The 57,671-nt window shown below is 43.8% G+C and carries 47 protein-coding genes and 2 pseudogenes (1 of these 49 only partly in view); 25 read left to right on the top strand and 24 right to left on the bottom strand.

Going from position 1 to position 57,671, the window contains the following annotated elements; translation table 11 throughout:
• Nucleotides 1-1,298 carry the start of a type I DNA topoisomerase gene (topA, locus tag KHN78_RS12690; protein WP_211916301.1) on the bottom strand. The gene continues 1,333 nt to the left of window position 1, outside the view, so the window shows 1,298 of its 2,631 coding nt (coding positions 1-1,298); its start codon is at nt 1,296-1,298; the stop codon falls past the left edge of the window.
• Between the two features lie 435 nt (nt 1,299-1,733).
• On the opposite strand from topA, the gene KHN78_RS12685 reads away from it, so the two are divergent.
• Nucleotides 1,734-1,982 (top strand): YciN family protein, encoded by a 249-nt coding sequence (locus tag KHN78_RS12685; RefSeq protein ID WP_128810557.1) that lies wholly within the window; start codon nt 1,734-1,736, stop codon nt 1,980-1,982.
• A gap of 65 nt (nt 1,983-2,047) precedes the next feature.
• Here the strand turns inward: KHN78_RS12685 and aroA are convergent, their stop codons facing one another.
• Nucleotides 2,048-3,328, bottom strand: coding sequence for a 3-phosphoshikimate 1-carboxyvinyltransferase (gene aroA, locus KHN78_RS12680; protein ID WP_211916300.1), 1,281 nt, complete (start codon nt 3,326-3,328; stop codon nt 2,048-2,050).
• 175 nt (nt 3,329-3,503) lie between these two features.
• On the bottom strand, nt 3,504-3,980 hold the full coding sequence (locus tag KHN78_RS12675; protein ID WP_128810555.1) for a glycine zipper 2TM domain-containing protein: 477 nt from the start codon (nt 3,978-3,980) through the stop codon (nt 3,504-3,506).
• 40 nt (nt 3,981-4,020) lie between these two features.
• On the opposite strand from KHN78_RS12675, the gene aat reads away from it, so the two are divergent.
• The 3 genes from aat (at nt 4,021) to infA (ending at nt 5,728) form a co-directional block, all read left to right on the top strand.
• The gene (gene aat / locus KHN78_RS12670) at nt 4,021-4,731 is read left to right on the top strand and encodes a leucyl/phenylalanyl-tRNA--protein transferase (protein ID WP_211916299.1); all 711 of its coding nucleotides are present in this window, start codon (nt 4,021-4,023) and stop codon (nt 4,729-4,731) included.
• Nucleotides 4,728-5,429, top strand: coding sequence for an arginyltransferase (locus tag KHN78_RS12665; protein ID WP_211916298.1), 702 nt, complete (start codon nt 4,728-4,730; stop codon nt 5,427-5,429). Before aat ends, KHN78_RS12665 begins: the two co-directional genes overlap by 4 nt.
• Before the next feature lie 80 nt (nt 5,430-5,509).
• Entirely contained in the window at nt 5,510-5,728 is a 219-nt protein-coding gene (gene infA, locus KHN78_RS12660; protein WP_001040192.1) for a translation initiation factor IF-1, read from the top strand.
• 162 nt (nt 5,729-5,890) lie between these two features.
• Here infA and clpA read toward each other — a convergent pair whose 3' ends face one another.
• Entirely contained in the window at nt 5,891-8,161 is a 2,271-nt protein-coding gene (gene clpA / locus KHN78_RS12655) for an ATP-dependent Clp protease ATP-binding subunit ClpA (RefSeq protein ID WP_211916297.1), read from the bottom strand.
• 47 nt (nt 8,162-8,208) lie between these two features.
• Complete coding sequence (gene clpS, locus KHN78_RS12650) at nt 8,209-8,529, bottom strand: ATP-dependent Clp protease adapter ClpS (RefSeq protein WP_128810552.1); 321 nt, start codon at nt 8,527-8,529, stop codon at nt 8,209-8,211.
• Nucleotides 8,530-9,289: 760 nt separating this feature from the next.
• Here clpS and cspD point away from each other — a divergent pair.
• The gene (gene cspD, locus KHN78_RS12645) at nt 9,290-9,508 is read left to right on the top strand and encodes a cold shock domain-containing protein CspD (protein ID WP_211916296.1); all 219 of its coding nucleotides are present in this window, start codon (nt 9,290-9,292) and stop codon (nt 9,506-9,508) included.
• A 245-nt stretch (nt 9,509-9,753) separates the two neighbouring features.
• Here the strand turns inward: cspD and KHN78_RS12640 are convergent, their stop codons facing one another.
• Nucleotides 9,754-11,976 carry an NADP-dependent isocitrate dehydrogenase gene (locus tag KHN78_RS12640; protein ID WP_211916295.1) on the bottom strand — a complete coding sequence of 741 codons (2,223 nt, stop codon included), beginning with the start codon at nt 11,974-11,976 and terminating at the stop codon, nt 9,754-9,756.
• Between the two features lie 369 nt (nt 11,977-12,345).
• Here KHN78_RS12640 and KHN78_RS12635 point away from each other — a divergent pair, with 369 nt between their 5' ends.
• Nucleotides 12,346-13,050, top strand: coding sequence for a pseudouridine synthase (locus KHN78_RS12635; protein ID WP_128810549.1), 705 nt, complete (start codon nt 12,346-12,348; stop codon nt 13,048-13,050).
• 129 nt (nt 13,051-13,179) lie between these two features.
• On the opposite strand, the gene KHN78_RS12630 is transcribed toward KHN78_RS12635, so the two are convergent.
• Nucleotides 13,180-13,833 (bottom strand): DUF2057 family protein, encoded by a 654-nt coding sequence (locus KHN78_RS12630; RefSeq protein ID WP_211916294.1) that lies wholly within the window; start codon nt 13,831-13,833, stop codon nt 13,180-13,182.
• A 217-nt stretch (nt 13,834-14,050) separates the two neighbouring features.
• A complete protein-coding gene (locus tag KHN78_RS12625; protein WP_211916293.1) occupies nt 14,051-15,043 on the bottom strand; it encodes a porin in 993 nt (330 codons plus the stop codon).
• A gap of 515 nt (nt 15,044-15,558) precedes the next feature.
• On the opposite strand from KHN78_RS12625, the gene dinG reads away from it, so the two are divergent.
• From dinG to xthA, 5 genes and pseudogenes are all read left to right on the top strand, one after another.
• Nucleotides 15,559-17,634, top strand: a complete 2,076-nt coding sequence (gene dinG, locus KHN78_RS12620) for an ATP-dependent DNA helicase DinG (RefSeq protein ID WP_211916292.1) — start codon at nt 15,559-15,561, stop codon at nt 17,632-17,634.
• Nucleotides 17,635-17,680: 46 nt separating this feature from the next.
• Nucleotides 17,681-18,467 (top strand): annotated as a pseudogene (locus tag KHN78_RS12615) (sulfite exporter TauE/SafE family protein).
• Nucleotides 18,464-19,010, top strand: a pseudogene (locus KHN78_RS12610) (primosomal replication protein). Before KHN78_RS12615 ends, KHN78_RS12610 begins: the two co-directional pseudogenes overlap by 4 nt.
• On the top strand, nt 19,010-19,186 hold the full coding sequence (rsmS, locus tag KHN78_RS12605; protein WP_211916291.1) for a pleiotropic regulatory protein RsmS: 177 nt from the start codon (nt 19,010-19,012) through the stop codon (nt 19,184-19,186). The pseudogene KHN78_RS12610 and the gene rsmS overlap by 1 nt, the downstream one beginning before the upstream one ends.
• The gene (xthA, locus tag KHN78_RS12600) at nt 19,183-19,989 is read left to right on the top strand and encodes an exodeoxyribonuclease III (protein ID WP_211916290.1); all 807 of its coding nucleotides are present in this window, start codon (nt 19,183-19,185) and stop codon (nt 19,987-19,989) included. The genes rsmS and xthA overlap by 4 nt, the downstream gene beginning before the upstream one ends.
• Nucleotides 19,990-20,062: 73 nt before the next feature.
• On the opposite strand, the gene KHN78_RS12595 is transcribed toward xthA, so the two are convergent.
• The 5 genes from KHN78_RS12595 to KHN78_RS12575 all read right to left on the bottom strand — a co-directional run bounded on the left by KHN78_RS12595 (nt 20,063) and on the right by KHN78_RS12575 (nt 24,913).
• Nucleotides 20,063-20,740, bottom strand: coding sequence for an ABC transporter permease (locus KHN78_RS12595; RefSeq protein WP_211916547.1), 678 nt, complete (start codon nt 20,738-20,740; stop codon nt 20,063-20,065).
• A 3-nt stretch (nt 20,741-20,743) separates the two neighbouring features.
• Nucleotides 20,744-21,484 (bottom strand): ABC transporter permease, encoded by a 741-nt coding sequence (locus tag KHN78_RS12590; protein WP_128810542.1) that lies wholly within the window; start codon nt 21,482-21,484, stop codon nt 20,744-20,746.
• Nucleotides 21,485-21,577: 93 nt separating this feature from the next.
• The gene (locus KHN78_RS12585) at nt 21,578-22,348 is read right to left on the bottom strand and encodes an ABC transporter substrate-binding protein (protein ID WP_211916289.1); all 771 of its coding nucleotides are present in this window, start codon (nt 22,346-22,348) and stop codon (nt 21,578-21,580) included.
• 103 nt (nt 22,349-22,451) lie between these two features.
• The gene (locus KHN78_RS12580) at nt 22,452-23,222 is read right to left on the bottom strand and encodes an ABC transporter ATP-binding protein (protein ID WP_128810540.1); all 771 of its coding nucleotides are present in this window, start codon (nt 23,220-23,222) and stop codon (nt 22,452-22,454) included.
• A 227-nt stretch (nt 23,223-23,449) separates the two neighbouring features.
• On the bottom strand, nt 23,450-24,913 hold the full coding sequence (locus KHN78_RS12575) for a flagellar sheath protein A (protein WP_211916288.1): 1,464 nt from the start codon (nt 24,911-24,913) through the stop codon (nt 23,450-23,452).
• 461 nt (nt 24,914-25,374) lie between these two features.
• Here KHN78_RS12575 and KHN78_RS12570 point away from each other — a divergent pair, with 461 nt between their 5' ends.
• From KHN78_RS12570 to KHN78_RS12530, 9 genes are all read left to right on the top strand, one after another.
• Entirely contained in the window at nt 25,375-26,922 is a 1,548-nt protein-coding gene (locus tag KHN78_RS12570; RefSeq protein ID WP_211916287.1) for a DUF3360 family protein, read from the top strand.
• A 305-nt stretch (nt 26,923-27,227) separates the two neighbouring features.
• A complete protein-coding gene (pflB, locus tag KHN78_RS12565; RefSeq protein WP_211916286.1) occupies nt 27,228-29,504 on the top strand; it encodes a formate C-acetyltransferase in 2,277 nt (758 codons plus the stop codon).
• A 152-nt stretch (nt 29,505-29,656) separates the two neighbouring features.
• The gene (locus KHN78_RS12560; RefSeq protein ID WP_211916285.1) at nt 29,657-30,637 is read left to right on the top strand and encodes a lipid A deacylase LpxR family protein; all 981 of its coding nucleotides are present in this window, start codon (nt 29,657-29,659) and stop codon (nt 30,635-30,637) included.
• A 144-nt stretch (nt 30,638-30,781) separates the two neighbouring features.
• Entirely contained in the window at nt 30,782-31,522 is a 741-nt protein-coding gene (gene pflA, locus KHN78_RS12555) for a pyruvate formate lyase 1-activating protein (RefSeq protein ID WP_128810535.1), read from the top strand.
• Nucleotides 31,523-31,612: 90 nt separating this feature from the next.
• On the top strand, nt 31,613-32,275 hold the full coding sequence (locus tag KHN78_RS12550) for an energy-coupling factor ABC transporter permease (protein ID WP_211916284.1): 663 nt from the start codon (nt 31,613-31,615) through the stop codon (nt 32,273-32,275).
• A gap of 202 nt (nt 32,276-32,477) precedes the next feature.
• Nucleotides 32,478-32,978, top strand: a complete 501-nt coding sequence (locus tag KHN78_RS12545) for a YfbU family protein (protein ID WP_211916283.1) — start codon at nt 32,478-32,480, stop codon at nt 32,976-32,978.
• A 530-nt stretch (nt 32,979-33,508) separates the two neighbouring features.
• Nucleotides 33,509-35,443: a PrkA family serine protein kinase gene (locus tag KHN78_RS12540; RefSeq protein ID WP_128810532.1), complete on the top strand. Its 1,935-nt coding sequence runs from the start codon at nt 33,509-33,511 to the stop codon at nt 35,441-35,443.
• Between the two features lie 45 nt (nt 35,444-35,488).
• A complete protein-coding gene (locus KHN78_RS12535) occupies nt 35,489-36,760 on the top strand; it encodes a YeaH/YhbH family protein (RefSeq protein WP_211916282.1) in 1,272 nt (423 codons plus the stop codon).
• A gap of 11 nt (nt 36,761-36,771) precedes the next feature.
• Nucleotides 36,772-38,328, top strand: a complete 1,557-nt coding sequence (locus tag KHN78_RS12530; protein WP_211916281.1) for a SpoVR family protein — start codon at nt 36,772-36,774, stop codon at nt 38,326-38,328.
• 243 nt (nt 38,329-38,571) lie between these two features.
• On the opposite strand, the gene kdsB is transcribed toward KHN78_RS12530, so the two are convergent.
• Genes kdsB through KHN78_RS12505 form a run of 5 tightly spaced genes read right to left on the bottom strand, consistent with a single transcriptional unit; the run spans nt 38,572 to nt 44,559 of the window.
• Complete coding sequence (gene kdsB / locus KHN78_RS12525) at nt 38,572-39,330, bottom strand: 3-deoxy-manno-octulosonate cytidylyltransferase (protein WP_211916280.1); 759 nt, start codon at nt 39,328-39,330, stop codon at nt 38,572-38,574.
• Complete coding sequence (locus tag KHN78_RS12520; RefSeq protein WP_128810529.1) at nt 39,330-39,509, bottom strand: Trm112 family protein; 180 nt, start codon at nt 39,507-39,509, stop codon at nt 39,330-39,332. The genes kdsB and KHN78_RS12520 overlap by 1 nt, the downstream gene beginning before the upstream one ends.
• Nucleotides 39,490-40,497: a tetraacyldisaccharide 4'-kinase gene (gene lpxK, locus KHN78_RS12515; protein ID WP_211916279.1), complete on the bottom strand. Its 1,008-nt coding sequence runs from the start codon at nt 40,495-40,497 to the stop codon at nt 39,490-39,492. Before lpxK ends, KHN78_RS12520 begins: the two co-directional genes overlap by 20 nt.
• A 5-nt stretch (nt 40,498-40,502) precedes the next feature.
• A complete protein-coding gene (gene msbA, locus KHN78_RS12510) occupies nt 40,503-42,251 on the bottom strand; it encodes a lipid A ABC transporter ATP-binding protein/permease MsbA (protein WP_211916278.1) in 1,749 nt (582 codons plus the stop codon).
• A 31-nt stretch (nt 42,252-42,282) separates the two neighbouring features.
• On the bottom strand, nt 42,283-44,559 hold the full coding sequence (locus KHN78_RS12505) for a DNA internalization-related competence protein ComEC/Rec2 (RefSeq protein ID WP_211916277.1): 2,277 nt from the start codon (nt 44,557-44,559) through the stop codon (nt 42,283-42,285).
• 8 nt (nt 44,560-44,567) lie between these two features.
• Between KHN78_RS12505 and KHN78_RS12500 the strand changes: the two genes are divergently transcribed.
• The gene (locus KHN78_RS12500; protein WP_211916276.1) at nt 44,568-45,077 is read left to right on the top strand and encodes a DUF2062 domain-containing protein; all 510 of its coding nucleotides are present in this window, start codon (nt 44,568-44,570) and stop codon (nt 45,075-45,077) included.
• A gap of 201 nt (nt 45,078-45,278) precedes the next feature.
• Here the strand turns inward: KHN78_RS12500 and lolE are convergent, their stop codons facing one another.
• The 3 genes from lolE to lolC are packed head-to-tail and all read right to left on the bottom strand — an operon-like array spanning nt 45,279 to nt 48,434.
• Nucleotides 45,279-46,523 carry a lipoprotein-releasing ABC transporter permease subunit LolE gene (lolE, locus tag KHN78_RS12495; protein WP_211916275.1) on the bottom strand — a complete coding sequence of 415 codons (1,245 nt, stop codon included), beginning with the start codon at nt 46,521-46,523 and terminating at the stop codon, nt 45,279-45,281.
• Nucleotides 46,524-46,525: 2 nt separating this feature from the next.
• Complete coding sequence (gene lolD / locus KHN78_RS12490; protein ID WP_211916274.1) at nt 46,526-47,233, bottom strand: lipoprotein-releasing ABC transporter ATP-binding protein LolD; 708 nt, start codon at nt 47,231-47,233, stop codon at nt 46,526-46,528.
• The gene (gene lolC, locus KHN78_RS12485; protein ID WP_211916273.1) at nt 47,226-48,434 is read right to left on the bottom strand and encodes a lipoprotein-releasing ABC transporter permease subunit LolC; all 1,209 of its coding nucleotides are present in this window, start codon (nt 48,432-48,434) and stop codon (nt 47,226-47,228) included. The genes lolD and lolC overlap by 8 nt, the downstream gene beginning before the upstream one ends.
• A gap of 263 nt (nt 48,435-48,697) precedes the next feature.
• On the opposite strand from lolC, the gene KHN78_RS12480 reads away from it, so the two are divergent.
• From KHN78_RS12480 to KHN78_RS12465, 4 genes are all read left to right on the top strand, one after another.
• Nucleotides 48,698-49,267 carry a PilZ domain-containing protein gene (locus KHN78_RS12480; protein ID WP_211916272.1) on the top strand — a complete coding sequence of 190 codons (570 nt, stop codon included), beginning with the start codon at nt 48,698-48,700 and terminating at the stop codon, nt 49,265-49,267.
• Between the two features lie 25 nt (nt 49,268-49,292).
• Nucleotides 49,293-52,754, top strand: coding sequence for a transcription-repair coupling factor (gene mfd / locus KHN78_RS12475; protein WP_211916271.1), 3,462 nt, complete (start codon nt 49,293-49,295; stop codon nt 52,752-52,754).
• A gap of 7 nt (nt 52,755-52,761) precedes the next feature.
• Complete coding sequence (locus KHN78_RS12470; RefSeq protein ID WP_211916270.1) at nt 52,762-53,532, top strand: peptidoglycan binding protein CsiV; 771 nt, start codon at nt 52,762-52,764, stop codon at nt 53,530-53,532.
• A gap of 114 nt (nt 53,533-53,646) precedes the next feature.
• On the top strand, nt 53,647-54,195 hold the full coding sequence (locus KHN78_RS12465; protein WP_211916269.1) for a GNAT family N-acetyltransferase: 549 nt from the start codon (nt 53,647-53,649) through the stop codon (nt 54,193-54,195).
• 103 nt (nt 54,196-54,298) lie between these two features.
• Here the strand turns inward: KHN78_RS12465 and KHN78_RS12460 are convergent, their stop codons facing one another.
• The 3 genes from KHN78_RS12460 to KHN78_RS12450 all read right to left on the bottom strand — a co-directional run bounded on the left by KHN78_RS12460 (nt 54,299) and on the right by KHN78_RS12450 (nt 57,649).
• Nucleotides 54,299-55,588 (bottom strand): NAD(P)/FAD-dependent oxidoreductase, encoded by a 1,290-nt coding sequence (locus KHN78_RS12460; RefSeq protein ID WP_211916268.1) that lies wholly within the window; start codon nt 55,586-55,588, stop codon nt 54,299-54,301.
• A 561-nt stretch (nt 55,589-56,149) separates the two neighbouring features.
• Complete coding sequence (ycfP, locus tag KHN78_RS12455) at nt 56,150-56,689, bottom strand: alpha/beta hydrolase YcfP (RefSeq protein ID WP_211916267.1); 540 nt, start codon at nt 56,687-56,689, stop codon at nt 56,150-56,152.
• A gap of 78 nt (nt 56,690-56,767) precedes the next feature.
• On the bottom strand, nt 56,768-57,649 hold the full coding sequence (locus KHN78_RS12450) for a phosphotransferase (protein WP_211916266.1): 882 nt from the start codon (nt 57,647-57,649) through the stop codon (nt 56,768-56,770).
• Nucleotides 57,650-57,671: the final 22 nt, after the last annotated feature.

The following is a 57,671-nucleotide window of genomic DNA, read 5'->3' as shown; positions in this document are numbered from 1 at the left end:
CCTTTCGCTTTCAGCGTGTATTCTGCTGCTTTTACGCTAATCGTGGTTGAATCGTATTCTGCTGGCGTCATTTGACACGCAACGAATTGATTCCAAATCAACGAGTAAAGTTTATGTGCATCGGCGTCAACACCTTGTAAATCTTCCGATTTTACTGAGACATCAGATGGACGAATCGCTTCGTGTGCCTCTTGCGCACCCTCTTTGCTACCGTAAGTTAACGGTTTAGCAGGTAAGTATTTGTCGCCAAATTCTGAACCGATGAATCCACGAACCGCATCGACTGCTTCTGCACTCAGGTTAGTCGAGTCAGTACGCATATATGTGATGTAACCCGCCTCATACAAACGCTGAGCCAGCATCATTGTCTTTTTAACGCCGTAGCCTAAACGAGTACTCGCCGCCTGCTGAAGCGTAGAGGTAATGTATGGTGCCGATGGCTTACTCTTTGTTGGACGGTCTTCACGCTTACATACTTCGTAGCTTGCTTTTTCAAGCACAGAAAGCGCAGCTTTGGTTTCGCTTTCATTAACCGGTTTAAACGCCACTCCGTCTTTTTGAGCGACAAGCAATTTGAATGCTGTTTTGTCTTTCGTATGTGTGTTCGCGTTTATATCCCAAAACTCTTCTGGGATAAACGCATTGATTTCACGTTCACGTTCAACCAGTAGCTTTACCGCTACCGACTGTACACGACCCGCAGATAAACCACGTGCAACTTTCTTCCATAGTAATGGAGAAACCATGAAACCCACTACGCGGTCCATGAAACGACGTGCTTGCTGCGCGTTAACGCCATCCAAATTCAGCTCACCAGGTGTCTGGAACGCTTGTTGAATCGCGTTTTTTGTAATCTCGTTAAATACAACGCGTTTGTATCGCTCTTCATCGCCCCCGATGATCTCACGAAGGTGCCATGCGATTGCCTCCCCCTCGCGGTCCAAATCGGTTGCGAGATAAACGTAATCAGCATCTTTCGCTAATTTTTGCAGTTCGCTGACGACTTTTTCTTTACCTGGAAGAATTTGGTAATTGGCTTCCCAGTCATGATATGGGTTAATCCCCATTTTTTTGATCAGAGCCTTGCGGTCTTTTTCTTTTTTAACACGCGCTTTCTCTTCTGGGCTCATCCCCTTTGTAGAAATAGCAGCGGCTTTTTTCTCTCCAGTGCTTTGACCGGCCGTAGGCAGATCACGCACGTGACCAACACTAGACTTAACAATAAAGTCTTTTCCAAGGTACTTGTTTATTGTCTTAGCCTTGGCTGGTGACTCCACTATAACGAGCGATTTACCCATAACTGACTCTAACGTCCTTCATAATAATGCGGGTAAACACTCCCTTAGGAAGTCCTCCCGCATAATGTTCTATTCATTGCTTCTTTTTTTACTATTGTGCGAGATGAAAAGAAGATCAACTGCTTTTTTAAAATTCAGATCCAATTGGTTGACAATTCATCGTCTTTATACTCGGACAAGCCCAGATTCCACAAAAGGTCTTCTGCGGCATATACTAAGCAGGCCAAGAATCTTCTAGCCAATCGAATTCAATAAATTTAGTCTCTCATCACAAATATTCCCTTTTCCACAAACAAATCTGATCGCATACTCACACGAAATAAAGTAGACCATTTCTTATTGCTTGCAACGGAATCAGAGATTTTGCTATGCCATCAAATGGGAATTCTAGGTATACTCTTGCGAACTTAAGTTTCATAGAATGACGAGAACGTTATGTCTGACAAAAAATACATCGAAGAATTTGACCTGCTGATGATCGCGAACCAAATTATCCAAGAGCATGACGACTACATTGATGGCATGCGAGCGACTAGCGTAGAAGAAAAAGAAGGCGTACTGGTTTTTAAAGGCGAATACTTTTTAGATGAAAAAGGCATGCCAACAATGAATACCACCGCGGTATTCAACATGTTTAAATACTTAGCGCACCATCTATCTAAAGAGTTCACTCTTAACAAGTAAATATTTAGAATTTCAACAAAAAGCCAGAGTGTCAACTCTGGCTTTTCTCTTTAGATTTCTGCGAACTAACAGCTTAGTGCTTTTAATTTATCGAAATAATCAGGGAAAGTTTTCGATGTACATTTCGGGTCATTGATTGTCACTGGTGTATTGCTTAATGCAACCAACGAGAAACACATCGCCATTCGATGATCATCGTAAGTGTCGATTTCCGCATGTTTGAGTTGGGTGACAGGATGGACAATAAGATAATCATTCCCCTCTTCTACCTCAGCGCCAACTTTGCGAAGTTCCGTTGCCATTGCAGACAAACGATCGGTTTCTTTTACACGCCAGTTGTACACATTGCGAATCGCTGTCGAGCCTTGCGCAAACAGTGCTGTTGTCGCAATCGTCATGGCCGCATCCGGAATATGGTTGTAATCCATATCGATGCCTTTTAGCTGACCAACACGAGAGATGACGTAATCATCGCCCCATTCAATCTCCGCACCCATTTTTTCAAGTGCATCAGCAAATTGGATATCACCCTGTATGCTGTTTTTACCAATACCAGTAACTTTGACTTCACCACCTTTGATTGCCGCAGCCGCCAAGAAATAAGAGGCCGACGACGCATCACCTTCCACCAAAAAATCACCTGGGGCGATATATTGCTGCCCGGCAGGTATGACAAATTCTTGGTAATTGTGGTTGATCACTTCCACACCGAATTGCTTCATGATGTGCAGTGTGATGTCGATATACGGTTTAGAAACCAGTTCGCCTTCAATATTGATGCGAATTTCACCCTCAGCCAATGGCGCGGACATTAAAAACGCAGTTAAAAATTGGCTAGAGATAGAACCATCGATCGATACTGAACCGGATTTCAAACCACTTCCAACAATTTTTAATGGCGGATAGTTTTCATTCTCTAAGTACTCAACATGAGCGCCAGCTTGCCGGAGTGCAGTAACAAGATGCCCTATAGGACGCTCTTTCATACGAGGCTCGCCTGTCAGTACGTATTCACCTTGCCCCAAGCAAAGTGCTGCTGCCAACGGGCGCATTGCCGTTCCGGCATTCCCTAAAAACAGCTCAACCGGCGCTGACACTGAAAAGGCATGTCCCAATCCCTCTACAACACACTCTGTTTTATCTTCAGAAAGTTGATAGTGAACACCAAGCGTCGTTAAAGCGTTTAACATATGACGAATGTCGTCACTATCAAGAAGATTAGTAAGACGCGTCGTGCCCTTGGCCAAGGCCGCGAGCAGCAAAGCTCGATTAGAAACACTTTTTGAACCAGGAAGGTTTACTTCCCCATGAATTTTTTTGATTGGTTGTAACGTTAGGCTTTCCATTAAGCGTTGATAATCCTTTGTACTCTCACTTTACAATTCGGGCAGTTCACAAATTCGGAGAGCTAAACAATTCTTCGTGAATTCAGACTAACGAAAAAACCGCCACAAAACTAGAGCAAATCCATGCTATTTTTTGAATAAATAGTCAGCTTGATTGAGGCGTCATTTCGCTTCATTAGTATGCGATATCGACTCGAACCCCATCGTCAAAGTACAAAATACGAACATCATCACCCCGATTAAATAGCATGCTATTATCAACATCTTGAATCACGTTGATCAACTTATCACCATCCACTTTGATCAGCAGTTCGACAAGTTTATATTCCACCGTGTATTGATAATTACTGCGCTCTCGTGCAACTGCCGCTCCTGCTAGCGCTCCCACAGCTGTGGCGACCTCTTTACCTGTTCCGCCACCAAACTGGTTCCCGACTAAACCACCAATCGTCGCACCCAATAATGTTTGCCAACCGTTACTTTGGGATTGTTTGACTTCTTGCTGAGTAATGTAACGAACGGAGTCTACTTTGCCATATACCACTTGATTAACGGGTTTTGCGACATTTCTTTCGTATGATGCATTGGCGAAAAAAGGCAAAAACAGTATGATCCATGCCCAGCGTTGTACGTTAAATCTTGTTCTTCTCATACTAAGCTCCTATAAGCTCTGATGTTGGTAAACTCTTTTTATGCCTATCTACTTAACTGAATTGGATGACTCATTCTTGTTTCCATCCCCCTACGAAGCATTAAGCGATCCAAATGGTTTGCTGGCTATCGGGGGCGATCTCAATCCTGAGCGCATTCTAAACGGCTACCACCAAGGTATTTTTCCTTGGTATGGTCCCGGAGAGCCTATACTCTGGTGGAGCCCATCGCCGAGAGCGGTCTTTGATCCAAACACATTCCGGCCATCAAAGAGCCTAAAAAAGTTTCAACGCAAACAACAGTATAAAGTAACCTTGAACAATGCAACCGCCCGCGTAATTCAATTGTGTTCATCCACACGCCCGGCAGAAGAGACCTGGTTAAACGAGGATATGCAACGCTCATATATTGAGCTCGCAAACCAAGGCTACTGCCATTCCATTGAAGTATGGCATGATGACCAACTGGTTGGAGGGCTGTATGGGATAAGTGTGGGTCAGCTTTTTTGTGGTGAATCGATGTTTAGCCTTAAAGATAACGCATCCAAAATTGCATTGTGGTATCTATGTGAGCATTTAGCGTCAAATGATGGTCAATTGATCGACTGCCAAGTCATGAATTCACACCTCGCTTCTCTTGGCGCATTTGAACTTGAGCGTGATGCTTTCTTAAAAAAACTACTATCTTTAAGAGATAAGCCGACAAAAATAGGAACTTTTGAACCTCGAACCCTGCAGGACATGCCACGATGAGCACAGAGCTTCAACAAATACGCATTGGACTAACGAATAACCATCCATGCAGCTACCTGCCTAATCGTCAAGAGCGTGTCGCTGTAGCCCTTGACGAAGAACTGCATACCGAACACAGCTACCAGGTTCTTTTAGCCAATGGATTTAGACGCAGTGGAAATACCATTTATAAGCCCCACTGTGAACTTTGCAGCGCATGCGATCCAATACGAGTATCCATCGCAGATTTTGTGGCGTCGAAAAGCCAAAAACGCTTATTAAACAAGGCTACCCAATTACGCTGGGAAGCAAAGCCTGAAATGGATAAAGATTGGTTTGATTTGTACAGTCGTTATATTTGCAAACGCCACAAAGATGGTACGATGTACCCTCCACAAGAAGAGGAGTTTGCTCGTTTTGCACAAACCACATGGCTCAAGACACGCTTCCTCCACATCTATGATGGCTCACAGCAATTAGTTGCAATTGCCGTCACCGACGAAATGTCGCAATGTGCGAGCGCGTTTTACACCTTTTTCGATCCTGACTTTCCCCTTTCCCTCGGTACATTGGCGGTTCTTTACCAAATCGAGTTTTGCCAAAAGAACGATAAACACTGGCTTTATCTGGGGTATCAGATTGATGAATGTCCGGCAATGAACTACAAAACACGATTTCAGCGCCACCAAAGGCTAGTAAATCAGCGTTGGCAAGGGTAGAATACGCTCCAACTTTACATAATTACTAATTAGCGGCAGAATACGCACGCTAATATTGCCTAATTTCTAAAGAGGATTAAATGGCTAAAGAAGACGTAATTGAGATGCAAGGCACTGTGCTTGACACTCTACCAAACACTATGTTTCGCGTTGAACTTGAAAACGGTCACGTTGTGACTGCACACATCTCTGGTAAGATGCGTAAGAACTACATCCGTATTCTTACTGGCGATAAAGTAACAGTAGAGATGACTCCATACGACCTTTCTAAAGGCCGCATCGTCTTCCGCGCTCGTTAATCTTAGATTTTCGGATGCAATAAAAAACGGAGCTTTTGCCTCCGTTTTTTATTGTCTGAAATTTGCTCTGAATACCAATACTCAGTCACCACGTCGTGAACAAAAAAAAGCGCACGATGAATCGCACGCTTTTATACAGGCTCGGCACTATTAACTTATAACTTAGTGAAGCGCTGCTTCTTTCTCGCTCAAGTACTCGAACTTAAGCTCATCTTTCACTAACGTCACTTTAACCGTTCCACCATCAACTAATGAACCAAACAGAAGTTCATTTGCCAACGGTTTCTTGAGCTGTTCTTGGATAACACGGCTCATTGGGCGAGCCCCCATCGCTTTGTCGTACCCTTTGTGAGCCAACCAATGACGAGCATCTTGCGACACTTCCATCGATACGCCACGAGCATCCAGTTGAACTTGTAGCTCAACAATGAACTTATCTACAACTTGATGGATGATGCTTTCATCTAGGCTATTAAACCAAATGATGTTATCAAGACGGTTACGGAACTCTGGCGTAAATACTTTCTTAATTTCCGCCATCGCATCGTGAGTGTTGTCTTGCTGAATCAGACCAATGGATTTCTTCTCGGTTTCCGCCACACCAGCGTTAGTGGTCATGACGAGAATCACGTTACGGAAATCTGCCTTACGGCCGTTGTTATCCGTTAACGTACCATTGTCCATCACTTGCAGTAGCAAGTTAAAGATGTCTGGATGCGCTTTTTCAATCTCATCAAGTAAAACCACTGAGTGAGGATGCTTAATAGCGGCATCCGTCAGCAAGCCACCTTGGTCATAACCAACATAACCTGGAGGCGCACCGATCAAGCGGCTAACGGAGTGACGCTCACCGTATTCAGACATATCAAAACGAAGCAGTTCAATACCAAGCAGTTTCGAAAGCTGAACAGTCACTTCTGTTTTACCAACACCGGTAGGGCCTGCAAATAAGAATGAGCCTACTGGTTTGTTGTCTACACCTAAACCCGCACGAGACAGTTTGATCGCCTCTGACAGCGCATCAATTGCATCATCTTGACCGAAGACCAACATCTTCATCTTATCATCAAGATTTCTGAGTATATCTTTATCTGACGACGATACCGACTTCTCTGGAATTCGAGCCATTTTCGCAACCATGGCTTCGATATCGGCAACACCGACGGTTTTCTTACGACGACTAGCAGGAGCAAGACGACTGCGCGCACCCGCTTCATCAATCACATCAATGGCCTTGTCTGGTAAGTGACGCTCATTAATGTACTTCGCTGACAATTCAACCGCCGCACGCAATGCTTTGTTGGTGTAACGCACTTCATGGTGAGCTTCGTACTTCGGCTTAAGGCCGATTAGAATTTTAGTCGTATCATCGAGCGACGGTTCTACTACATCGATCTTTTGGAAACGGCGAGATAATGCTCGCTCTTTCTCAAAGATGTTGCTGTACTCTTGGTAGGTTGTAGAACCAATACAGCGCAACTTACCGCTACTTAAGAGTGGCTTGATGAGATTGGCAGCATCGACTTGTCCACCAGATGCGGCACCCGCACCAATGATGGTATGAATCTCATCGATAAATAGAATCGCATCTTCTTCTTTTTCTAGCTGCTTTAAGATGGTCTTAAAGCGCTTTTCAAAGTCACCACGGTATTTTGTGCCAGCTAAAAGGGAGCCAATATCAAGAGAGTAGATGACACTATCTTGAATCACTTCTGGCACTTGACCCTCAACGATTCTCCAAGCAAGACCCTCTGCGATAGCCGTTTTACCAACGCCCGCTTCACCAACTAGTAACGGGTTGTTTTTACGACGGCGGCAAAGGACCTGAATCGTACGCTCTAGCTCTTTATCGCGTCCAATAAGTGGATCAATATTACCCGCCTTTGCAACTTGATTAAGATTGGTTGCAAAACTCTCTAAACGCTCATCAGGATTCACCTCTTCCGGCGTCTCTGCACCGAAAGAATCTGACGATGGTGAATCCTCATTCGATCCGGATGCTTTTGTAATACCGTGAGAAATAAAGTTCACAATATCTAAGCGTGAAATGTCATTCTTCTTCAACAAGTAGGCCGCGTGAGACTCTTGTTCGCTAAAAATAGCGACAAGAACATTAGCACCGGTAACTTCGTTACGACCCGACGACTGAACGTGAAAAACCGCACGCTGCAATACACGTTGAAAACTCAACGTTGGCTGCGTTTCTCTTGTCTCGTCACTTTCTGGAATGAGAGGCGTCGTTTGATCAATGAAAATATCGAGCTCGTTGCGCAAAGCATCAAGATCGGCTTTACAGGCTAATAGGGCTTCCTTAGCTGCATCATTTTCTAACAATGCAAGTAGGAGGTGTTCGACAGTCATGAACTCGTGACGTTTATCGCGTGCGCGAGCGAATGCACCGTTAAGGCTTGACTCTAGTTCTTTATTTAGCATAAGTACCTCCCGAAAGAACAACTTGGTTGCTCGAGCAAGTCTTCTTGTTACGCTTGCTCCATAGTACATAGTAGCGGATGTTCATTTTCCCTTGAGTACATCGTTACTTGCGCTACTTTAGTTTCAGCAATTTCTGCGCTGTATGTGCCACAAATTGCCTTTCCTTCATAGTGGATCTTGAGCATGATTTGTGTTGCTTTATCAATATCATGAGAGAAAAATCGCTCAAGTATCTCTATGACGAAATCCATAGGTGTGTAGTCATCGTTATTTAGTACAACATTGTAAAGCTTCGGTGGTTGTACTTTTGTACTTTCTCTCTCCAGAAGATCAGAGTCCGGAGTCACCCATTCAAAATTTTTACTCATGGCAATTTAAAGATATCTTATCAAAGGGTTGATGTTTTCGACCTATAAAACCAATCTACCATAAGCATGCCGCATGGTGTAGTGAGATATGGCACCTTAATGGACTTTGATAGATAAAAAATTTCGTCCTATATAGAGACTAATCCACCTCTGATGGGCACGCAAATAAAAGATTTTTCCCATTCGAGTTACATTCAAATTTGCTTGACTCATTGACCTCTTTATCAAAAGTCGCACTCCGTACCGCGCCTTTTTCTCACATTAAACCAAGCCAAATAACAAGGTCGTATCCGTGGCAGGAGATCACACTTATCGCGTTAGGTTTCGCTATTTATTACCAAAATGACACTTTTTATTCATTTAGTGATTAACTCTAGTCGTTAGGTAAAATTCCGGATGTAAGACCAAAATAAAAAACGTTTAACAGGACATAAAACTATACAGAAACGCTGAGCAGACAAACTACACTCATAATTGTTAATTTATCTGGTGCTTTGTTTTTAATAATTACTTTATTTGTTTCAATTCACGGTTGACTGATGAAATTCATTGACTAAAGTGGAAAGTGTTGATGCATAAATCGTCATTAGCCGTCATTCAGGCTATGGCGATTTTAGTGGCTCAACTCGACGTGTGTTGGCGAAGTCTGGCTGTTATTTAAAATGAATAACGTCGGTGATAACTAACAATGAGACCAAGCTAAAGGTATGGCTTGGGGCAGTAATAATATCAGTTACAAATGCATGAGGGATGTAAACGCATGGCTACAGGTACAGTAAAGTGGTTTAACAATGCCAAAGGATTTGGGTTTATCTGTTCAGACGAAGAGGATGGAGATATCTTTGCCCACTACTCAACTATCCAAATGGACGGTTATCGTACACTGAAAGCAGGCCAACAAGTCTCATACGAGATTGAAAAAGGCCCTAAAGGTTCACACGCAAGCAGCGTTGTTCCAATAGAAGCCCAAGCTAAATAGGCTCGTCTCTAGGATTACCGTTAAAGGCTTTTGTGGCGAATACGGTAAACAAGCTAAGAAGACAAATAAACCCGCATGAAAGCGGGTTTATTGTTTTCTGAAAGCCTGTTTGTTGCAGAATCCATAGCTTGGTATAGCGAGCATATTGAAGAGCTGCAATAAAAAATAAAGCACACTGCAATGCAGCGTGCTTATGGTTACTAAATAATATAGTTACTAAATAATATAGCTACTTATTAATATCGTTACTTAATAATGGCATTAAATGTTGAGCTCGGGCGCATCAACGCTGAAACCAGCGTATCATCCAAAGAATAGTACCCGCCCAATTCACCTTTCACGCCCTGTGCATTATTCAGCTCCGCAACAATTGCTTCTTCCTGTTCGGACAGCGTTTTAGCGATTGGAGCAAACTCTGCGGCTAGATCGGCATCTGTTGCTTGTTCTGCTAGTGCTTTTGCCCAATAAGTCGCGAGGTAATAGTGACTGCCACGGTTATCCAACTCACCAACTTTACGCGATGGAGATTTGTTGTTATCCAAAAACTCACCCGTTGCTTTATCTAAGGCATCAGCCAGTACTTGCGCTTTCGCATTTCCAGTCACCGTACTTAAATGCTCAAGCGATGCCGCTAGTGCTAAAAACTCACCAAGTGAATCCCAACGAAGATGGTTTTCTTTTTCTACTTGTTGTACGTGCTTAGGAGCAGAGCCACCAGCACCCGTTTCAAATAGACCACCGCCATTCATTAGCGGAACAATAGACAGCATTTTAGCGGATGTACCCAGCTCTAAAATTGGGAACAAATCCGTTAGGTAATCACGCAATACGTTACCAGTGACTGAAATCGTATCAAGGCCATCTTTAATACGTTCAAGAGAGAACTTACACGCATCAATTGGCGCGAGAATCTTGATCTCTAGGCCTGACGTGTCATGTTCTGGCAAGTACGCATTCACCTTTTTAATCAGCTCTGCATCATGAGCACGGCTTTCATCCAACCAGAATACCGCTGGAACACCCGTAGCACGAGCACGAGTCACAGCCAACTTAACCCAATCTTGAATTGGAGCATCTTTAACCTGACACATACGGAAGATATCACCCGCTTCTACTGCTTGTTCTAGCAGAACTGTGCCTGAAGCGTCTACTACGCGAACAGTACCTGCTGCGTCGAGAATGAATGTCTTATCGTGAGAGCCATACTCTTCTGCTTTTTGAGCCATTAGTCCCACGTTTGGCACGCTACCCATCGTGGTTGGATCAAACGCACCATGTTCTTTACAGAAATCAATGACCGCTTGGTAAATGCCCGCATAACAACGATCTGGGATCATTGCTTTCGTGTCTTTCTGCTTACCATCTGGCCCCCACATTTGACCAGAAGAACGCAGCATTGCTGGCATAGATGCGTCTACGATGATGTCACTCGGTACGTGCAAGTTTGTAATGCCGCGATCCGAATCCACCATTGCCAATTCAGGTTGGTTTTCATAAACCGCTAGAATTGCTGCTTCAATTTCTGCTTTTTGTTCAGTTGGCAGAGACTCAATCTTCGCGTATACATCACCAATACCGTTATTCACGTCAACGCCTAGCTCATTAAATAGCGCGCCATATTTCGCGAATACATCTTTGTAGTACACTTTGACTGCATGACCGAAGATGACCGGATCCGATACTTTCATCATCGTTGCTTTCATGTGAAGAGAAAGCAATACATCTTGCTCTTTCGCCTCTGCAATTTCTTTTTCAAAGAAAGAGACAAGTGCATTTTTGTTCATGACAGAACTATCGATCACTTCTTTATCTTGCAGCGAAAGAGAGGCTTTTAGCTCTTTAACGGAACCATCTGCCCCAACGAATTCAATTTTTGCCTTTGTCGCTCCAGATATCGTCACAGATTTCTCACTACCGAAGAAATCACTACCCGACATGCTAGCAACATGTGATTTAGAGTCCGCAGACCATGCGCCCATTGAATGTGGGTTCTTTTTCGCATAGTTCTTCACAGATAAAGGGGCACGGCGGTCAGAGTTACCCTCACGAAGCACTGGGTTTACCGCACTACCTTTGATTTTGTCATACGTCGCTTTGATCGCTTCTTCTTCGTAGGTGCTTGGCTCTTCAGGGTAATTAGGTAGCGCATACCCTTTTGCCTGTAGCTCTTTAATCGCCGCTTTTAATTGAGGGATGGATGCCGAAATATTAGGAAGTTTGATGATGTTTGCTTGCGGCGTTTTCGCTAGCTCACCGAGTTCAGCAAGTGCATCACCAATACGTTGTTCTTGTTTTAAATGCTCTGGGAAGTTCGCAATAATACGACCCGCTAATGAAATATCACGAGTATCTACATTAATGCCAGATGATGCGGTAAACGATTGAATAATTGGTAATAATGAATACGTTGCAAGCGCTGGTGCTTCATCAGTGATCGTGTAGATAATGGTAGGTTTTTCTGTAGGCATGAAATTTCCCTATTTTTTACTCAACAGAGCAGAATCTTTAGCTCTAGAGTTTGTTGAATTGACGCAGTGCTTAACGTTAGTAGTGCATTCCTCCTCACCAACGTCACATGCGGTTTGCACTCTTTTTTGTAGTTTGGAGCTCTATGGCTCTCTATCCATGAGTACACTTTGTACCAAGCTTACTTTTAGGCGGCTTTGTGTTGTCAGCCCTACCTAAAAGCGACTTAGCTATATCATTAAACAATTAACACGAAATAGTCTATTATTCTGTGCGCTTTTGTTAGTTTTAGGCGCGCAAATGATAGCCGAAAACAGAAGAACATAAAACTTTCAAACACAAGTCATTTACAAAATTGCAAGGTAGTTAACATGTCATCTCGCACGAGCCAAGAAAAAGGTCGCCGTAGCCAACAACCTAAATCGGGGCATTTTAAACGCTCGGGAAAGTCAAACAACACCGCTGGGCAAGGTCAAAAAAGACACGCTCGTCCTAACCGATCTTCATCAACGACGAAGCCAAGAATCGCTCCAGAAGATCGTAAAGTGATCATTTTCAATAAACCTTATGACACATTAAGCCAGTTTACTGATGGAGACGGTCGCAAAACACTTGCAGATTACATTCCTGTAAAAGATGTTTATGCCGCTGGTCGACTCGATCGCGACAGTGAGGGGTTAATGGTGTTAACAAATGATGGGATCTTGCAAGCCAAGCTGACCCAACCGACATCAAAATCACCTAAAACCTATTGGGTTCAAGTGGATGGTGCACCTAGTGAGGAAGATTTAGAAAAGCTACGCCAAGGCGTTGAGCTAAAAGATGGAATGACACTGCCAGCAAAAGTAGAACTTATGCCCGCGCCGCACATTTGGGACAGAATCCCTCCCGTTCGTTTTCGAGCCAATATTCCTACGACTTGGCTAGCGATCACCATCATAGAGGGAAGAAACCGCCAAGTAAGACGTATGACAGCGCACATTGGCTTCCCTACTCTGCGTTTAGTCCGCTACTCGATGGGAGACATTGTGTTGAATGATCTACAACCTGGTGAGTGGCGAGAAATCACCATCTAATTTGGTTCGTTAAGCTCACGCTAAATAAAAGGGCTTTCGCTTCACCGACTGATGTCTGTATATCGAAAGCCCTAACAACCTGACAATCAAATCCAATCCAATCCAATCCAATCAAAAGATTGATGGTAATTACTGCTGAGAAACCCATTTAAGAAAGGCTTCACGCTCACTCTTAGACATTTCTAAATAGGCAATTTTAGCCCTTGTCATCGATGAATGCGTTTTAGTCGCGACTTGAGTCTGAGTCGGTGTATTGATCATCTCTTCTTTCGTTAACTGGACTTCTTTGCCATTTACAAAGTGAACACCTTGCGCTTGATTGTATTCTGCAAGCTGAAGGTCTAGATCTGAATATGGGAACATGCCTTTTTTGCCCGGCATTTTGTATTGAGCGAACTCTGCCTCTTCACCATCAACACGCACTTTCCAATCTGCTTTATCAGATTCAAACATTTGCTGCGCTTGGCGAACGTCTCTAAAGCGTGGCACATCAATCTCTAATTCGTTACCCATGACGTTTGTGGTAATGATGTACGGTACCGATTTAAACTGAGTGCGTTTATCGCCGTGACCAATCGATAAGTTTGCTTTTACAACGAGTTGGTTGCTGCCTTGCTTTAATGCAAACGGCTTCTGTAAATCGTCAGCATCTTGCCCATTGACGAACAGGACTTCGACGACTTTGTTTGACTTTATTGTCGGCGTTACATCACCTGTGTTCGCATTGACTGCACCAGACATTAGTAAAACCACTAATGCCGACATCCAGATTTTTAAATTCATTGTTCAATACCTTTCCATAAATCCACGTCATCTATGAGGACGCTAAGTACTCTCGCTGCCCACATTATACTATTCAAAACAAACAACGACGATCTATTGGCTATGAGAGCAGCCGCTTACGACAAGTTTTTCTATATAGTTTTCTAAATACTTTTCTAAATAAATGTAAAAAGGCCGCACAATGGCGACCTTTTAAGTATCGTTCTAAGCGAAGCGATTAGAATGTGTAGTAAGCACCTGCTACTACTAGATCGCCTTCAACTTTCTCTAGACGATCTTCTGTCTCAACGACAGAGTACTCGATGAAAGTTTTTAGATTAGCTGATAGTTTGTAATCAGTACCTAATGTGTAGTAGTGACCTTCAACATCTTTTTCGCCATCAGAGAAACCGAATGTTGTGTACAGACGTGCATCGTTGATTTGGTATGCTGCTGCTGCTGCGATTGTGTCTAGCTCTTCGTTGTTGATGTCTTCAACAATGTAAGCCACAGCTGCTTCGAAGTTGTTCATGTTGAAACGCGCAGAAGCACCTGTGATGCTGTATTCTAGCTTCTCAACTTTACCTTCTTCTTTGTAGAAGCGAGTACCTTGATCTTGGTACATTGCACCTACAGTGAACATATCGTTCAGTGCGTACTCAGCAGAGAAGCCGTATGCTACGTCATTGTTTTCAGCTTGATCTAGGTAAACGTCAGCGATAACTGTTAGTTTCTCGAAGCTACCTTTAACTGCTGCTGCGTGACCGCCACTTTCTAGGCCATTTACGAAGTCATCAGCACGATCGTAACCTTCGTTAGTGATGTCTAGTGTGATTGCGTCTAGTGTGTCACCGAAATCACCGATTTCACCAACTGCAACACCCCAGTTTTGACCGATGTATGCACCGAAGTATAGGTCATCTGTTGATACTGATTTGTTGTCTGCATCGCCTGCAAAACCTTCACCGTTTTCGATTTCGAAAGAACCGAATAGAGTCACGTCTTGGTTTAGTTTGTGTTGTGCGTCGATTTGGATTTTAGCCCAAAGATCGATGTCAGCATCTTTCTTGTTAGTTGATACGCCGTTTGTTTTCTTTTCAGACGTGCTTAGGTACGTATCGATTTCACCAGAAATGTTGAAAGATGATTCGCCGTTGTCGTAGATGTTGCCAGCTGCAAGTGCAGACGTAGAGATGCCCGCTACAGCAAGCGCTAATAGAGTCTTTTTCATAGTTAATCCACTGCCTTTTCTTAGTTCGGGATATCTCTTGGGGATTCCCTTTTTTTATTTTTTGTGGCTAAGCTGTTAACAAAAAGCAACTTATGCTTGCCTACAAAATCTGGGCGCTAGATTGCAAAAGATTATTCTGCCTGTCAAATTTTCTAAACCAACTTATCAAAAAACAAAAAACTTCTTATTTTTCATTATCTTGATATTTTTACACCTTATAGTGTGATTAAGTTCTAAACAATTAGTGCAACGAAATGCAAGTAATAACAATGTCAATAGATAGCAATTATCACCAACTTAAGTCGAATCTATAGATTAAATTGGAATTTAATTTCAACAAAATACAAATACGCAGAGTTAAATTTTTTACTTTATAAAACAAGCAAACGCATTTATTTGACTAATATTTTTTTGTGATGGAGATCGATGTTTTTCACAAAAGCATTCTATTTTGCTAACTACATTACGTGCAGTGATGTGTGCTACTATTCGCTTCCACCGCATTTGAGGCCAGTATGCTAACCAGTAACATTCAAAAATCGATTCGAACTAGCTATCAAAATCTACAAGCTCAGCTCGATAACTTTGTTCCACGACGCGCGCAAAACTACCTCGTTGCTGAGATCGCTAAAACGCTATGCGGGCAATACCATAAGTCCAATCGCATGCTGATTGCTGAAGCTGGCACAGGGATTGGAAAATCGCTGTCTTATTTAATGGCAGCGATTCCTGTTGCGGTTTACAACAACCGTAAAGTTGTCATCTCAACAGCAACTGTGGCGTTGCAAGAACAGTTAGTGAACAAAGATCTGCCTCTATTTCGTAGAATTACCGATCGCGAGTTTTCTTTTATTCTGGCCAAAGGACGCCAGCGTTACTGCTGCGCAGAAAAACTGGCAACAGCGTGCGGCGCAGACGGTGGTCAACTGGCGATGTTCGAAACAAAGCCAAAGAAAAAAGACATCGAACTACTGGAAACCATGTACCGCTCACTAGCTCAAGGTAAGTGGGATGGCGATCGTGACGCTTGGCCGAAACCAATCGATGATAGATTGTGGCAACTTATCGTCAGTGATAAGCACAGCTGTAACAACAGTCTACCTGGACACCGAGGTTGTCCATTCCAAAAAGCACGAGCAGAGCTAGACAAAAACGATGTGATCATAGCCAACCATTCGCTTGTCATGGCAGATGCGGATCTCGGTGGTGGCGTAATATTACCTGAGCCAGAAAACACCATTTACGTCTTTGATGAAGCGCACCACTTGCCTCATGTGGCTCGCGATCACGCCTCTGCATCGGCAAGCCTAAAAGGGGCGGCCGCATGGCTTGAAAAGCTCAATCAAGCAACAAGCAAATTTTCTTCTTTAGCTGATGAGAAACGCGTTGGGCGATTTCGTAATGATCTGCAAGAATCCATTCAAGAGCTGATTCCTGCATTAAGCCAATTGCCAAAACAATTCGATCCCGCTCAATTTGAAGATGGCATCTATCGTTTTGAGCATGGTGAACTCCCGACTTGGTTAGAGAACCAATCGAAAGAACTTAAACAGTTAAGTAAAAAAGCGAATCAGAGTGTCGCTAAAATTGCCGATCTGATTGCTGAAAGAGTCAAAGATGGTGAGCTATCCTCTCGATTAGCAGAGCCGGCACTAGCTGAATTAGGGTTTTACATCCAACGATTAGAAAACTTGGCTCAAGTATGGCGTCTGATGGCAGAGCCCACTCGCGAAAAAGGTGCGCCTCTTGCTCGTTGGTTAGAAACGCATCCAGATCGTGAAGGTGATTTCATCGTTAGTGTTTCACCGCTAGAAATTGGATGGCAGTTGGATCAGCAAATTTGGAGTCGTTGTGTCGGCGCGGTTTTGGTTTCTGCAACCATGCGTGCTCTCAATTCGTTCCAATACTTTTGCCACCAAGTTGGCGTTGATGCAAAACCAGAAGCCGGCACTCAGTTTTTAGCATTGGCTTCGCCATTTGATTATCAGAACCAAGCTGAATTGCTCATACCAACGATGAAGTATGAACCACAAGCACCTCAGTTTACTGAATATCTTATTGAAATTTTGCCTAAGTATTTAGAAGACAACAAAGCAAACTTAGTATTATTCTCCTCTTATTGGCAGATGAACCAAGTTGCCGAAGCGCTAAGTGCTGGCTTCATTAAACGAGGCTGGGCATTGCAAGTTCAAGGAGAAAGTTCTCGTTCTGAAATCCTAAAAAAACATAAAAAACTCGTCGATACACAGAAAACGAGTATTTTATTTGGTACGGGAAGCTTTTCTGAGGGGCTCGACCTACCGGGGGAGCTACTAGAAAACCTTGTCATTACCAAGATACCTTTCGGTGTTCCAACGTCGCCGGTAGAACAAGCGCACTCTGAATACATAGAAAAGAAAGGTGGCAATCCGTTTATGCAAATTACGGTGCCCGATGCGAGCAAAAAGCTGATTCAAAGCGTAGGGCGATTACTGCGTAAAGAACGCGACTCTGGTAGAGTAGTCATTCTTGACCGCCGCCTAGTGACAAAGCGCTACGGACAAGCGCTTATTGACTCGCTACCGCCATTTAAACGAAATATTCCCAGGTGACATCATTGACTCGTGGGCATAGCAAATATTAGAAGAATAACAATTTATGGAAATGATTGAGCCAACCATGTTGTTGGTGTTGGCGCTCGTCGCTTTTGTTGCTGGGTTTATCGATGCTGTGGCTGGCGGCGGAGGCATGTTAACCGTGCCTGCCCTCCTATCTTTAGGACTGCCGCCGCACGTCGCATTAGGCACTAACAAACTGGCCGCATCATTCGCCTCTTCTACTGCTGCTTTTACGTACTACAAAAAACGTTTATTTAAACCTCCAATGCTGGGGAAGAGGCCTTTGTCGCTACACTTGTTGGGGCGACATTAGGCACGTTATTTGTCGATGCGATCAGTACCGAATGGCTTGAAAAGCATTGCCTCTTATTATTCTTGCCGCGGCGATGTATACCGTGTTTCACAAAACACCACACACGGCACACCAAAGCCCAACACCTGAACCTTGCCCCCTACTCAATAAAAAACAGTATATCCAAGGGTTAAGCATTGGGTTCTATGATGGTCTTGCAGGGCCAGGAACTGGGGCATTTTGGACAGTCAGCTCAATGGCATTGTATCGACTTAATATTTTGCTCGCGTCAGGTTTAGCAAAAGCCATGAACTTTACGAGTAATTTCACCTCTCTTGTTACATTCGCATTTTTAGGTCACATCAACTGGGTGCTAGGCTTAACCATGGGCCTTTGCTTAATGGCAGGCGCATTTGTTGGTGCGCATTCTGCCATTCGATTTGGCGCAAAATTCATCCGTCCCGTATTTGTCACAGTGGTGAGTATTCTCGCGATTAAACTTGCCTATGACGCTTGGTTTGTAGGACTCACATGAACATTAAGCAACTTTCAGACAACTTAGAACACATGTCTAAACAAGCAGCGATGCTTGATCGTCAAAGAGGGGAACACCACGTTTCACTGTTTGATGAGCGCTTATTTCACTGTCGTTCTCGCTTACTGGTTCCTTGCGTAAAAGAAGCCAGCGCCACGCTCGACGCCATTATTCGTGAACAAAAAAGAAAATAAGCTCACTGCACTTCGAGCGGAGTACCTCACCGAGCGACTCGTCGCACAGATTTCTGCGATTCAGCGTGAAATCTCAACGACAAAAATACGTAAAGGTGAAATAAAACACAGTAGCCACTTCAGAAAGCCTATCAATGTGCTTTATCAAGAACTGGCTCAGCACCAGGAATGGGCTCGCCGACTAAGAGAAATGGTGTTAGACAAACAAAGAGCACTGGATTCATCTCCGAGTTTTGCCAGAGCAGAAGCCCAAAAAGTCCTGCTCGCAACCGAGCAACGATTAGCACGGTGTGAAGCCGCATTGTTAAAGCTTGAAAACCAGATCACTTACAGGGAAAAACATCAGTAATGTCCGATAAAACCCCATCCCCACTTGATGATGCACCAGCAGAGATTAAACTTGCTGTCGATCTGATCTATTTACTAGAAACCAACGAGATAGACTCAGATACAGCACTAAAAGCGATTAAGATTGTGCAAAACGATCTGGAGAACAAACTCGCCCTTGAGAAGGATAAAAAATGAAAGTCATCAGCTTTAACATCAACGGACTTCGCGCACGTCTGCACCAACTCCAAGCACTTATTAACAAGCATCAACCTGATGTGATCGGCCTTCAAGAAATTAAAGTTCACGATGAAGCTTTCCCAATCGAAGATGTCGAAGCGATGGGTTACAAAGTTTACTTTCATGGTCAAAAAGCGCATTACGGTGTAGCAATGCTATGTAAGCAAGAGCCGATCAGCGTTCAAAAAGGGTTCCCAACAGATAATGAGGAACATCAAAAGCGCATGCTCATGGCAACGTTCGAAGATGAAAATGGCGAAAAAGTAACGGTATTAAACGGCTATTTCCCTCAAGGGGATAACATCTCTCACGAAACCAAGTACCCATACAAGCGTCAGTTCTACAAAGACTTGATGACTTACCTAAACGAACATCATACCAATGACGAACAACTTATCGTTATGGGTGACATCAATATCAGCCCTATTGATGCAGACATCGGCATCGGTGAACCAAACCGTAAACGCTGGTTAAAAACCGGTAAATGTTCTTTCCAACCAGAAGAACGCGAGTGGTTGCAAACACTTTTGGATTGGGGCTTTGAAGACACTTTCCGTCACTTACACCCAGAGGTTAATGACCGTTTCTCATGGTTTGATTACCGTTCTCGTGGTTTCGATGATAACCGCGGCCTACGCATCGACGTCATTTTGGCAACCCCAGCGCTTTCTAAGAAGTGCGTTGAGTCAGACATTGATTATGAGTTGCGTGGCATCGAAAAACCATCGGATCACGCTCCTATCTGGTCTACATTCAAATAAATTGTGACTTTCCAAAATATGAAGAGCGCCAATTGGCGCTCTTTCTTTTGGGTATCTGAAGAACATTCATCGATTAACTCAATGGTCTCAAATAGGCTAAGAATCGCTTCTCTGCTACTTTGAAGCACCACAAGATAATAAACGTCAACGCCATATAGAATAGGCCTGCGGTCAAGAATGACTCAAATGGTGCGTAGTAACGCGAGTTAACCAAGCGAGCAGCCCCAGTTAAATCCATAATAGTAATGATACCAGCAACCGCGCTGCCATGAAGCATAAAGATGACTTCATTCGAGTAGGCCGGCAATGCTCTGCGCAAGGCACTTGGCAAAATAATACGGCGATAAGTCATAAACGTGCTCATGCCATACGCTTTTGCTGCCTCAACCTCCCCTTTCGGTAACCCATTAATCGCACCACGGATAATTTCTGCTGTATAAGCGGAAGTATTGAGTACAAAAGCGACCAATGCACAAAACCATGCGTGTTCCCATAACGTGTCTTTTACTGGGAAAAATTGGTCCATACCGTAATAAATCAAATAGAGCTGCACCAGCAACGGTGTACCACGGAAGAAGTAAATAAAAGCCCAAGATGGCAAACTTATCGCATAGTTATCACTGTTACGTGCAACCGCTAGCGGGATCGAAACACATAAACCAATAACAAGTGCCACAGCAACAAGCCAAACCGTCGTCCAAAGCCCCTCTAGGTAAACCGGAAAGCTTTCAATAATCAATGAAAAGTCCATCATTTACCTCGCATGAATACTGAACTTGCGTTCCACCAGCTTAAGTAAGCCTGTGGAAACACTGGTAAAAAATAGGAAAATGATCGCGACAGCCAGATAAAAGGTAAACGGCATTTTTGTTGTTCCTGCCGCCAATGAACTCATACGGACCATGTCGTCGAGACCAATGATCGAGACAAGTGCCGTCGTTTTCAGTAGCACTAACCAGTTGTTACCGAAACCAGGTAAGGCATGGCGAATCATTTGCGGTAAGAGAATTCGTCTAAAAGACATCACTGAGCTCATGCCGTAGGCTTTTGCCGCTTCCAGTTCGCCTTTATCAACCGCCATGATCGCACCGCGAAACGTTTCAGCCATGTAAGCGCCGAAGATAAAGCCAATGGTTAATACACCAGCAATAAATGGGCTGACATCAATGTAATCCGGTAGGTAAGACGTCCATTCATGATCAGGGTTGCTGGCAGTAAACCATTCGTTTAACGTTTCATTAATGGAGTAGAGGCTATTGTTCAACAGAATTTGGCCACCAAAGAAAATCAGCATCATCAACACTAAGTCAGGGATACCGCGAATAATGGTGGTATAGAGTGTTGCAATAGCTCGAGCCCATTTGTACGGTGCAAGTTTCGCTAATGCACCAAGCATTCCGAGCACAACGGCTAACAGCAGTGAAAGTACAGCAACCTCAATGGTCACTAACGCCCCTTTTAAAATTGAGGCTTCATATCCTTGTAGATCCAGCATAGGTGAGTTCCTAATCCCTAAACTCAATAAATCGACCGTTGGCGACTTCTAGGAACAAGCCAACGGCCTTTCTTTACTAGCGCATATTACGTATTACTCACCGTAAACATCGTAGTTAAAGTACTTACCTGCAATATCTTGGTAAATGCCTTTTTCACGCAGTGATAAGATCGCCGCGTCAAGCTTCTTCGTCAGTTCTTTATCTTGTTTACGAACCGCAATACCAAAGCCGTCACCAAACCATTTTGGATCCGTTAATGATGGGCCTACGAACTCGTAATCTTCACCACCCGCTTTATTTAACACACCCTCTTCTAGAGCAGAGGCATCACCAAGAACGGCAACCACACGGCCATTAGCAAGATCGAGGTAGGCTTCATCGAAAGAGCCGTAACGAACAATCTCTACTTTGTCGCCATAGTTATCAGTCAGATATTTGTCGTGCGTAGTTGCGCGCTGAACCGCAATTTTTTGTCCATCAAGATTGTCAAAGTTTAAATTCGCGCCTTTCTTTGCAATGAACTTATTTGGAATAAGCGCGTATTTCCCTGTGAAATCAACTTTCTTTTTACGCTCTTCTGTGATCGACATTGCTGCAATGATTGCATCGTACTTACGCGCTAACAGCGATGGAATGATACCATCCCAGTCTTGTGCAACGATTTTACACTTCACTTGCATCTCTTCACAAAGTGCATTCGCCATGTCGACATCAAAACCTTTCAGTGAACCATCCGTTTCTGTCCAGCTAAATGGAGGGTAAGCGCCCTCAATACCAAAGCGAACGGTCTTCCATTCTTTCGCTTGAGCGACACCAGACACTGCAGTTGCAGCAAGCGTTGCAGCCAATAACCACTTTTTCATTTCCATACTCCTGTGATTGGTCTTTTATTTCGTTGTGTTTTTTATGTTGATTTAAGGGCAGGCACGACATCGCCACCCTATAAAATATTGATAGCCATTAATCTTAATAGATAGAAGAGATAAACTGTTGTAATCGTTCTGAATCTGGACTAGTAAAAAGCTTAGCTGGATCTCCCTGTTCTTCAACTAAACCTTGGTGCAAAAACATCACATGGTTAGAAACATCACGTGCAAAGGCCATTTCATGAGTGACCACAAGCATGGTTCGCCCCTCATCTGCCAAGTCTCTCATTACCCCAAGTACCTCCCCAACTAGTTCTGGGTCAAGGGCTGAGGTTGGCTCATCAAACAGCATGACTTCGGGATCAACAGCTAAAGCTCTGGCAATGGCCGCGCGCTGTTGCTGGCCACCGGACAAGTGACCTGGGTAATAATCTTTACGCTCGTATAGCCCCACTTTCTTTAACAGCACTTCGGCATTCTCAATAGCTTGCGCTTTTGGCACACCGAGCACATGGACTGGTGCTTCAATGACGTTTTCTAAAACGGTTAAGTGGGACCAAAGGTTAAACCCTTGGAATACCATGGCTAAACGAGAACGAATACGCTGTACTTGTTTCTCATTAGCGGGAACGGATTCCCCTGCGCGGTTGTTCTTCATTTGGATAAGCTCGCCGTTTACCCAAATTTCACCTGCGGTAGGCGTTTCTAGAAGGTTGATGCATCTTAGAAAGGTACTCTTACCGGAACCGGAAGAGCCAATGATGGAGATAACGTCTCCTTTGTGGGCCGACAGTGAGATCCCTTTGAGAACTTCATTCTGTCCAAATGTTTTGTGCAGGTCTTTTATATCTAGCGCGGGTACATCATTCATGCGCTTTACTCCCTGTGTTATCACTGCATTAAGGGGCTCCGCCCTTTTGATTGGAACAAATTATCACCACTAAACTAAAGTTGCAACAAATTATTAACCTAAATATTTTACATAGTTAAATACACACATCGAATTATTATGCATTTTTTAGCGAATTATGCTTTTACGTGTGCATAGCCGATATAAAAAAGCCCCTCGTTGGAGGGGCTATTAAATATATAAAAATGTTAGTTTGTGCGTTCTAAAAATAACATCTTAGTTTTGGCTATTCGGTTACTAATTTCACGAACCTGTTGTTCATTCATTACCACACCAAGAACGTCTTTTGTTGTTTGGTTACCGTCGCCGTTAGAAAACGCAGTTAAAAAGTCTGCTGCTTTTACATCACTATTTTCTTCAGTAAAAACATAACTCTGTGTCATAAGAGAGTCACTAGAAACAACTAGTTCGTCTTTTAAGTCCGATGGCATACTTGAGTAATCTAGCTCAGGCACTACAACTCGGCCATCGATTCGTGAGTAAACTGAATGTCGCAAGACATATGGTGTTGTCCCTATTGTCGCGCCTTGCTGATAACTAACTCGTTGAACACCATTTTCGTCTCCAAGCCCAATACTATCGGTCAAGTCAATAACACTCATGGAGACGCTAGGTTTCATATTATGAGTATTATTTACCGCAAATAAAGACACATCATCGACGACAATATCCCAAGTATCAGTGACCTTATCTGTGTATGTAGCATCCCACCCTGGTGTTGCTATTGTTCCATCAACACTAAACGTCCAAACATCTCCTTTTAAGCTCTCTGGATGATAGAAAGGACTATTTTTTGGAACCTCTGCCAAACGATAAGCAAAATTATTGTAAATAACATCAATGTTAACGTTCGCAAAAGTAATTCCTGATGTATTTACTAGCGGTGACGATGGTATGCCCGCAAACACCATTCGATTGTCATTCCAACCTTCAAAACCATATTGGTAGAGAGCAGAACGTGAACTTGTACGATATTGAGACACCATCGTTCTTTCGGTATTAATAGCAGGTAAGACCTCGCCTTTCGTAAAGCGTGACTCATTTGCTTGGACTGTTTCCAATTGGGAGTCAAAATAGAAAGTTACATCAGGATTTCCATCAGCGCTATCATCCCATTTGTAATCAAGATTTTTTCGTTCGCCAGTAGAATCATTATTTCCAGTTAAACATTTTGTTCCGCGGACCTTAGTACCAACAGACAAGTAAACATTTCGAAGAGATGAATCAGACTCTAAAAGTTCTCGAGAAAAAGTGAGTGCATTGATTACCGTGCCGTTTACCTCTTGAAGAGTAACACTCCCACCTAGAGGGATTGACTCTAAGGAGATAGTAAGTTTGTCATTTGATGCATTAATAACTGAATTTGGATCAACTCTGTTTCCTTGCGCATCGGAATAGTAAGCAGAAAGATCATTGTCTAACTCGCCACCTAACGAATGATAATTCAAGACTTCTTCTTCAGTACCAGCATTAAATCGTTCATAAATTGTACACAAACCATTTGTCGAGAGTGCTTGTATTTCGGGTTCAACAAACGTAAATGTAAACGTAGTTTTCGCCGGCGCACTACTACCACCGCCGCCACCGCCGCCACAACCGACCATTAGTCCTGAAATAATTGCCACTAGCGGCAGTACTGTAAGCTGTTTCATGTCTTGTTCCTAAACTGAGCGGCAATGATTAGCCAAAAATTCGTTTCTTGTAGGCAATAAGCAAGAATGAAGCCAGTTTTTTATCCATAAATATCAAACAAACCATTCGACGGTTTAGATTGTTATTTAAGCCAAATAGCGCCTAATTTTATGCAACTTGTGTAATCGAATTACACACTAAATCACCAACTTGTTCGCAAGTTGGACACTTTCTGTAGTTTTCTTTCACATCCATTCTTAAAGTGATCTAAATCAATCACCCCAAAGGGCTATCTTGCTAGACTCCGCCCCTATGATGAGGAATTTTTTGTGCCTCAACAGAAGACAAAGTTTTTAGCTATGCTTAGGCACGATATATTCGTGCAACAAAATCTAATAATAGCTAGCATAGGAAGTGCCGCAGGAAGCGGAAAAACACAATTCAATTCAGAATTTATAACTTTTAAATATATGAGGAATCTATGTCAGACGCAGTAAATAAAGCGCACTCTGATTCGGATATCGAGAATAAAAGCTACAGCGAGCTTCATCGACCGTCATCTGAGTTCGCAAGCCGTTCAGACTACCTAGACCACGAACTGCAAATCATGAAGCCACGTCGCTACGCATTGAACTTGCCAGGTCGTGATTTCCGTTTTGAGCTTGAAGATCTTGTTCCTGCACTTGCTGGTACCATCGGTATTATCGCAATGTACTCTGCGGTAATGATGTCTTGGGCTGAAGGTCTTACTGCAGCATGGGACCACGTTAACTTAGGCAAAGAGTTTGCTATCGAAGTTGCACGTGTAGAAATGCTTATCCCTGCACTTCTTTTCTGTGTACTTGCATCTGGTTTTATTAACCCTAAAGCCAACCTTGCAGGTAACCACGGACCAATGATCCCTCTTATTGGTACCATCGCTCTCGCTGGTGCTCACCCTCTTGCATTGGCAATCTTGATCGGTGTATTCGGTCTTATTCTTAGTTTCCTAAAAGGTGGTTCCAAACTGGTGAACCTGACCTCAGAAGGTACAGCCGGTGGCTTGCTTATCTTCTTAGGTTTAACGGGTACGATAAGCCAAATCACCTCAATTCAGGAGTGGGCGGTTGGTCTTCAATCTGACACGGTAGCTGCGGGTAGCATGGGTTATGTAGGCCTTATCGTTCTTGCTGTGACTATCGTTCTTTACGCTTACCTTGCAAAAGTGAATAAGCGTTGGCTAGCAATCCCTGTGTGTGCTTTCACTGGCCTTTCAATTGCGCTAGTACTAGGTGCGGGTTTTGATATCAAATTCGTAACAGAGACTGGTCTTCCTAACCTAAACCCAGTTTACTGGTGGGGCAGCACAGAAGAAGGTTGGATGCTTGGTCTTCCAAACATGGAGCACTTTATTGCATCACTACCATTTGCAATCCTTGCAGTAGCAATGTGGTCACCAGACTTCCTTGGTCACCGTATCTTCCAAGAATTGAACTACCCTAAAAAGACTGAAAAAGTACTGATGGACGTCGATGACACAATGACTATGTGTTCTATCCGTCAAATGGTTGGTACTGCAGTAGGTGGTGGTAACATCACTTCATCTTGGGGTACTTACATGATCCCAGCAGCGATTGCTAAACGTCCAATTCCAGCGGGTTCTATCCTACTAGGCTCAATCGTAATGATTGTTGCGATTCTTGGCTTCCCAATGGACGTTGCGGTATGGCCACCAGTAATGCGCGTTGCGCTTCTAGTTGGTGTATCTCTACCGCTTCTTGAAGCAGGTATGCAGATGGTAAGAGATTCGAAAGATTCACAAGCAGCGGGTATCTGTATCTTCGGTAGTGCCGTAGTTAACCCAGTGTTGGCTTGGGCTCTAACGATGCTTCTTGATAATAACGGTCTAATTGGTGACAAAGAGCGTGCTTCACGTCTATCATTTGTCGACAAGATTGTTATCCCTGTCGGCGTGCTAGTTATCTGTTTGGTCGCTATGCTTGCTGTAGGTATGCTAGAAGCTCAGTTTGGTATCCCAGCTCTGCTTTAAGCTACTTACTCAAAATTTTTATGGGTAGCGCTTGTCGCTACCCTATTTTTATTAAATATTTTTAGCGTTTATTGATTTAGTTTAAGGTTTGCAAAAAAAGTTTAGTGTAGCCTTGAGATGTAGTAAGATAGAACCCACATTAATAGCAGTGACAATATTTATAGTTTTATAACCCAAAACTGTTCATTTAAGACTATAAATATTGTTATTCATTAAGAGTGTACTGTTCTCCATGTCAAAGTGGAGATAGCTGGCTCAACGGCGAAGCAGTACGTATTTTTTTCTACTAAAAAGGTAGGTATGTCATGGCAGAGCAATTTGCTAAAGCTTGGGAAGGTTTTGCTGCAGGCGACTGGCAAAACGAAGTAAACGTTCGTGATTTCATTCAGAAGAACTACGCTCCATATGAAGGCGACGAATCTTTCCTAGTTTCTGAAGGTACTGAAGCAACTAACACGCTTTGGGCTAAAGTAATGGAAGGCATCAAAATTGAGAACGCAACTAAAGCGCCTCTTGATTTCGATACTGACGTTATTTCTACCATCACTGCTCACGATGCAGGCTACATCGAAAAAGATCTAGAGACTATCGTTGGTCTACAAACTGAGAAACCTCTTAAACGTGCAATCATCCCTAACGGTGGTGTACGTATGGTTGAAGGTTCTTGTAAAGCATACGGTGAAACTCTTGACCCTATGATTTCAAAAATCTACTCAGAGTACCGTAAAACGCACAACGCTGGCGTATTCGATATCTACACTCCAGATATCCTAGCTTGTCGTAAGTCTGGTGTTCTGACTGGTCTTCCAGATGCTTACGGCCGTGGTCGTATCATCGGTGACTACCGTCGTGTTGCACTATACGGTATCGACTTCCTAATGAAGGACAAGCTAGCTCAATTCAAATCTCTTCAAGAGCGTTTTGAGAACGGCGAAGACCTAACTGCAACTATGCAACTTCGTGAAGAAATTGCAGAGCAACACCGCGCTCTAGGTCAAATCAAGCAAATGGCTGCTAAGTACGGTTACGATATCTCTGAGCCTGCAACAACTGCTCAAGAAGCTATCCAATGGACTTACTTTGGCTACCTAGCTGCTGTTAAATCACAAAACGGTGCTGCAATGTCTCTAGGTCGTACTTCGACTTTCCTAGACATCTTCATCGAGCGTGATATCGCTGCTGGCAAAATCACTGAAGTTCAAGCTCAAGAAATGATCGACCACTTCGTAATGAAGCTACGTATGGTTCGTTTCCTACGTACTCCTGAATACGATGAGTTGTTCTCTGGTGACCCAATCTGGGCTACTGAGTCAATGGGTGGTATGGGTATCGACGGTCGTACACTAGTTACACGTACTAACTTCCGTTTCCTAAACTCTCTATACACAATGGGTCCTTCTCCAGAGCCAAACATCACTGTACTTTGGTCTGAGCAGCTACCTGACGGCTTCAAACGTTTCTGTGCTAAAGTATCTATCGATACTTCTTCTATCCAGTACGAAAACGACGATCTAATGCGTCCTGACCTACAATCTGACGACTACGCAATCGCATGTTGTGTATCTCCAATGGTTGTTGGTAAGCAAATGCAGTTCTTCGGTGCTCGTGCTAACCTTGCTAAAACTATGCTTTACGCAATCAACGGCGGCGTTGATGAGAAGCTAAAAATGCAAGTTGGTCCTAAAGAAGCGCCAATGACTGATGAAGTTCTTGATTACGCTAAAGTAATGGATCGTCTAGATCACTTCATGGATTGGCTAGCTAAGCAATACGTAAGTGCACTAAACTGCATCCACTACATGCACGACAAATACAGCTACGAAGCGTCTCTAATGGCTCTTCATGACCGTGACGTTCGCCGTACAATGGCATGTGGTATCGCAGGTCTATCTGTTGCAGCTGACTCACTATCTGCAATCAAATACGCAACTGTTAAACCAGTTCGTGACGAAGATGGTATTGCAATCGACTTCGAAATCGAAGGCGACTACCCTAAATTCGGTAACAACGATGCACGCGTTGATGACATCGCATGTGAACTTGTTTCTAAGTTTATGGGCAAAATCCGTAAACTTAAGATGTACCGTGATGCAATCCCAACTCAGTCTATCCTTACTATCACTTCAAACGTTGTGTACGGTAAGAAAACTGGTAACACTCCAGACGGTCGTCGTGCTGGCGCTCCTTTCGCTCCTGGTGCAAACCCAATGCACGGTCGTGACGAGAAAGGTGCTGTAGCATCACTAACATCTGTAGGTAAACTACCGTTTGCTGACGCTCAAGATGGTATCTCTTACACTTTCTCTATCGTACCAAACGCGCTAGGTAAAGAAGAAGAGAGCCAACGTGCTAACCTTGCAGGCCTAATGGATGGTTACTTCCACCACGAAGCTGGCATCGAAGGTGGTCAACACCTAAACGTGAACGTTCTTAACCGCTCTACTCTAGAAGACGCAGTTAAGCACCCTGAGAAATACCCTCAGCTAACAATCCGCGTTTCTGGTTACGCTGTACGCTTTAACTCTCTAACTGCAGAGCAACAAGCTGACGTAATCGCACGTACATTCACTGAGTCTCTATAAGACCCATTGAATTAGCACAATAAGTGATACAACAAAGGCTGGTGCAGTAATGCGCCAGCCTTTTTTTGTACCTTGAACTAAAGTTGTGACATGACATCTGATTTTGTTTTTGATCTTCCGTATGATGCGGAAAAAGCTAACAAATGACCGATATGAAACCCAGTAAACTTTTCGCCCTTGCCTTACTCTCGCCCGTTGCGATTGCCTCTACAAAATCAACCATTTCATTTACCTTAGATAACGATGGTATATTCGGCGTCGACCAAGACTATACCAATGGTATTTTCCTTTCGTATGCGACCGAGCAACTGCGCCGTGATGCTGAATGGCGTTGGTTGAGCTTGAATGAAAGCAGTAACCAAACCAACGTAGACAAAATTGAGTTGGTGCTTGGCCACAAAATGTGGACACCAAGCGATATTGAAGCCGACTACCCTTTGGTCAACGACCGTCCTTACGCTGGCTACTTACACACTGAGATCAATTACCTGACTCTCACTGCCGACCGTGCGGTACGATACAACTTCACCATTGGTGCTACCGGTGAAAGCTCACTGTCTGATAAGGCGCAAGATATTGTTCACGGCATCACTGGCTCGACCGATCCACAAGGTTGGGAATATCAAATCGATGATGAAATTGCCTTTAGTGTCGGTTACCGCGCATTCAATAAGCTAATGCGCAGTGAAGCTTCAACTCAGCAATGGGAGATCACCAATGTCACGGATATCAACGCTGGTAACTTCCGCAGTGACATTTCTCAAGGTGTGATGTTCCGTTGGGGTACGAACCTCGCCAATAGCATTGGGGCCGCAAACATTAGTGTTGAAAGCCCTTTTCATGCCAGCATGATCGCAAAAAGTACATCCAGTTGGTTTCTATTCACTGGCTTTGAGGGACGCTACCGCTTCAATGACATCACGATTGAAGGCGATCGCTCTGGTATCCCTGAGCCCTCAGAACCTTATGACGTGACCTTGCAAAACTGGCAAGCCAGTGCGGTCGCGGGGGCGACTTGGCACAATCAAAATTATGGTGCAAGCTTAACATTCACCGTTAAGACACCAGACTATAAAGAAGCGCAAACGGATGTGTATGGCACGGGTTCGCTGTCTTTATTCGCATTCTTTTAAATAAACGCCATTCTGCGGCGAGTGAGCTTTCATTCGCCGCTTTCTTTGCTCACTATCTCGGCAACGAAAACCCTCCAAGACTGTTTTAACCCTGCGATTTGTAATAAAATAGCAAGCATAATTTATTACAAATGAGAGCAAAAGATGTCAACAACTGGTCGTATTCACTCGTTTGAGTCATGTGGTACCGTAGACGGACCTGGTATCCGTTTTATCGTCTTCTTGCAAGGTTGCTTAATGCGTTGTAAGTACTGTCATAACCGTGATACTTGGGACACACATGATGGTAAAGAAGTCACTGTAGAAGAGATCATTGCAGAGGCAAAAACTTACCGCCACTTTATGAATGCATCCGGCGGCGGCATCACATGTTCAGGTGGTGAAGCAATGCTTCAACCTGAGTTTGTTCGTGATTTCTTCCGAGCAGCACAAGCAGAGGGTATCCATACCTGTCTTGATACCAATGGCTACATTCGCAAACATACAGATGTTATCGACGAAGTTCTAGACGCAACCGATCTTGTGATGTTGGATCTTAAACACATGAAAGATGAGATTCACCAAGACTTTATCGGTGTGTCTAACCGTCGTGTATTAGACTTTGCTCGCTATCTGCATAAAATCGGTCAAAAGACTTGGATTCGTTATGTTGTGGTTCCTGGTTACACTGATGAACCAGAGGCGGCCCATATGCTTGGCGAGTTCATCAAAGATATGGACAATATCGAAAAAGTTGAGTTACTGCCTTATCACAAGCTAGGTGCTCATAAATGGGAAGCTCTTGGCTTGGAATACCCTCTAGAGGGTGTGAATCCGCCGCCAAAAGAGACAATGGATGAGATCCAAGCTATCCTTTCTCAGTACCACTCAAATGTGAAATACTAAGTATTCAGATATAAAGAATCTTCTAAAAATACCAGCGTTTTGCTGGTATTTTTGTCTTTAACTTAGGGGAAAGACTTAAGGCGTTCAAACATGGATTGGTTTAATTTAGCGTCCGCTATTATCATTTTTCTGGTAGTGATTACTTACTGCTTACCTGACTGGCGCAACACCGTTTGGCCAAAGCTACTCCAGGAAAAATCATTTCAACACCTCGTTTGTGCAACGTTGTTTATCCTTAGTATTCTCTGGTCAGCCCAAGCGGGCGTGAAAGATGGCTTACAGATCCATTTCCTTGCCGTTACCACACTCACCATGATGTACGGTTGGCGTATGGCCTTTTTGCTCTGTATCCCTGCTATGTTGATCCATCACGTCATTCACAACATTTCACTGCTCGCACTTCCTAGCGCACTCATGTTATCGGCTTTGCTGCCCATTCTGATCAGTTATTTAGTCTTTTTTGTTAGCTATCAGTATCTGCCAAGAAATATTTTCGTTTTCATTTTTATTGCTGGCTTCTTTAACGGCGCTCTGACTGGCAGCCTCCATTTATTGCTTAACGCGATATATCATTTGTATAGCGGTCATTATGATTGGCAAACCATTCTCGACAACTACTTTGTGTTTGCACCATTGCTTGCCTTCCCTGAGGGGCTACTCAATGGTATGTCGCTTGCTGTCCTCTCTGTTTTCAAGCCCGAGTGGTTACGCGTTTTCTCCGATCGTGACTACATTTACAATCATCATAAATAACCTCAAGGTATTGACTTAATCTCTTTCACTCTGCGCGATGAGGAAACCGAGGCTTGAACAAACGAATGATGATTCAACTGGCTAAATCGACGAATTCTTGCCATTTTTCATATTAAATATGTGTTGAGATCATGTTTCAACCTAGTCCAAAACGTTAACCTAAGCACATTAAAAATGTATTAGATTATTTAGTGAGGTCATCATGGAAATGTCAAACGCTCAACGTTTGATTCTATCAAACCAATACAACTTAATGTCTCAACTTGATCCAAGTAATTCTGCAAAATACAAGCGTTTACAAACCATTGTTGAACGTGGTTATGAGCTGCAGATGCGAGAGCTAAACAAAGATTTTGGTTGTATTACTGAAGTAGAATGTCGTGAGATCATTGATATTTTGGAAATGTATCACGCGATGCAAGAATCAAACAAAATGTTAGAAGAAGATGAGCGCCAAAACGTAGACCAGCGTCGCCTTCAATTCTTAGGTTTTGATATCGCGACCGAGGCACAGCAAGTCCACTATGTGCGCTTCTTAGTCGATTCAGAAGGGCTTTACCCTCAATTTGACAAAGCTGACCACCATTTCAATAGCCAAATGCCAATGCTTGAGAAGTACCGTCGAATGCTAAGAACATGGCGTAACTGCCCTCGCCAATACCACTTGTGTGCAAATGAACTTGCACAAATTTTTAGCGCTTAAACGATATTTTTAGCGAATAAATGGGATTAACCCATTGCTCGATTAAAAAGAGGACCTCGGTTCTCTTTTTTGTTTATGCGCTTGTTTGCAACCCTCTCTAACATCTCCTCTCCTAACACTCGTTTAGCTCTTAGGTTGCCACTCTTTAAGGGGCTTAAGATTTCATCGTATGAAAATTAAAGCGTACCCTCTCCCTTTTATATGAACTTCATTTAGTACTTGGCCTCATTTAGTTAAATAGTGATTCAATTGTCAATTCTGCAATAAATTCATAATTGTTAAGCAAAATTGAAAATCCCCGACTAGGCTTAAAAGGAGAAAGGGAGTGATTGAAAGGTCCCTATTCACCGACTTTTGTCATAGAAAGAAAACGCCTATAAAGCAACACCTTTGGTGAAGTCCGACTCAAAATTGAGCGAACCAAACAAGATTACTGGGCGTAGAACTTTACTTAGAGATAGACAATTAAAGTGATAGGTAAACCTGCTTCAACGTTCGTCGGTAGACTGACTATTAAAGGGGAAAGCGACATGAGTATTTTCGACCACTATCAATCCAGATATGAAGCTGCAAAAGATGAAGAGATGTCGTTACAGGAATTTTTATCCCTGTGTAAGGACGACAAGAGCGCTTATGCAAACGCAGCAGAGCGACTGCTTATGGCTATTGGTGAGCCCGAGGTTATTGATACGGCTCAAGACCCTCGATTAAGTCGCATATTCTCGAATCGAGTTATATCGCGTTACCCAACATTCAAAGATTTTTTTGGTATGGAAGACGCTATAGAACAGATTGTTTCTTATCTCAAACATGCTGCTCAAGGCCTCGAAGAGCGCAAACAAATCCTCTACCTACTCGGCCCTGTTGGTGGTGGTAAATCATCACTCGCCGAGAAACTAAAGGCATTAATGGAAAAAATGCCCGTTTATATCTTGAGTGCTAACGGCGAGCGCAGTCCTGTTAACGATCACCCGTTCTGTCTATTCAATGCGACAGAAGACGGCGAAATTCTCAAAAAAGACTACGGCATTGAGCAGCGCTACTTACGTTCGATTATGTCTCCATGGGCGGCAAAACGTTTGCATGAATTTGGCGGAGATATTACAAAATTCAAAGTTCTTAAAGTTCGCCCTTCTATTTTGGACCAGGTTGCCATTGCGAAGACTGAACCAGGTGATGAGAATAACCAAGACATATCATCCTTGGTCGGTAAAGTTGATATTCGCCAACTTGAGCACTTTTCACAAGATGACCCCGATGCTTACAGCTATTCAGGTGCACTTTGTAAAGCAAATCAAGGTGTGATGGAATTCGTGGAAATGTTTAAAGCACCGATTAAAGTGCTGCACCCTCTATTAACTGCAACTCAAGAGGGTAACTTTAACGGTACGGAAGGGCTTTCTGCCATTCCATTTGACGGCATGATCCTCGCCCATTCAAACGAATCCGAGTGGCAGACATTCCGAAACAACAAAAATAACGAAGCATTTCTTGACCGTGTTTACATTGTTAAAGTGCCTTACTGTTTACGTGTTTCAGAAGAAGTGAAAATCTACCAAAAACTGCTTGAGAACAGTGAACTTTCCGCGGCCCCTTGCTCGCCAAGCACGCTGGAAACATTGGCGCAATTTAGTATTCTCTCTCGATTAAAAGAGCCGGAAAATTCGTCTATTTTCTCCAAAATGCGTGTCTACGATGGTGAAACGCTTAAAGACACCGATCCAAAAGCTAAGAGCTACCAAGAGTATCGCGACTATGCAGGTGTGGATGAGGGCATGAATGGTCTATCGACACGATTTGCGTTCAAAATTCTTTCGCGTGTGTTTAATTTTGATCAAACTGAAGTCGCCGCCAACCCTGTACACCTGTTCTACGTGATCGAACAACAAGTTGAACGTGAGCAATTCCCGTCAGAAATGGCTGAAAAGTACCTTGAATTCTTGAAAGGTTATTTGGTGCCGCGCTATGTCGAGTTCATCGGTAAAGAAATTCAAACGGCCTACCTCGAGTCCTATTCTGAATACGGCCAAAATATATTCGACCGCTACGTGAGTTATGCTGACTTCTGGATTCAAGATCAAGAGTACCGCGATCCAGAAACTGGTCAGTTGTTTGACCGAGCTTCACTCAACTCAGAGCTAGAGAAAATTGAGAAAACCGCCGGTATTTCAAACCCTAAAGATTTCCGTAATGAAATCGTTAACTTCGTACTTAGAGCAAAAGCAAACAACAACGGCCTAAATCCGGTTTGGACCAGTTACGAAAAACTGCGCACAGTCATCGAGAAGAAAATGTTCTCTAACACTGAAGAACTTCTTCCGGTTATTTCATTCAACGCGAAAACGTCTTCTGAAGATCAGAAGAAGCACGACGATTTTGTCGCGCGCATGATGGAAAAAGGCTACACCGAGAAACAGGTTCGCCTACTTTCTGAATGGTATCTACGAGTACGTAAGTCTTCCTAACCAGTATGAGTTAGGTCGTTTGTGAAACATGAAGAGGGCTATTTCATGGCGCAATTTATAGACCGAAGGCTCAATGGCAAAAATAAGAGCGCTGTTAATCGACAGCGCTTCTTGAAACGCCATAAAGAGCAGATCAAAGAGTCGGTAGCAGACGCAGTGAATCGACGCTCGATCACCAATACGGAAACGGGCGAAGACGTATCTATACCGCACAAAGACATTAACGAACCTATGTTTCATCAGGGTAAAGGGGGCGTACGCGAACGAGTACACCCTGGTAACGACCAATTTATTACTGGTGATAAAATCGAACGCCCTAAAGGCGGAGGACAAGGCGGCGGCGCTGGAGAGGGGAATGCCAGTCCAGATGGCGAGGGGCAAGATGAGTTTGTATTTCAAATATCAAAAGATGAGTATCTCGATATCTTATTTGAAGATCTTGAACTGCCAAACTTAGAAAAGAACCAAGTCGCCAAGATCACCGAGTGGAAAACACACCGTGCGGGTTTCCAAACCGCAGGGATTCCATCAAACATCGCGATTGTTCGTTCATTGCAGCAGTCGCTCGCGAGAAGAACCGCGATGACCGCGGGTAAAAAACGCCTTTTAAATGAGCTCGAACTTGAATTACAAAGAATCGAGCAAACTGAACCCGTTCAAAAACTGGAAGAGAACCGATTAAAAAAAGAGATCGAGGAACTTCGCAAGAAAATCGAGGGCGTACCTTTTATTGACACGTTCGACTTACGATTTAAAAACTATGAAAAACGTCCCGTACCATCGAGTCAGGCGGTGATGTTCTGCTTGATGGATGTATCTGGCTCAATGGACCAAGCAACAAAAGACATCGCGAAACGTTTTTATGTCTTGTTATACCTATTTTTAACTCGCACTTATGAAAACGTGGAAGTCGTTTATATCCGCCATCATACCCAAGCTAAAGAAGTCGATGAACATGAGTTTTTCTACTCACAAGAAACGGGCGGTACTATTGTTTCAAGTGCATTGAAACTGATGGATGAAATCGTAAAAGATCGCTACCCCGTCGGTCAGTGGAACATATATGCGGCACAGGCTTCAGATGGTGACAACTGGGCCGATGACTCTCCACGATGCCGCGATCTGTTAGTGAATAGGTTGCTACCTAACTGTCAGTATTATTCGTACATCGAAATCACACGACGTTCGCACCAAACCTTGTGGCACGAATATGAAAAGCTAACTCAAGCCTTTCCGAACTTTGCCATGAAAAACATCCGCTCAGTGGAAGATATCTTCCCGGTATTCCGTGAACTATTCCAAAAAGAAACGGCGTAAGGAGGCTAGCGATGAATACAGCGACAAATAATCTCACAGGGGGCGCATCGCAGCGACGCAAGTCTATGTTACCTGATGGACCAGACTGGACGTTTCAGCTACTCGAACGCTATCACAAAGAAATAAAACGGGTCGCGGAACACTACCGTCTTGATACCTATCCAAATCAAATTGAAGTCATCACCTCAGAGCAAATGATGGATGCGTACTCAAGCATAGGGATGCCCATTAATTACAACCATTGGTCGTTTGGTAAAAAATTCATTCAAACAGAGCAAAACTACAAACATGGCCAAATGGGTTTAGCGTATGAAATCGTTATCAACTCCAATCCTTGTATCGCTTATTTAATGGAAGAGAACACCATCACAATGCAGGCACTCGTCATTGCCCATGCTTGTTATGGTCACAATTCGTTTTTTAAAGGCAATTACTTGTTCCAAACATGGACAGATGCCAGCTCCATCATCGACTATTTGCTCTTCGCCAAAAAATACATCGCTGAGTGCGAAGAACGTTACGGTGCCCATGAGGTCGAGCAGTTACTCGACTCTTGTCATGCTTTAATGAATTTCGGCGTAGATCGCTACAAACGTCCGGAAAAAATTTCGATCAATGAAGAAAAAGCTCGCCAAGAAGAACGTGAAGCCTACTTGCAATCACAAGTGAATGACTTATGGCGAACCGTACCTCAAGCGAAAACCAAAGAGGAAGATATTAAAGAGCGCTTCCCATCGGAGCCACAAGAGAATCTACTCTATTTTATTGAAAAACACGCCCCACTTCTTGAACCTTGGCAACGTGAGGTCGTTAGAATTGTCAGAAAGATCAGCCAATATTTCTACCCTCAAAAACAAACTCAGGTGATGAACGAAGGTTGGGCCACGTTCTGGCACTATACGATTCTCAACCACCTCTATGATGAGGGCAGTGTGTCTGAGAAATTCATTTTAGAATTTTTACACAGTCACACGAGTGTTGTTGCACAACCGCCTTATAACAGCCCTTACTTTAGTGGTATTAATCCTTATGCACTTGGCTTTGCGATGTTCCGTGATATCAAACGCATCTGTGAGGAACCGACTGATGAAGATAAAGAATGGTTCCCAGAGTTAGCGGGAACAGATTGGTTAGATGCAGTGCATTTCGCGATGCACAACTTCAAAGATGAAAGCTTTATCAGCCAATATTTATCACCTAAGTTGATGCGAGATTTTAAACTATTTGCCATTGATGACGATGACCGAAAAAACTTTATTGAAGTGTCGGCGATCCACGATGAGATGGGTTATAAACGCATACGGGAAACGTTAGCTGCGCAATATAATCTGGCGAACCTTGAACCGAACATTCAAGTATTTAATGTTGATGTCCGAGGCGATCGTTCACTCACGCTTCAATACGTACCTCACAACCGTATTCCTCTCGATAACAGCTACGAAGAAGTTTTAAAACACGTCTATCGTTTGTGGGGATTTGATGTCATTTTAGAAGAAGTGAAAGATACTGGACACAGAGAGATTTTATCAACCTGTCCAAAACGCAATCAATATGACACACATATTTAGCCAACGATGACGTGTCGTTTCACCCTGTCTCAGGTATTTATCTATCTTAGGTATTTATCTATTTCAGATACTAATCTTTATCAGAAAACAATCTATCTCTGAAAGCAATCTATCTTTGAAAGCAATCTACCTCAAAAAATAATAAGGCTCCTAAACTAGGAGCCTTATTATAATTTACACTGCGTAATGAAGTGTACGAAATACATTGTGAGTTACGCTAAACGTAAAAGAGTCTTAATGCGCTTATTGCTTTCGTTGTCCAACAATTACTCTCACAGCATCGAGATCTTCCTGAGTATCCACCCCTGCAGCTGGTGCTTCGCTCGCTACCGCTACATGGATTTTTTCACCATACCAAAGCACTCGAAGTTGCTCCAAGCACTCGATTTGTTCAAGAACACTTGGCTGCCAATTCACATAGGTATTAATGAATCCTGCGCGGTAAGCATATATACCAATGTGACGCATCAGTGGGTTCACAATCGTTTTATCTTGCTTAGCAAAGTTATCGCGATCCCAGGGAATCGTTGCTCGGCTAAAGTACATTGCATAACCACACTCGTCAGTGACGACTTTCACCGCGTTAGGATTGAAAACTTCCTCTTCTGATTCGATTTCAACCGCAAGCGTCGCCATCGGTGCATCACAACCTGCTAGGTTATCAGCAACTTGTCGGATAATTGAGGGCGGTATTAGAGGCTCATCGCCTTGAACATTCACGATAATGTGATCCGCAGGAATGGCCATCTTTTCTACGACTTCAGCTAAGCGCTCTGTGCCCGATTCATGGTTCGGAGATGTCATGCACACTTTACCGCCAAACTGTTTTGCGGCCTCAGAAACACGTTCATCGTCAGTAGCTATAATGACATCTTCCGCTCCCGCTTGAATCGCTTGTTCGTAAACCCATTGAATCATCGGCTTACCACCAATATCCGCTAATGGTTTACCAGGTAAACGGCTCGATGCATAACGCGCGGGAATGACAACCGTAAAAGACATTAGCGTCCCTCATCCATGCTCATGGTTCTTGCTTCAGGCTCAATCAGAACAGGGATCCCCTCTTTGATTGGGTAAGCAAGGCGATCCAGTTTGCAGATCAACTCTTGATTATCTTTATCGTACGTCAACTTACCTTTGCACACAGGGCAAGCTACAATCTCAAGCAGACGGTGATCCATAAGTCGCTTTAACCTCTTTTATTCGATTTAAAATTCGCTCTGCATCGTTTGATTGAAACTGAGCAGAAACAGGGAGATACCACCAATTATCTTGCGCATAACGATCGCATTTGACGGCATCTTTTTCTGTCATAATCACATTGGCCCCTTGTTGAGCCAATGATTCTAATTCTTGTCGGTCAAAGTCTTGATGATCGGCAAAGCCTTTCGTCACTTTGACATCCGCATTCATCGCAGTAAGTGTATTAAAAAATCGTGGTGGATGTCCGATTCCAGCAAACGCGACGAGTTCGTTCAGTTCGTTCACATCAACTTGCTGCTTTGTCTTTAGATTAATCGCCTTTGACGGTGCTAGAGACATTGGCATTTCGCCTGATTGTGCATGACCACCATTGGTAATAATAAAGTCGACCTCTTTGAGACGCTCCATGCTTTCACGAAGCGGTCCCAGTGGAATTAAGCTTTCATTCCCAAAGCGACGATTACCATCAACAATGACAAATTCAATATCACGTTCTAACGCGTAATGCTGCAGACCATCATCAGTGATAATGATATCAACACCCATTGGCAACAATGCTTGCACAGCATTAGCACGAACAGGATCCACGGCGACGGGCACCCCCGTTCGACGATAAATAAGCTTAGGCTCATCACCACAGTGTTTTGCTAATGTATTGGCATCAAGCACCAAAGGATATTGTGGCGCTTTCGCTCCATAACCACGAGACACAACGCCTGGTTTAAAACCAAGTTGCTGCAGTTGTTCTACCAGCCATACCACCACAGGCGTCTTACCATTACCACCCGCGGTAATATTACCGACCACGACAACAGGTACAGGCGCTTTATAAGCTTGCTTTTTACCTGATTGATATTGACGACGCTTAGATTTGCTAATTGCGCCAAATAACAAACTCAGTGGCCACAACAGTAGCCAAAGTAAATATTTAAGCGGATGGTTTTCAAACCAGATCTTTTCAACCACAGCAACTACGCACCAAATTGAATGCGATGAAGCTGAGCATAAGCGCCATCTTTAGCAATCAAATCAGCGTGACTGCCACGTTCCACGATTGCACCTTCATCCACAACTAAGATTTCATCTGCATTTTCAATCGTCGACAGGCGGTGAGCAATCACAAGCACGGTCTTATCTTTTTGCAGTTCATCCAGAGCAGATTGAATGGCACGCTCAGATTCCGTATCCAAGGCAGACGTCGCCTCGTCCAGAATCAAAACAGGTGCATCACGCAACAATGCTCGTGCTATCGCCACACGCTGACGTTGACCGCCAGACAAGCTCGCTCCGTTTTCACCGATCATTGCATCTAAGCCACCATCCATCTTGCGAATAAATTCCATTGCATGAGCTAGGGTCGCCGCTCTTTCAATATCTTCCCGCGTGTATTTGTCTTCTGTTGCGTACGCGATGTTATTTGCAATAGTGTCATTAAACAAATGAACGTTCTGCGAAACTAACGCAAATTGCTCACGTAAATTCTTCAACTCATAATCGCGAATATCATGACCGTCAAGCTTAATAGAGCCGGCGTTGACATCGTAGAAGCGGTTGAATAAGTTCGCTATCGTACTCTTACCAGAACCAGAACGTCCAACCAAGGCAACCGTTTTGCCTCGTGGGATATCAAAACTGACATTTTCAAGGGCTGGTTTTTCCGCACCTAGGTAAGTAAACGTCACGTCCTTAACCGATACATCACCTTTCGCACGTACAACGGTATATTTACCCTCATTTTTCTCAGGTTCAAGATCCACAAGGGCAAATAAAGTTTGGCTCGCCGCCATACCACGTTGGAACTGGGAGGTCACGTTAGTCAGAGCTTTAAGTGGGCGCATCAAACCAAACATCGCAGAAAAGACGACGGTAAACGTACCTGGCGTCAACTGTTCTTTAATCGAGTCGATACTTGCTAAATAAAGGACAACCACAATGGCAATTGAAGCAATCATTTGAATGATTGGGTTAGCAGCCGCTTGAGCCGTCACTAGCTTCATGCTTTGTTGACGCATCTGGTTACTGACTTTCTCGAAACGTTTACTTTCGATGTCTTGGCCGCCGTAACTCAATACGACTTTGTGACCTTTCAGCATTTGCTCCGCCGATGCCGTCACATTACCCATCATGGTTTGCATGTTTCTAGAGATTTTTCTAAATCGCTTAGAAACGACCCCAATACCCCATGCCACCAACGGTGCAACAGCGAATAGCACTAATGACAGTTGCCAGCTGTTATAAAACATCAGTACGAGTAAACCAATGATGCTTGCACCCTCACGTACAATGCTCACTAAGGCTTGGCTAGTCGCCGCTGATACTTGCTCCGAATCGTAGGTAATACGTGAAAGCAAATTACCGGTTTTCTCTTTATCAAAATAAGACACGGGCATGTGCATAAAGTGATTAAACACCATACGTCGCACTTGCATTACTACATTACCAGATACCCAACTTAAACAGTATGTCGAGACGAAGCCACTGGTTCCCCGAACGAACATCATACCAAATACGATCAAAGGAAGAGTGCGCAAAAAATCAGATTCCGCATTGCCAAAGCCCTCATCAAGTAATGGCTTTAGTAACGAAATCATATAAGTATCGGAAATAGCATTGATCACGAGTGCGACAATGGCGACGATCAGGCCGGATTTATACAGGCGGATAAATTGCCAAAGACGCTTAAACGTCTGCCAGGTCGTTTCATCAGTATTTATTGACATAGAAGTGCTTTATTTTCTTACATTAAGACTCTTATTCTACTCCCTTACGCAGCATCTGCCTATACCAGGGCTCAAATGACTCTCTACGTTTAGTATCAAAATACCAATTATCTTGATTAATAAACACGCTGATTTGTCCATCATGTCCTGTATCCAGCCATTCAATGCCTGCAGATTGATATGCCGCTTTTACACTTTCTGCTGGCATACCCCACTGATTGTTTTTTGCTAGTGACGCAATCGCTAATGTCGGATTCACAGCATGGATAAATTTGGGATTAGATGAGCTTTTACTGCCATGATGAGGGACGAGCATCACATCACTGTTTATCTTCTCAGCCTGCCGAGTTAACAACCACTCACTGATCGCTTCAATATCTCCTGTGAGTAGGACTCGAAAATGAGTTTGAGGATCCGTAATACGCAGAACGCACGAATGAGGGTTATATGCACGATTGACAAGCTTAGGTGGCCACACCACTTCTACCATTAAGCCCTGCCAAGTCCAATTATTATTCGCTACACAGGGCTGATAATTAAGCAATTTTTGGCTACTCAATTTCCTGCTCGGTTCAAATTGAGACTCAAGATAAACTCGGCCACCAGCATGGTCGGCATCAGTGTGGCTTAAAACTAAAGTGTCGATTGAGTTATAGCCTCGGCGATGCAATACAGGCCGAATCACCTGTTCAGCAATACTGCCACCTGCCCACGCTTTACCTGTGTCATACAACATAACGTGGCTGTCTTTTTCTATGAGTACTGCTAACCCATGCCCGACATCGAGTACGTCTAATCGCCACCCTTGCCTCTCTTTTGAAAACGGCAACGTGAGTATGACCGCAACACCACTTAATAGCATCCACGCAGGCCGGTCAAAGAAGCGCCTCAAGCTAAAAAGTACACAAACAAGAAACACTAATGATGACTGCTCAACGCTAAGCGGCTGCCAACTGCCTTGTGCAAACTCCAACGCCCACGTCATAGGCCAAAGCAGCCAATCCAATAATTGCCATAGCACGCCGGGAAACCAATATGTGATTGACGAGGTCATAAGTGACGATGACACAGCGAGAGCGAGGAACATCACTGGCACAACCACAAAACCAAACCAAGGGATAAAAACAAGATTGTAGAAAATAGAGGCTAGACTTGTTCCTACAAAAAAGTAGCCGCTAATAGGCATGATCAAAAGTGTCAGCAAAAACTGAACTTTAAGTAACGCTAGAAGCGGTTGTTTTCTACCCTTGCTGCCCTGCTGCATCACATTCACCGCGAGCAAAACAGCGGCAACAGAAAGGTATGAAAGCCAAAAGCTCATACTAAGAAAAGCAAATGGACTCATACTCAATTGAATAGCGACAGCGAGCAATAAAACACGCCAAGCGCTCCATTGAACAAGGAAGTACTTGAGCACCACGTATATCGCACACACAGAAAAAGCACGCGTTGTTGGTAACGAGAAATCGGCTAGCCATGCATAAGACAAAGCCGCTATCAAACCTATAACCGCAGGTAAATACAACAAATTTGATGCAATATAACGGGCACATACACCGATGGATGCGCCAAAAGCGTACGCCATCCCAATATGCAAACCGGATATAGAGATCAAATGGAGCAAACCACTGTCACGTAACTGCTGCCAATGCTGCTGAGTCAACCTAGTACGATCACTGAATGCCAAAGCACTTATTAGCGGAAAATGATGCAGATGCCTAATCTCGCGATTAACTGATTGAATAATACTTTGCCGAACAGAAGTATGAGTCCGAATAATCCATCGAGCTTGTGAAGAAACCACCGCTCTAGCAAGAACACCATTTCCAAATGATTGTTGTTCTATATCGAATCCAGCTTCGTTCCTTAACCCCGTGATGGCCTTCATCGACACTTGTGTCGTAAAATGACTGTTAACAGATAACGGAAATGGCGTTATCAACTTGATCTTAGGTTTAGCAAAAGGTAATAAACTCTTTGAATCAGCATGACTAACAGAGACAATTCCTTCATATCCGTGACTTATTTGCGTAAAAGGGCTGTCAACTGTGCCAATTATGGTAAGATCTTCACCTGCTTGAAAAAGGGCTTGTTTATGATGCTCCATGACATTGCCATGGACGACGACAACCATAGCGCCCAAAATTGCTCCTATGCAGATTAAGCCCTGACGCCATTTTATGATTGAACCGATAGCAATCATTCCCAATAGCGTCCATCGCCAATCTGGCATTGTCGGCCACCATGCTGACGATATAACGGTTACTACAAATAACACCAAGGTCCAACTTTTATCTGAGAGAGTCATGTCGTCCTATGCCTAGAAAGCTGATAAAACGCTTCATGCCAGATCATGAAATGATCAAACGCCAAAAAGCACTGAAAGTCTTCGGCAACGTGTTATACAACCCTAATTTGTGGTGTTTAAATCGTCGCTCTGCGTCTGGGGCGTTTGCCGTGGGCTTGTTTATGGCATTTGTTCCACTTCCTAGCCAAATGATCATGGCGGCAGGTCTTGCTATCTTATTAGGTGTAAACTTACCCCTGTCTGTTGCCCTAGTGTGGATCAGTAATCCAATCACCATGCCAGTGCTGTTTTATTTTGCTTATAAACTCGGCGCATTAGTCATGCATGTTCCACCACAACCTTTTCATTTTGAACTGTCATGGGAATTTATCATGCAGCAAATGAACACCATTGGACCTCCATTCCTATTGGGTTGTGCTATTTGTGGCATCGTATCTGCAATGCTTGGCTATTTTGGCATTCGTGGACTGTGGCGCTATTCTGTGGTGCGAAGCTGGCAAAAACGCAAAATACGATAATACCTTGTGAGACAAAAAGCAGTTCACAAGGCATTGAATGGAAAAGAGTTAACGTTAGTTGTGATAGGTAATGTAACTCAAGTATGAAAAGCGCTGAGCTATCGCAGACATCGCCAAGCAAAAGATAAAAGCAAAAAGGACCGACTTTCGGTCCTTTTTGTTACTTATGAGTTGGTACTCTAAAATAATGATATTTCTCGGTTACTTAGAACTCAAAACGGAAGCTGGATTCAACTTTGCTGCGCGAGATGCCGGATACCACGTCGCCAGCAAACTCAACACAATTGCAGTGATAGATACAAGTGCCACATCAGGCCAATGCAACTGAGAAGGCAAAAAGTCAACAAAGTAAATATCGCCCGACAAAAACTGATGACCGATCAGGCTTTCTACTCCTTTGATTATTGGGGTCAAATTCAGAGCCACCAGCACCCCAGCAACACTGCCTGCAATACTGCCGAAGACACCAGAAAAAACACCTTGCCAAACGAAGATACGTTTAATAAGGCTGTCTTTTGCCCCCATTGTGCGCAGAATAGCAATTTCTGCCGCTCGGTCTTTTACGGCCATCATAAGCGTTGAAACAATATTAAAACACGCGACGCCAATCACCAGAACCATAACTAAATACATGATGGTGCGGACCAATTGAATGTCTCGATACAAAAAACCAAATTGTTGCTGCCAACTCTTTAAGTAAACATAAACATCAATCTTATTCCCGACTTCACGGACAATCGATGGTGCGTCAAGAACATCATTGGTTTTCAAAGAAATACCTGTAACACCATCGCCTAGATGAGCGTATTGCTGAGCATCTTGTAACGGAACCAATGCTAGGGAATGATCAATTTGTCCATTAAGTGTCAAGAAACCTGAAACTTTTACCCGAACACGTTTTGGTGCCTGAACTTTATTTGAAACCCCCGTTTGCGGGATCATCAGCGTAATATAATCACCAACACCTACGTTTAATTCATTCGCAACGCCACGTCCTAAAATAACTTGCTGTTGTCCCGGATAGAAGCTCTGCCACGCTTTTGAATCGATAAACTCTGACATACTGGACACCGCTTGTTCAAAAGCAGGATCCACACCGCGCACTTCAATTGCTTTTAACTTACTGCCTTTTTCAGCCAAACCTGTAAATCGAACATAAGGCGCAGCAGCGATAACATTCTTGTGGCTGACTGCTTGGCTCATGGTTTTGCTGTAATTATGCAAAGGACCATTTACCCCCTCTAACTCAGCATGTGGAATTACCGACAACACGCGGGATTGCAGTTCACGTTCAAAACCGTTCATGGCAGAAAGGCCAATGATAATAACGGCCACACCAACAGCGATACCAATTGTTGACGAAAGAGAAATGAACGACACCATTTTATTACGCTTTTTGGCGCGACTGAATCGACCACCGATCATCAATGCTAAAGATGAAAACAAAATTAGCCCTCCGTGACCGTTGGTTCAATAGTAAAACGATCGACCAGCAAACCGTCTTGCATGTGCATCTGACGATCCATTTTTGCTGCTAGTGCATTGTCATGCGTCACGACTAAAAACGCGATATTCGACTCTTGGTTTAACTCACGCATCAAATCATAGATAGCTAGAGCCGTTTTATGATCAAGGTTGCCCGTAGGCTCATCCGCTAATACCAGATCAGGCTTGTTCACTAAAGCTCGTGCAATCGCAACACGTTGTCGTTCACCACCAGAAAGCTCAGATGGGCGATGCTCCATACGATGGCCTAATCCCACTTTCTCAAGTAATGCTTTTGCCGCGGCTTTGGCTTCTGACACTTTCATCCCACCAATCAACAGTGGCATTGCGACGTTTTCAATGGCAGTAAAGTCAGCTAACAAATGATGAAACTGGTAAACAAAACCAAGGTGCTTATTACGAAGTGCCGCTTGTTTATTTGAGTTCAACGCCGATAAGTTCTGCCCAAGAAAATCCACCTCCCCTTGAGTCGCATCATCTAACGCGCCAAGAATATGAAGTAACGTACTCTTACCAGAACCCGATGAACCGACAATAGAAACCAGTTCACCTTTATCGATATCAAAACTGACGCCTTTCAACACTTCCGTATCTAACGAGCCCTCTCGGTAGACTTTACGAATATCACGACATTCTAATAGCTTATTCATAGCGAAGTGCCTCAGCAGGTTTAACAGAAGATGCTCGGTAAGACGGGTAAACAGTTGCAGCTAGACTCAGAGCAATCGCCAGCACTACCACTAATAAAATTTGGAATGAGTCGATCACGATTGGTAAATGACCACCAAAGCTAAACAAAGCGACGCCGGCCGCTTCCAGAATCGCGTTTAAGTTGAGCGACAAAGCAACACCGACTGCACCACCGACAATCGCACCAATCACACCACTGCTTGCACCTTGCACCATGAAAATGGCCATCACTTGAGATTGCTTCATCCCTTGGGTTTTAAGGATCGCGACTTCAGATTGCTTCTCCATCACCACCATGATCAACGCAGAAATGATGTTAAACGCAGCGACACCAACAATTAAACCGAGCATCAACCCCATCATGTTCTTCTCCATTTTAACCGCTTGAAAAAGTTCACCACGTTGTGCACGCCAGTCACTCCACTCCCAGCCATTTGGCATTGGTGCATCAGCAAAGTCTGTCACCATAAACGGATCCGAGAAGAAAACACGCCAACCTGAAATCGTATCTTTAGGTAAGCGCATCAGTCTCGCTGCATCAGTCATATTGACGATCATCAGTTGGCCATCAACATCCGAACCCGTATTAAAAATACCCGCAACCGTAAAATTACGTTGGCTAGGGATACGTCCAAATGGCGTAAATTGAGTGGCATTGGTCACCATCAAACGGACTTTATCACCCATCGACACTTTAAGAGAGCGCGCCAAGCTGTGGCCCAGAAAAACTCTATACTCACCAGCTTGCAGCGAAGATAAACGGCCTGCGATCAAGTGATTAGAAATAGGATCGCCTAGTTTAGGCTCGATACCAATCAAGTAACCTGCGGTTAGCTGGACAGAACTTTGAATAACGGCTTCACCACGCACAATAGGCTCTGGCTTCGCCATTACCGACATGTCTTGTATAAACTGAGGAGCGGTTTCGGAAAGTGGTGTTTTACCATCATGTTGGGAAATAACAGCATGAGGTAACACACCCAAAATGCGATCTTTTAACTGTGCTTCGAAGCCGTTCATTACAGAAAGCACCGTCACCAACGCCATCACACCAATAGTGATACCCGCTGTCGACATATAAGACACAAACCGACTGAATCTATCTCCGGAGCGTCCCCGAAGATATCTCAAACCAATGAATAAAGAGATAGGATGATACATATAGAACAAACCAACTTGGTTATCTAATTATGAAGCTACAACTTAGCTAATTAATAAGCATTATCTTACCTTACTCTTTACATGAAGAAGACAAGATAATCGCTAAATTTGTCAACGACATGCAATAAGTCCGCATTTACCGTAAAAAGTTCAGCAAGAAAAACAGGGAAACTTGATAACTTACCCTGATTAGCGATAATCAGTGCTCTATCTGGCTCATTCTAAAATAAAATGAGAGCGCTCTTGGCAGAAAGGACCGAATAATGACAGAGCAAGAGTATTTCACTGTACATCACAGCCTAACCATTAACGTGGAGACGTTAGCAACAGGCTTTATTCTGCCAAATGAAGAGACATTTGAATCAGAAATCCCAGCACCATTTATCGTTGCAAGCGAATTCAGCCATTTAGATATGTTGGCCGACAAAGCACGCTTAGAGCTACAAACGAAAGAGCTCAAGCATGTCATCAATTTACTCGACACCCAAAACTCAAAGCTCAATCTGCTTTTAAGTTTCATGCTTTCCCAACAAGATGATGCCGACGTTCGTTTTCAGACCACACAGTTTGGAGCCAGTCAATTAAGTTATCGTACTCACCTCGAAGCCAATCCCGAACAATTGGTGCGAGTCAAACTGTTCTTAGACCATCCTGCTGCGGCCATTTACTGCTACGCTCAAGTAATGGATTGTCAGCCAGAAGAGCAAGGATATGTGGTGACTTTAAAATACAAATTGCTCCGAGAAGCCGACCAAGATTTACTGATCAAAGCCGCGTTATATCAACAACAAAAACTACTACGCCAGCGTTCATTAGAGCGAAATATCAAATAACCATCATGACAAAAAAATAACTATCATGACAAAAGCAACGATTCTATCGGTCACAAACCCATCAGGTTCTGGTGACAAAAAGCAACTTGGCAACCTCCCAGGGGCGGCATTAGCGATGGCCATTGCTGAGCTTGCTAAACAGCATAAAAGCCACGCTTTACTTGTCGTGCCCGACCCTCAAATCGCGCTAAAACTGCAAGCCGAAATCGAACAGTTTACTGATAAGCCTGTTAGTCTGTTTCCAGATTGGGAAACATTACCTTACGACAACTTTTCACCACATCAAGAAATCATCTCCGACCGTATCGCTCGTTTATATCAATTGCCTCATCAACGCGACGGTGTCACGATTGTTCCAGTCAGTACGGTGTTACAACGTCAATCACCACGCGACTTCTTGCTGCAACACACTTTGATGGTCAAAACAGGTGATCAATTTTCATTAGATAAGTTGCGTGTCCAGTTAGAAAATTCCGGCTATCGCCATGTTGATCAGGTATTTGGTCCCGGTGAATACGCAAGCCGCGGTTCAATTCTTGACTTATTCCCAATGGGCAGCTCCGATCCGTACCGCATTGATTTCTTCGATGATGAAATTGATACCATTCGTACGTTTGATCCCGAAAATCAACGCTCCGTTGAAGACATTGAACAAATTCAATTGCTACCTGCTCATGAATTCCCAACCACGAAATCCGCAATAGAAGATTTTCGCACCCGTTGGCGCTCTCAATTTGAAGCAAGACGTGAGCCTGAATCTGTTTACATGCAAGTGACGAAAGGAACTTGGCCTGCCGGTATCGAGTATTGGCAACCCCTTTTCTTCGATCATACTGAAACCCTATTCGATTACTTGCCAGATGATTCCCTACTCATCACCTTTGGTGATATTGAAACGGCAATCGATACGTTCTTAAATGACGTTGAATACCGTTACGATCAAAAGAAAATCGACCCATTACGTCCACTGCTTGCTCCCCATGAATTGTGGTTAAAGAAAGATGAACTGTTTACGTACTTCAAACAGTTACCTCAAGCTCAATTGAGTTCAGAGAAAATCGTTAAACGTGCGGGTCGAGAAAACCTAGCCGCGCAATCTCTCACTGAACTTGGTGTTCAGCAGCAAAACAAAGAGCCACTTGCTCGATTACGACAATTTAGCGAGCAATTCACCGGTAAAATTGTTTTTTCTGTAGAGTCAGAGGGTCGCCGTGAAGCGCTCACAGAGCTATTGCAAGGAATTAAAGTTCGCCCCGTAGTGCATGACTCGCTCTACAAAGCACTCGATTCTGATGACCGTTTTAGCTTGATCCTCGGTGCGGCAGAACATGGTTTTGTTCATGATGAGCTAGGCTTCGCTCTGATCTGTGAAAGCGACTTATTGGGTGATCGCGTCATCCAACGTCGTCGCAAAGATAAGAAAGCGGTCAACAGCGACACCGTGATTCGCCATCTTGCCGAACTCAAACCTGGTCAACCCGTCGTACATATCGATCATGGTATCGGTCGATACCTTGGCCTCCAAACCCTCGAAGCTGGCGGCATGAAAACCGAATACGTGACGTTGGAGTATCAAAATGATGCCAAGCTCTATGTTCCCGTATCCTCTTTAAACCTAATCAGTCGCTACTCAGGTGGAGCAGAAGAAAGTGCACCTCTACATAAGTTAGGCGGGGAAGCATGGGCCAAAGCTCGGCGTAAAGCGGCGGAAAAAGTCCGCGATGTGGCAGCAGAACTTCTGGATGTGTACGCTAAACGTGAGTTAAAACCAGGTTATAAATTCGCACTCGATCGCGGCCAGTACGCTACCTTTAAAGCGACGTTCCCGTTTGAAGAAACCGATGATCAATCTATGGCAATCAACGCTGTCTTGTCTGACATGTGTCAAGCTAAAGCCATGGACCGCCTCGTGTGTGGTGATGTCGGTTTTGGTAAAACTGAAGTGGCCATGCGCGCGGCTTTTGTTGCCACAGACAACAGCAAGCAAGTTGCGGTGTTGGTGCCCACGACCCTGCTTGCTCAGCAGCACTTTGAAAACTTCCGTGACCGATTTGCCAATCTGCCAATCCGAGTAGAAGTCCTATCGCGCTTTAAATCTGCTAAAGAACAGAAAGTGATTCTTCAAGACGTTGCTGACGGCAAAGTCGATATCGTGGTGGGCACTCACAAATTACTTTCTAGCGATATCAAGTTCAAAGACCTTGGTTTATTGATCGTCGATGAAGAACATCGCTTTGGTGTGCGCCAAAAGGAAAAAGTGAAAGCGATGCGTGCGGATGTCGACATTCTAACGCTTACCGCGACACCAATTCCGCGAACGTTGAACATGGCGATGAGTGGCATGCGCGACTTGTCGATCATCGCGACACCGCCAGCACGCCGTTTGGCAATCAAAACGTTTGTACGCCAACGTGAAGACGCCGTGATTCGTGAAGCGGTACTACGTGAGATCATGCGTGGTGGTCAGGTGTACTTCCTACATAACCAAGTCGAGACCATCGAAAAAGCGGCGGAAGACCTGCAAAAACTGGTTCCAGAAGCACGCGTAACGGTTGCCCACGGTCAAATGCGTGAACGCGAGCTAGAGCGCATCATGAACGACTTCTACCACCAACGTTTCAATTTGTTGGTTTGTACGACCATCATCGAAACCGGCATTGACGTTCCAACCGCGAACACCATCATTATGGATCGCGCCGACAATCTTGGTCTTGCTCAACTTCACCAATTACGTGGCCGAGTTGGGCGTTCGCATCACCAAGCTTATGCATATTTATTGACCCCTCATCCAAAAGCCATTACGAAAGACGCCATCAAACGCCTCGATGCTATCGCTTCACTCGAAGATCTGGGGGCGGGCTTTACGCTGGCTACGCACGATCTTGAGATCCGTGGCGCTGGTGAGCTACTAGGTGATGAACAAAGTGGTCAAATTCAATCTGTTGGTTTTACACTATATATGGAAATGCTTGAACAAGCCGTTGAAGCGCTGAAAGAGGGGAAAGAGCCATCACTGGATGATTTACTGCGTGAGCAGACAGAGATTGAAATGCGAATTCCTGCACTGCTGCCAGATGATTATATACCAGACGTTAATACTCGCCTGTCTATGTACAAACGCATCGCCAGTGTGACGGACTTCGATGGGTTATCTGAACTCAAAGTGGAGTTGATTGATCGCTTTGGTTTGTTACCTGATGCAGCGAAAAACCTGCTTGCCATTTCTGAACTAAAAATTGGTGCCGCGTGCCTTAAAGCGAAGAAAATCGAGGCACATGATAAAGGCGGATTCATCGAGTTTTACCCAGATGCTGACATAAACCCAGCGTATTTGGTTAAACTCCTGCAGTCACAGCCGCAAAAATTTGCAATGGAAGGTCCAACTAAGTTCAAGTTTAGCGTACCATTGACGGACCGACGTAAACGCATTCAATTTGTCCAAGACTTACTGAATGATTTTAAACAGAATTTATTACCAACGAGCTAATAGTCGAATGAGAATACTGATCCCATTATTGCTTCTTTGTGTCTCAATGCCATCTTGGGCTGCGCGTCAATTTGATATTGAAGTAATTATTTTCAAACGAGCAGTCGACCCTGAAAGCACTACTGAATCATGGCCAAATACCCTGCCAACGATCGAGATGAGCAATGTCGGCAGTCTAGAGAGTGAGTCTTACCGAAGTTCAAAAGGCGTAACACTACTGCCCCGCTCTTCTTTCCGCTTAAATGCACAAGAAGCGGCATTGAGTAAGCATGCGGGTTTCAAGGTTTTAAAACACGTAGCATGGCGACAAGGCGATCGCGGTAAAGCAAGCGCACCCATTTTCCGCTTTGTCGGAGGCCGTGATTATTCAGGCAGTTACTACTCTGATGGCCGCGCTAAAGACGGAAGTGCACAACCACTAGATACAGATGGCTATAGCGAAGAAACGGCCACTGGTCCGCTTTACGAACTGGACGGAAAACTCCAAATCTATGTTCAGCACTATCTGTTCGCGGAAACCACACTGGATATTCGCGAGCCGAGTGTGCGTGAGGTTCGTATAGAAGCTCAACCTGTTGACCAACAAACAGAAACACTTGGTGAAGTCGATGGTAATGTCCAAGTAGGTAACTTAGCGGAAATTTCCCCAACGGTGACTGAAGAAACATTCTTGAAAAGTTACCGACTCGATCAGAAACGTCGTATGCGTAGCGGTGAAACTCACTACCTAGACAACCCATTAATGGGAATGATCATTCAAGTTCGTCGCGTGCAATAATCATTCGCACTAACATGAAGCGCAGCAAATGCTGCGCTTTGTTATATCTAACGTCCGAGCCCTTTTAACCTAAAGTTATTAGGGTGAGAAATGATCATTTAGGTATCTCAATTTATGAGTCCGGATTTTGAAATCATTACTCCTCGCTTAGCCTTAAAGCTCATTCCCGCAGAAGATGCACATGCTTTACAAGCACTGATCGTCCAATCGCCCTCTTTACATCAATGGCTTGATTGGTGTGACCCAAGCGTGACACTGAAAGAAGCGCAAGATTTCTTACTCGCTACACGTTTAAACTGGGTCAAAACCGAGGCTTTTGGGTTTGGTATCTATGAAAGAGAAAACCATCATCTCGTGGGTATGGTTGCTGTCAATGAGCTATACCATACATTCAACATGGCAAGTATTGGTTATTGGGTTGCAGATAAGCACCAAAGAAAGGGATTTGCACAAGAATCAATCGCAGCTTTGGCTGAGTTTTGCTTTGCACAATTGAGTTTAACGCGAATTGAGATCGTTTGTGATCCAGACAATACCGCAAGCCAAGCTTTAATTGAGTCTGTCGGAGCGAAGAGAGAGACGATTGCTAGAAATCGTTTTATCTTTCACGGAAAACCCAAAGATGGCGTGGTGTATTCACTGCTGCCGATTGATTTAGAATAAAAAAACCACCGACATGCGGTGGCTTCTCTTTATATCTCTTTGGGTTTCATCACCGACTCTGCGTTATATTACGAGACCAGCGATAGAGGAACCCCATTTTAAATTAGTGTAGCTTTAGATTTGGGCGAAGTACGCGGTTGATTCGGCCAACCAGCATCATTAGACTCGTCTTAATCACACCATGCAGCGCCATTTGATGCATGCGATATAATGAGATATAAACCACACGAGCAATGCGACCTTCAACCATCATAGAGCCTTTGGTTAGGTTACCCATCAAGCTACCTACCGTAGAGAAGCGGCTAAGTGAAACCAAAGAACCGTGATCTTTGTAGACGTACTCTTTTAACTCACGCCCATTCAACTTCGCTACGATATTGCTGAATGCTTGGCTTGCCATTTGGTGTGCTGCTTGAGCGCGAGGTGGTACAAATGAACCATCCGGCTGAGTACATTGAGCCAAATCACCGATAACGAAAATATCGTCATCACGTGTCGTTTGCAGCGTGCCTTTCACCACGAGCTGATTAATACGGTTAGTTTCTAGACCAGCAATGTCTTTGATAAAATCAGGCGCTTTAATACCGGCAGCCCAAACCATAATTTGAGCCGGGATCTTCTCGCCATCTTTTGTCGTCAAACCGTCTTTCTCTGCTTGTGTTACCATTGTCGCAGTGCGGACATTTACGCCCAACTTCACGAGCTCTTGGTGTGCTGCAGACGAAATACGCGGAGGCAAAGCAGGAAGAATGCGCTCACCCGCTTCAATCAAGCTGACATTCAACTTGCTTGAATCAAGATCGCCAAAGCCATACGTTCTTAGCTCTTTGACCGCATTGTGTAACTCTGCAGAAAGCTCAACGCCAGTCGCTCCGGCACCAACAATCGCAATGTCTACCGTTCCGTTACCGTTTTTTGCGTGCAGCTTTAAGAACTCATTGTTCATTTCACTGCGGAAACGGTGCGCCTGCTCTGGGCTATCGAGGAAGATACAATTATCACGCACACCTGGTGTGTTGAAATCGTTAGATGTAGAACCAATCGCCATGACCAGAATATCGTATTCCAATTCACGTCTTGGCATTAGAAGCTCACCATGATCGTCTGTAAGCTCACTTAAAACGATCACTTTACGTTCACGGTCGATATCTTGCAGACTGCCCATTTGGAAGTCAAAGCAGTGGTTCTTAGCATGCGCACGATAGCTTAATGCGTCCACACCCTCATCGAGTGAACCCGTGGCAACTTCATGCAATAACGGTTTCCACAAATGGCTTGCTTTGCGGTCTACTAAAGTAATTTGTGCTCGGTCCTTACGACCAAGAGTGCGGCCTAGTTTGGTTGCCAACTCAAGGCCACCTGCACCACCACCAACAACGATAATACGTGTCACAATGATTATCCTCTACAAAATGAATATATGGGGTCAGCCCGATGCACACTTTCGCCTTGCGAAGTCTTACACCCAACCGATGAATTCTTGGGGCTCTAGAGGTAGTTCACTTTTGGATAAATGCCGATGCTATTGTTTTGCGCTTTTCTCTACGCTTTGCTATTTAGTTCAGCGAAACGCTGTACTTGAAGACGCTCATCAGCTGGTAGTCTGAAAACACGATCTCAGACAATAAATGGGCAAGTTATTTCCTTGCTCTCAATTTTTTTTGATATTTATCAAATTATTTTTACTGAGTTCATTATATAGGGCATTCCTTTATTGGCAACAAAAATCCTTACCAAGGATACGGATTGGTTACTTTTTGCCTGCTCTACAATACCATTTTCGTGCTACAAAAGACTAAATGACCTCCACTCGGGATAGTCCACTAAGCCTTCAATCATTTCAGAATGCAAGGATGTAAGGATGCAAAACGTTCTTTCAACGATCTAGTGGCGTGCAGAAACAAAAACAGCACTTCGAAAAGTGCTGTTAAGGAAGGCATTGCTTAAATGAAAATTATGCGTTCTTGAACGCTTTCATCGCTTGCAAATGATGGGATATTTTTTTGAACTTGTGCGTTTGAGTATCATCCCAAATAATTTGGTAATACGCTTCTAACTCCGCCGCTGTTTTTGAATTGTCGTGAATTTCATCTTCTTTCGACAAAATCACTAAGCATCGTTCTTGGTTCTTAGTACGGAACTTCTCGACGCACTTGGTTGCGATGTCTTCATACTCTTCTGGACGATCAATACGTCCTGCCATGGTATTCTCTGGGTGCAAATTGGGATTAAACATGACTTGCTTAATACCACATAGGAATCCAATTCTTTCTGACCAATAAGCGCCTAAACCCACGCCACAAATCAACGGGCTTGGATCATCCGATTGGTCAATCACCTTAGACACTTCTTTTAGTAAGTGTTGCATATCATGCTTAGGATGAAGTGTGCTGTAATTGATGAAACGAACGTCATCATCGATGAATTGCAGTTGAAGCACTTTTTCGTGATTGCCTGGGCTTGTGCTATCAAAACCATGCAAATAAATAATCATGTGTACCTCTCCCTATATCCTATATTTGGTACTTCACTTTAAACTACCACTATTTCTTTATGGTTAAAGGAGAAAACGTCATCGATTCTCAAAACAGTGATCTTCCATACATAATAGGTCTTTAAACTCGTCTGCACTGTGTAAGTATTGCTCATCACCCCACAATTTGTAGGCAAGCAAATACCATAACATTGCCATCATCCTTGTCCTTGGTATCCACGCTAAGACACCATCCAACCATAGAGTCACTTCTTCTATTTGGCGAGCTTGGCAATATTGAATGACACCTTGTTCAATAGAGACATCAGCCAGTTGCAAAACAAGGGCAAGATCAAGTCTCGGATCCGCTATAGCTGCGTATTCCCAATCAATCACTTTTATCTCATTATCGCCGCAAACTAAGTTGTAGCTGCCTAAATCGAAATGGCACAGCGCCAGCGGAATAGAGTCAATATGCGGATCAGAACGCCACTTTCGATACAAGGCTTCAAATTCTGTTCCTGAAAATTCGCCATTCAAACCGTACCAATAGTGGTCAACCTTCGCTGAGTATGAAAAGGTGCTAAGCGTTAATGACGTCAACGGATAACCATGAATTGATGCCGCAACCGCCAGAATTTGCTCAATATTGATATCAGAATGCGTTGGCGTATACCCTGTTAGCCATTCCACCAATAACCCTTGCTCATCAACAAATACCGCTTTGGGGCCTAGGTTGAGTGGTGAGATAGCCGTAAGAACTTGATACTCCTCATGACGAGAAATAGCAAACGCCTCACATATTTGACTGGTTGGACGCCAGACATACTCCAATCCGTCGGAACAAACCAATCGCCAGCATCGATTGGTTAATCCACCAGTGAGTGCGTGAGCTCTCACTGGTGGTGACGCGAAAAAGCCATCCAGCGCGCTTAAACTCGGCTCTAAGAGTTTAGCTTGCTGCCAAGAAACACTGGTCATAAATGACTTATCCACATTAGGT

This window comes from Vibrio sp. B1REV9 (assembly GCF_905175395.2).
GTDB lineage: Bacteria > Pseudomonadota > Gammaproteobacteria > Enterobacterales > Vibrionaceae > Vibrio > Vibrio alfacsensis.
Note: the sequence above shows the minus strand (reverse complement) of the source record. Positions and strands in the feature narration are given on the sequence as shown.

Coding starts and splice junctions, on each gene's coding strand:
- KHN78_RS12685 (WP_128810557.1), top strand. CDS start 1,734: ATGTCTGACAAAAAATACATCGAAGAATTTGACCTGCTGATGATCGCG.
- aroA (WP_211916300.1), bottom strand. CDS start 3,328: ATGGAAAGCCTAACGTTACAACCAATCAAAAAAATTCATGGGGAAGTA.
- KHN78_RS12675 (WP_128810555.1), bottom strand. CDS start 3,980: ATGAGAAGAACAAGATTTAACGTACAACGCTGGGCATGGATCATACTG.
- aat (WP_211916299.1), top strand. CDS start 4,021: ATGCCTATCTACTTAACTGAATTGGATGACTCATTCTTGTTTCCATCC.
- KHN78_RS12665 (WP_211916298.1), top strand. CDS start 4,728: ATGAGCACAGAGCTTCAACAAATACGCATTGGACTAACGAATAACCAT.
- infA (WP_001040192.1), top strand. CDS start 5,510: ATGGCTAAAGAAGACGTAATTGAGATGCAAGGCACTGTGCTTGACACT.
- clpA (WP_211916297.1), bottom strand. CDS start 8,161: ATGCTAAATAAAGAACTAGAGTCAAGCCTTAACGGTGCATTCGCTCGC.
- clpS (WP_128810552.1), bottom strand. CDS start 8,529: ATGAGTAAAAATTTTGAATGGGTGACTCCGGACTCTGATCTTCTGGAG.
- cspD (WP_211916296.1), top strand. CDS start 9,290: ATGGCTACAGGTACAGTAAAGTGGTTTAACAATGCCAAAGGATTTGGG.
- KHN78_RS12640 (WP_211916295.1), bottom strand. CDS start 11,976: ATGCCTACAGAAAAACCTACCATTATCTACACGATCACTGATGAAGCA.
- KHN78_RS12635 (WP_128810549.1), top strand. CDS start 12,346: ATGTCATCTCGCACGAGCCAAGAAAAAGGTCGCCGTAGCCAACAACCT.
- KHN78_RS12630 (WP_211916294.1), bottom strand. CDS start 13,833: ATGAATTTAAAAATCTGGATGTCGGCATTAGTGGTTTTACTAATGTCT.
- KHN78_RS12625 (WP_211916293.1), bottom strand. CDS start 15,043: ATGAAAAAGACTCTATTAGCGCTTGCTGTAGCGGGCATCTCTACGTCT.
- dinG (WP_211916292.1), top strand. CDS start 15,559: ATGCTAACCAGTAACATTCAAAAATCGATTCGAACTAGCTATCAAAAT.
- rsmS (WP_211916291.1), top strand. CDS start 19,010: ATGTCCGATAAAACCCCATCCCCACTTGATGATGCACCAGCAGAGATT.
- xthA (WP_211916290.1), top strand. CDS start 19,183: ATGAAAGTCATCAGCTTTAACATCAACGGACTTCGCGCACGTCTGCAC.
- KHN78_RS12595 (WP_211916547.1), bottom strand. CDS start 20,740: ATGGACTTTTCATTGATTATTGAAAGCTTTCCGGTTTACCTAGAGGGG.
- KHN78_RS12590 (WP_128810542.1), bottom strand. CDS start 21,484: ATGCTGGATCTACAAGGATATGAAGCCTCAATTTTAAAAGGGGCGTTA.
- KHN78_RS12585 (WP_211916289.1), bottom strand. CDS start 22,348: ATGAAAAAGTGGTTATTGGCTGCAACGCTTGCTGCAACTGCAGTGTCT.
- KHN78_RS12580 (WP_128810540.1), bottom strand. CDS start 23,222: ATGAATGATGTACCCGCGCTAGATATAAAAGACCTGCACAAAACATTT.
- KHN78_RS12575 (WP_211916288.1), bottom strand. CDS start 24,913: ATGAAACAGCTTACAGTACTGCCGCTAGTGGCAATTATTTCAGGACTA.
- KHN78_RS12570 (WP_211916287.1), top strand. CDS start 25,375: ATGTCAGACGCAGTAAATAAAGCGCACTCTGATTCGGATATCGAGAAT.
- pflB (WP_211916286.1), top strand. CDS start 27,228: ATGGCAGAGCAATTTGCTAAAGCTTGGGAAGGTTTTGCTGCAGGCGAC.
- KHN78_RS12560 (WP_211916285.1), top strand. CDS start 29,657: ATGAAACCCAGTAAACTTTTCGCCCTTGCCTTACTCTCGCCCGTTGCG.
- pflA (WP_128810535.1), top strand. CDS start 30,782: ATGTCAACAACTGGTCGTATTCACTCGTTTGAGTCATGTGGTACCGTA.
- KHN78_RS12550 (WP_211916284.1), top strand. CDS start 31,613: ATGGATTGGTTTAATTTAGCGTCCGCTATTATCATTTTTCTGGTAGTG.
- KHN78_RS12545 (WP_211916283.1), top strand. CDS start 32,478: ATGGAAATGTCAAACGCTCAACGTTTGATTCTATCAAACCAATACAAC.
- KHN78_RS12540 (WP_128810532.1), top strand. CDS start 33,509: ATGAGTATTTTCGACCACTATCAATCCAGATATGAAGCTGCAAAAGAT.
- KHN78_RS12535 (WP_211916282.1), top strand. CDS start 35,489: ATGGCGCAATTTATAGACCGAAGGCTCAATGGCAAAAATAAGAGCGCT.
- KHN78_RS12530 (WP_211916281.1), top strand. CDS start 36,772: ATGAATACAGCGACAAATAATCTCACAGGGGGCGCATCGCAGCGACGC.
- kdsB (WP_211916280.1), bottom strand. CDS start 39,330: ATGTCTTTTACGGTTGTCATTCCCGCGCGTTATGCATCGAGCCGTTTA.
- KHN78_RS12520 (WP_128810529.1), bottom strand. CDS start 39,509: ATGGATCACCGTCTGCTTGAGATTGTAGCTTGCCCTGTGTGCAAAGGT.
- msbA (WP_211916278.1), bottom strand. CDS start 42,251: ATGTCAATAAATACTGATGAAACGACCTGGCAGACGTTTAAGCGTCTT.
- KHN78_RS12505 (WP_211916277.1), bottom strand. CDS start 44,559: ATGACTCTCTCAGATAAAAGTTGGACCTTGGTGTTATTTGTAGTAACC.
- KHN78_RS12500 (WP_211916276.1), top strand. CDS start 44,568: ATGCCTAGAAAGCTGATAAAACGCTTCATGCCAGATCATGAAATGATC.
- lolD (WP_211916274.1), bottom strand. CDS start 47,233: ATGAATAAGCTATTAGAATGTCGTGATATTCGTAAAGTCTACCGAGAG.
- lolC (WP_211916273.1), bottom strand. CDS start 48,434: ATGTATCATCCTATCTCTTTATTCATTGGTTTGAGATATCTTCGGGGA.
- KHN78_RS12480 (WP_211916272.1), top strand. CDS start 48,698: ATGACAGAGCAAGAGTATTTCACTGTACATCACAGCCTAACCATTAAC.
- mfd (WP_211916271.1), top strand. CDS start 49,293: ATGACAAAAGCAACGATTCTATCGGTCACAAACCCATCAGGTTCTGGT.
- KHN78_RS12470 (WP_211916270.1), top strand. CDS start 52,762: ATGAGAATACTGATCCCATTATTGCTTCTTTGTGTCTCAATGCCATCT.
- KHN78_RS12465 (WP_211916269.1), top strand. CDS start 53,647: ATGAGTCCGGATTTTGAAATCATTACTCCTCGCTTAGCCTTAAAGCTC.
- ycfP (WP_211916267.1), bottom strand. CDS start 56,689: ATGATTATTTATTTGCATGGTTTTGATAGCACAAGCCCAGGCAATCAC.
- KHN78_RS12450 (WP_211916266.1), bottom strand. CDS start 57,649: ATGACCAGTGTTTCTTGGCAGCAAGCTAAACTCTTAGAGCCGAGTTTA.